General features: G+C 75.9%; 14 protein-coding genes and 1 rRNA gene (1 of these 15 running past the window's edge). 8 read left to right on the top strand and 7 right to left on the bottom strand.

Annotated features, from left to right (window positions below; translation table 11 throughout):
• The 7 genes from rrf to ACIOGZ_RS06800 all read left to right on the top strand — a co-directional run.
• Positions 1-92: ribosomal RNA gene (gene rrf, locus ACIOGZ_RS06830) — 5S ribosomal RNA — on the top strand; the annotation flags it as partial.
• A 388-nt stretch (positions 93-480) separates the two neighbouring features.
• Complete coding sequence (locus ACIOGZ_RS06825) at positions 481-1,074, top strand: hypothetical protein (RefSeq protein ID WP_363586616.1); 594 nt, start codon at positions 481-483, stop codon at positions 1,072-1,074.
• Between the two features lie 1,040 nt (positions 1,075-2,114).
• Complete coding sequence (locus ACIOGZ_RS06820) at positions 2,115-3,464, top strand: serine hydrolase domain-containing protein (protein ID WP_363630608.1); 1,350 nt, start codon at positions 2,115-2,117, stop codon at positions 3,462-3,464.
• Positions 3,465-3,654: 190 nt separating this feature from the next.
• Positions 3,655-22,647, top strand: a complete 18,993-nt coding sequence (locus ACIOGZ_RS06815; RefSeq protein ID WP_400985114.1) for a non-ribosomal peptide synthase/polyketide synthase — start codon at positions 3,655-3,657, stop codon at positions 22,645-22,647.
• Between the two features lie 23 nt (positions 22,648-22,670).
• Positions 22,671-42,812, top strand: a complete 20,142-nt coding sequence (locus ACIOGZ_RS06810) for a non-ribosomal peptide synthase/polyketide synthase (protein ID WP_400985113.1) — start codon at positions 22,671-22,673, stop codon at positions 42,810-42,812.
• 130 nt (positions 42,813-42,942) lie between these two features.
• The gene (locus tag ACIOGZ_RS06805; RefSeq protein WP_363586612.1) at positions 42,943-43,146 is read left to right on the top strand and encodes an MbtH family NRPS accessory protein; all 204 of its coding nucleotides are present in this window, start codon (positions 42,943-42,945) and stop codon (positions 43,144-43,146) included.
• Between the two features lie 45 nt (positions 43,147-43,191).
• Entirely contained in the window at positions 43,192-43,704 is a 513-nt protein-coding gene (locus ACIOGZ_RS06800) for a GNAT family N-acetyltransferase (RefSeq protein ID WP_363586611.1), read from the top strand.
• A 73-nt stretch (positions 43,705-43,777) separates the two neighbouring features.
• Here the strand turns inward: ACIOGZ_RS06800 and ACIOGZ_RS06795 are convergent, their stop codons facing one another.
• Entirely contained in the window at positions 43,778-45,256 is a 1,479-nt protein-coding gene (locus ACIOGZ_RS06795) for an FAD/NAD(P)-binding protein (RefSeq protein WP_400985112.1), read from the bottom strand.
• Positions 45,257-45,614: 358 nt separating this feature from the next.
• Here ACIOGZ_RS06795 and ACIOGZ_RS06790 point away from each other — a divergent pair, with 358 nt between their 5' ends.
• Positions 45,615-46,268, top strand: coding sequence for an SRPBCC family protein (locus ACIOGZ_RS06790; protein ID WP_400806129.1), 654 nt, complete (start codon positions 45,615-45,617; stop codon positions 46,266-46,268).
• A 28-nt stretch (positions 46,269-46,296) separates the two neighbouring features.
• Here the strand turns inward: ACIOGZ_RS06790 and ACIOGZ_RS06785 are convergent, their stop codons facing one another.
• The 6 genes from ACIOGZ_RS06785 to ACIOGZ_RS06760 form a co-directional block, all read right to left on the bottom strand.
• Positions 46,297-47,880: a phytoene desaturase family protein gene (locus ACIOGZ_RS06785; RefSeq protein ID WP_400806127.1), complete on the bottom strand. Its 1,584-nt coding sequence runs from the start codon at positions 47,878-47,880 to the stop codon at positions 46,297-46,299.
• 116 nt (positions 47,881-47,996) lie between these two features.
• Positions 47,997-50,657, bottom strand: a complete 2,661-nt coding sequence (locus ACIOGZ_RS06780) for a TIM-barrel domain-containing protein (protein ID WP_400985110.1) — start codon at positions 50,655-50,657, stop codon at positions 47,997-47,999.
• Between the two features lie 146 nt (positions 50,658-50,803).
• The gene (locus tag ACIOGZ_RS06775) at positions 50,804-51,664 is read right to left on the bottom strand and encodes a carbohydrate ABC transporter permease (RefSeq protein ID WP_400985108.1); all 861 of its coding nucleotides are present in this window, start codon (positions 51,662-51,664) and stop codon (positions 50,804-50,806) included.
• Positions 51,661-52,590, bottom strand: a complete 930-nt coding sequence (locus tag ACIOGZ_RS06770; protein WP_363586606.1) for a sugar ABC transporter permease — start codon at positions 52,588-52,590, stop codon at positions 51,661-51,663. Before ACIOGZ_RS06770 ends, ACIOGZ_RS06775 begins: the two co-directional genes overlap by 4 nt.
• Before the next feature lie 43 nt (positions 52,591-52,633).
• Entirely contained in the window at positions 52,634-53,905 is a 1,272-nt protein-coding gene (locus ACIOGZ_RS06765; RefSeq protein ID WP_363586605.1) for an extracellular solute-binding protein, read from the bottom strand.
• Between the two features lie 217 nt (positions 53,906-54,122).
• Positions 54,123-54,231, bottom strand: the end of a protein-coding gene (locus tag ACIOGZ_RS06760; RefSeq protein ID WP_363586604.1) for a DeoR/GlpR family DNA-binding transcription regulator. Its footprint extends 650 nt past the window's final position; 109 of the gene's 759 nt are visible here — the last part of the coding sequence; its start codon lies beyond the right edge, outside the window — the gene reads right to left on this strand; it ends in the stop codon at positions 54,123-54,125.

The following is a 54,231-nucleotide window of genomic DNA, read 5'->3' as shown; positions in this document are numbered from 1 at the left end:
CGCCCGGTTACATTCCGAACCCGGAAGCTAAGCCTTACAGCGCCGATGGTACTGCAGGGGGGACCCTGTGGGAGAGTAGGACGCCGCCGAACAATCATTCACAGAGAACCCCCATCCGGGAAACCGGATGGGGGTTCTCTGCATTTCTAGGGCTTAATGGCTGAAGGGCGTTACGGCCTCAGAGCTGGAGTTTGAATCCGAGGTGCGACGGGACGAAGCCGAGCCTCTCAGAGAGGCGGCGGTCGTCGGTCATGCCAGGTGTGCGCATGACTATGGACAAGGGGGGTGATCGAGCCATCGCCCTGACCTGAATCTGTCGACAGGACCGTTCGACGGTCGCGTCGCCCCCGGGCTCCCGCACCCCCTGACGTGCACCTCCGCAGCCGCCGTTCGAACCCGGGAGGGGGCGCCGGCCGTGATATCGGCCGAGGCCGGTCGGCGGACGGCGGACGGCGCGAGGACGGATGCGGGAGGACAGCGATGGCCTGGTACCAGGGGCAGAGCCGGATCACGGTGACGGCGGTGGAGGGGCAGTGGCCGCAGCGGGCGGTGGTGACGGTGCGCGGTGGCCGTCCGGTCGAGATTCCCGGGACGGTCGGTGCGAGCCACCTTGTGGACGCCGAGCGCTGGGAGCTCGACCTGGAGCACCGGCGGGAGGGCGAGTGGTGTCCCAACATCCGCGCGGTGCAGGGGCGCTGGCAGGAGGTCCGGGGTGTGCTGACGCAGGTGGTGCACAGTCGCAACCGGGACGGGGGCGGTGACCGCAGCGACCGGAACCTGGTGCTGCGGATCGAGCGGGTCGAATCGGGCGGCGGCGCGCCCGTGGACGTGGCCGCACAGGGCCGCGCGACCGCGCCGCGCACCTCGACGGACCGGCCGGTGGCGGCGTCCGGGGCGTCGGCCCCGCGGACTTCTGCCGCGCCGGTGCGCGGGACGTCGACCACCTCGTCGGCGCCGACCGTGCGGACCAGCGGTTCGGGGGCCGGGTCGGCCCCGTCCGCTCCGTCGCGCGCGGTGACGTCCACCGGTGGCACGGCGACCCGGCCCTCGACCGGCAGCTCCTGGCAGGGCTGACGGGTGTTCTGAGCCCCGAGCCCGCCCGCGTTCCGGCGCGCGGCGGATCCGCTCGGTCGCCCCGCGCCCCGGGGTGGCCGAGCGCGGCGGTCCTTCCGTGGCCCGGGGGCGGCAGACGCGAACCGGGCCACGCGCGCGACGGGGCGCGCGCGCACCACGGCACAAGCGCATCGGGGCACACGCGCATCAGAGCCCTCATTGATTCACTCGCGACGCACCTGATCTGTTCCGTCGCATTCCTGCACAACCGCCCCAGGCGTCAGGGGAATCACTCGGCTATTCCCCGCGGAAACCCGGCCGGGCGGCCGGGGGGATCCGGGTGCCACAGTTTCGGCCAAAGAATTCACACCCGTCATCAGGCGTTCCGGGCGTGGCCGGGAGTCACACCAGCGATTTTGCGGTTCCGATTCCGGGGAGAGTCGCTTTCCGTTCAATCGCCAGGGGTTGCGAGCGGGTGACCCGCCGTGAAGACTGTTCCGCGTTCGTCGTTCCGAGCGTTCGGGCCGTCAAGGTATTGCCCGGTCCTCGCGACGGTTGTGGCAGGTTCCGCACGGTGGTTGCGGGGAGGGATCGCAGGGGGGATAGGCATGCCGGGCGCAACGATCGCACAGGTCAGGGCCGTCGGAGCGGCCGACTGGAGCGTTCGGGATTCCTGTCCGGCCCCGCCTGCGGGGTGAGGTCATTCGGCGGTCGGCCGTTCGCCGCTCACTGTTCCCGCTCACCGTTCCCCCGTTCACTGTTCCTGGGCGGCGTGGAATTCGGGTCGCATTCGCACCGTCCGGTCGGGGAGCGCCGAAGCGGCCCGGAACGGCTCCCCTGGGGTGCGTGCGGCGCCCTGTCGGGAGCTGTCGGGGATTCCCGTTCGCACCCGTCGGCCGTCATCGGCAGGGCTTCCGTCGATTCCCGTTGTTCCCACGAGTCTTGAGTCGAGGAGCGCAGGTGGCAGGAAATTTCACGGCGTGCTCCACAGTAATCCGGAATTCATCCGCGGACGCTTGCCGCGCCCGCATCTGAGAACCAGTCAACGGGAGCGTCCGCCCATGCCGTACCCCAGTTCCGCGCCGGTCCGCGAGCGCGCGCCGTTCCTCTTACGCCGCGAACTGCAGCACCGGCTCGACACGCTCGCGCGCACCCACCGGGTGCCCGGCGCCCAGGTGGTGCTGGACACCGGCTCGGAGGTCGTGGCCCTGCACACCGGTGTGGCCGACGCCGCCACCGGTGCGCCCTTCACCGGGGACAGCGTCGTGCCGGTGGGGTCGCTCACCAAGCCCTACACGGCCGCTCTGGTGATGCTCCTCGCCGACGACGGCGACCTCGACCTCGACGACCGGGTCGCCGATCACCTGCCCGAGCTCCGCCGGATGCCCGCAGTAACGATTCGCCAACTCCTCAGCCACACCGGCGGACTGCCCACCGGGCCGGACTCCGACGCCGCCGCCCGGACCACCGCGGCGCACTACCTGTCGTCCGTGTGCACGGCCGGGGACGCGCTCTTCCCGCCCGGGACGGACTTCTCCTACTCCAACGCCGGCTACGTCGCCGCCGGGCGCCTGGTGGAGGCGGTGACCGGGATGCCCTGGCACGAGGCCGTGGCCGCCCTGCTGCTCGAACCGCTCGGCACCGTGCCCGTGTTCGTCGACGCGAGCGCACCCGCTCGCCCGGTCGCCGCCGGGCACGCGCTCAACGCCGCGACCGGCCGGGCCCGGCCGGTCCGGCAGAACCTGGCTCCGCTGGAGGCCCCGGCCGGTGCCCTGCTGGCGAGCGCCGCGGACCTCGCCGCGCTCGGCGGCGCCCTGGTCGGCCGGGCCAAGGCCCTGCCCCCCGCCGTCGCCGAGGAGATGCGCCGCCCGCAGCCCGGCGCCCGGCCGGGTGCGCTCGCGGACGGCTGGGGCCCGGGGCTCGCCCTCTACCAGCAGGACGGCCGGCTGTGGTGCGGCCACGACGGCAACGCCATGGGGACCTCCTGCCACCTGCGGGCCGACCCCGACAGCGGAGTGGTGGTCGCCTTCGCGGGCAACGCCGCCGCCGCCACCGCGCTCTGGCGCGAGCTCGCGGCCGACCTGGCCGAACTGGCGGGCGTCCGGGTGCCCGCCGCGATCGCGCCGGTGGGCGCGGGCGAGCCCGTCCCCCTGCCCGAGTGCGCGGGCACCTACCGCAACGGTTCGATCCGGTACCTCGTCGAGCCCGCGGGCGACGGATCGTCCACGCTCTCCGTGGACGGAGACCTGCCGATACCCCTGCGCTGTTTCGCCGACCTCTCCTACGATCTGCTCGCCCCCGACACCGGCCGCCCCGAGCCGGGCGGGCGCTTCCACCGCGATCCCGCCACCGGCGTGATCGACCGGGTGCAGGTGTCCGGGCGCACGGCGCGTCGCGCCGACCCCGCCTGAGGCGCCTTTCGCCCGCCGGCCGCCGCCGCTGCCCGTCGCCTGCGGCGTCCGCCGCCGCGCCGACGCCGCTCCACCGGGCTCACCCCCCGCTCGTTCCGTTCCCCCGGCCCCCGTTCCCGGGTCCGTGGGCCTGCCCCCGTCTGCCCCGGCGCCCGCATCGCCTCCTCCCCGTCCGGAAGGACCTTCCGCCATGACCGACCGGCCTGCCCAGCCCGTGCGTTCGTCCGCTCCGCCGCAGGCCGGCGACACCCCTGGCGCCCCGGGGACCGAGGCAGCCCCGCCGCCGGCGCACCGGACGCTCGACGCGCTGTTCGCCGCCCAGGTGGCCCGCGCGCCGCACGCGCCCGCGGTGACCGACGGCCGGCGCAGCTGGACGTACCGGGAACTGGCCGACCGGGTCGAGCACCTGGCCCGCGACCTCGCGCGGCGCGGCGCCGGGACGGACCGGACGGTGGCGCTCGTCCTGCCGCGCTCGATGGAACTGGTCGCGGCGGAGCTGGCCGTCGCCCGGACGGGCGCCGCCTTCCTGCCCGTGGATCCGGCCTACCCCGCCGGGAGACGGGCGCTGATGCTCGCCGACGCCGCCCCCGCCGTCGTCCTGGACGATCCGGCCCGGGTCCGCGCGCTGCTGGAGACGGACCGGGCCGGCGCCGCAGACACGCCCGACGCCGGCCTGGCGGGCCCGACCGGTACCGCGCTGCCGGGCCCGACCGGTACCGACCACGCGGCGTACGTGATCTACACCTCGGGCTCCACCGGGACGCCCAAGGGCGTGATCGTCACCCACCGGGGGATCGGCGGCTTCGCCGAGGCGGCCCGCGCGCACTACTCCGTGCGCCCCGGAGACCGGGTGCTGCAGTTCTCCTCGCCCAGCTTCGACGCCTCCGTCCTCGAACTGTTCATCTCCGTCCTGGCCGGGGCCACGCTGGTGATCCCCCCGCACGGCCCCTGGCTGGGCGAGGAACTCGCCGCCGTGCTCGACGAGCACCGCATCACCCACGCCCTCATCCCGCCGGCCGCCCTGGCCACCGTGCCCGGCGGCGCGGGCCGCCACCTGCGCACGCTGATCGTCGGAGCCGAGGCCTGCCCCGCCGAACTGGTCGACCGCTGGGCGCCCGGCCGGCGCATGATCAACTCCTACGGCCCGACCGAGGCGACCATCGTCGCCACCTGGACCGGCCCGCTGGCCGCCGGCAGCGGCGCACCCCCCATCGGCGGCGCGCTGCCGCACACCCGGGCGTACGTGCTCGACGCGGCCATGCGGCCCCAACCGTCGGGTTCCGACGGCGAGTTGTACGTCGGCGGGGAGGGCGTGGCCCGCGGCTACCTGGGCCGCCCCGGCCTGACCGCCGGGCGCTTCGTCGCCGACCCCTTCGGCCCGCCCGGCGCCCGGCTCTACCGCACCGGAGACCGCGCCCGGTGGACCGCCGACGGGGAGCTGGAGTTCCTCGGCCGGCTCGACCGGCAGGTGAAGATCCGCGGCTTCCGGATCGAGCCGGGGGAGATCGAGGCCGCCCTGCGGGCGCACCCCGCCGTCGACCAGGCCGTCGTCGTGGTCCGGGAGGACGAACCGGGCCGCGAACGCCTGGTCGGCTACGCCACGCCCGCCGACCCGGAGCACGCCCCGGACCCGGCGGAGCTGCGCGCGGCGCTGGCCGCCGCCCTGCCGGCCCACCTGGTGCCGTCCGCCGTGGTCGTCCTGGCCGCGTTGCCGCTCACCCCGCAGCACAAGATCGACCAGCAGGCGCTGCCCGCCCCCGCCCGCTCCGGCGCGGCCGGGCCCGTCGCCCCGCGCACCGAGCGCGAACGCGCCCTGGCCAGCATCTGGGCCGAGGTCCTCGGCGTCGACGCGGTGGGCGCGGCGGACGACTTCTTCGACCTGGGCGGCGACTCGATCCTCGCCGCCCGGACCCTGGCCCGGGTCGCCGAGCGGCTGGGCGTCCGGCTCACGCTCCGGGACGTCTTCACCGCGCGGACCGTCGCCGCCTTGGCCCCGCTGGTGGACGAGCGGCACACCGCCGCGCCGCCGGAGCCGATCCCGCCCGCCCCGCGCGAGGAGCCGTTGCCGCTGTCCAGCGCCCAGCGCCGCCTGTGGTTCCTCGACGACCTCACCGTCGGGGGGACGGAGTACAACACCGGCGTGGCCCTGCGGCTGCGCGGAACGACGGACCCGGCGGCCCTGCGCCGGGCCCTGGGCCGACTCGCCGCCCGGCACGACTCGCTGCGCACCACCTTCGCCACCGTCGACGGGCAGCTCGTGCAGCGCGTCGCGGCGGAGGGCACCCTGCCGCTGCGCACCGCGGACGTCGGCGACCGGCCGGCCGGGGAGCGCGCCGAGGCGGCCGAACGGCTGCTGACCGAGGAGCTGAACCGGCCCTACGACCTGACGGACGGCCCGCTCGCCCGGGCACTGCTGGTCCGCCTCGCCGCGGACGAGCACCTGCTGCTGCTGGCGCAGCACCACATCATCACCGACGGCTGGTCGGTGGGCGTCCTCACCCGCGAACTGGCCGCGCTCTACCGGGCGGAGGTCTCCGGCGAGCCGGACGCGCTCGCCGCCCCCGCCCTCCAGTACCCCGACTTCGCGCGCTGGGAGCAACGCCGCCGGACCCAAGCCGGGGCAGCGGACGCGCCGGACCTCGCCTACTGGAAGCGGAACCTGGCGGAGCTGCAACCCCTGCAACTGCCCACCGACCGGCCCCGGCCCGCCCAGCGCACGACGAACGGCGCGGCGCACCGCCACCGCCTCCCGGCCGAACTGGTGGCCCGGCTGCGGCACCTCGCCGCGGGCCGCGGTACGACGCTGTTCACCCTGTTCGCGGGGGCGTCCGCGCTGCTGTTCTCGCGCTACTCCGGCCAGCGGGACGTGGCGTTCGGCACCGTCACCACCGGGCGCGACCGGCGGGAGCTGGAGGAGGTGACCGGCTTCTTCGTCAACACCGTGGTGCTGCGCGGCGACGTGGACGAGCGGGCCACCGTCGACCGGTTCGTGGAGAGCGTGCGCACCACCCTGCTGGACGCCTTCGCCCACGCCGCGGTGCCCTTCGACCGGGTGGTCGAGGAACTGGCCCCGCCCCGGGACCCGAGCCGCACCCCGCTGGTCCAGGTCATGGTCGTCCAGCAGAGCCCCACCACCCCGCCGCCCGCCGGAGGCCTGCGCTTCGAGGACCACCCGCTGCCCCGCCCGGCCGCCCGGTTCGACCTGGTGCTGGAGTTCACCCCGGAGGACACCGACGGCTGCGCGCTGACGGTGGAGTACAACACGGACCTGTTCGACGCCCGGACGGTGGCCCGGATGGCGCGCCACCTGCACCGCCTGCTGGCGGGCATGGCGGACGGCCCGCAGCGCATCCTCGCCGAACTGCCCATGCTCTCCGAGGAGGAGCAGCGCACGCTGCTCGACTCCTGGAACCCGCCCGCGCACGCCGCCGGCGACCTCCCGGACACCGTGCCGCCCGTGCTGCCCGGGCTGTTCGAGGCGCAGGCGGCCCGTACGCCCGGGCGGACCGCCGTCGGCTGCGGCCCGGTGCGGCGGGACTACGCGGAGGTCAACCGGCGGGCCAACCGCCTCGCCCGGCTGCTGGTCGCCCGGGGCGCGGGCCCCGAGCGGCTGGTCGCGCTGTGCCTGCCGCGCTCCGCAGACCTGCCGTCGGTGCTGTGGGCGGTGCTCAAGTCGGGTGCGGCGTACCTGCCGGTGGACCCGGGCTACCCGGCCGAGCGGATCCGCTTCATGCTGGCGGACGCCGGGCCCGCGCTGGTCCTCGCCACCCGGGAGACGGCGGCCGCGCTGCCCGAGGGGTGGCCCGTCCTGCTGCTGGAGGACGGCACCGGCCTGGCCGCCGACGCCGGCGGCCCGGATGACACCGGCCTGGCCGCTGCCGGCCCGGCGGACACCGACGACACCGGGGACGCCGACCTCACGGACGCCGACCGCCTCCGGCCGCTGCTGCCGGAGCACCCCGCCTACGTCATCTACACCTCGGGGTCGACCGGCCGGCCCAAGGGCGTCGTGATCACCCACCGCAGCGTCGTCGCCCTCGCCCGCTGGGCGGCCGAGCGGTTCGGGCCCGGCGGGCTGGACCACGTGGTCGCCGCCACCTCGCTCAACTTCGACGTGTCGGTCTTCGAACTGCTCTGCCCGCTGCTGGCGGGCGGGAGCGTCGAGGTGGTCGCCGACCTCGCCGCCCTCGCCGAGGAGCCGGCCCCGCGCCGCGTCGGCCTGGTCAGCGGCGTGCCCTCGGTGATCTCCCGGCTGCTCGCCGGGGGCGCCGCCCCGGTCGACGCGGCCACCGTCGTGCTGGCCGGCGAGGCCCTCTCCGCCCAGGCGGTGGGCGACCTGCGGCGCGCCCTGCCCGGCAGCGCGATCGCCAACATCTACGGCCCCACCGAGGCCACCGTCTACGCCACCGCCTGGTTCGCCGGTGACCGGCTGCCGGAGCAGGCGCCGCCGATCGGCAGGCCGCTCGCACTGACCCGGACGTACGTCCTGGACGCCGGGCTTCGCCCGCAACCGCCGGGCGTGGTCGGCGAGTTGTACCTCGGGGGCGGCGGCCTGGCGCGCGGCTACCTGGGCCGCCCCGGGCTGACCGCCGCCCGGTTCGTCGCCGACCCGTACGGCGCGCCGGGGGAGCGGATGTACCGCACCGGAGACCGGGTGCGGTGGAACGCCGACGGCGACCTGGAGTACCTCGGCCGGATCGACCAGCAGGTCAAGGTGCGCGGCTTCCGGATCGAACTGGGCGAGGTGGAGGAGGCGCTGCGGCGCTGCGAGGGCGTGGCGGAGGCGGCTGCCACCGTCGCCGACGGCGGGGGCAACCGGCGCCTGGTCGGCTACGTGGTCCCCGTCCCGGGCGGGCGGGTGGAGCCCGAGGCCGTGCGCCGGGCGCTCGGCCTGGCCCTGCCCGACTACCTGGTGCCCTCGGTCGTCGTGCCGCTGCCCGCGCTGCCGCTCAACCCCAACGGCAAGCTCGACCGGAGCCGGCTGCCCGCCCCGGGGCCGGCCGTGCCCGCCGTACGCCACGTCGCCCCCCGAACCCCCGCCGAACAGGCGCTCGCCACCATCTGGGCGGAGGTGCTGCGGCTGGAACGGGTCGGCGCGGACGACAACTTCTTCGACCTCGGCGGCGACTCCATCCTCGGCATCCAGGTGGTAGCCCGCTCCCGGCAGGTGGGGCTGGCGGTGACCTCCGGGGACCTCTACCGGCACCAGACGGTCGCCGCGCTGGCCCGGTGCGCGGACGACGCCGAACGGCCGGCCGTGACCGCCCGGGTGGCCGCCACCGGGGTGGGCGTCCTGACCCCGATCCAGCGCTGGTGGCTCGACCGGGCCGCCGGGCGCGCCGGGCACTTCAACCAGGCGCTCTCCCTTCTGCTGGGCGCCGACGTGGACCGGGCGGCGTTGGAGGACGCCCTGAACGACGTGGTCGCCCACCACGACGCGCTGCGCTCCGCCTTCACGGCCGACGCCGGAGAGCCCGACCCCGCAGAGCCCGACCCCGCAGAGTCCGACGCCGGAGAGTCCGACGCCGGAGAGTCCGACGCCGGAGAGTCCGACCCCGCAGAGCCCCGCGACGGCGAGATCGGTACCGGCCCCGGCGTGCGCTGGCGGATCGACGACCGGGCGCCCCGGATCCGTCTGGGCCGGCACACCGGCCCGGACGGCGACACCCCGCACTTCGGCCCCTTCGACCTGGGCGGCGAAGGCCCGCTGCTGCGCGCCGTGCTGCACGAGCGCGGTGCGGGGCAGCCGCCGGTCCTGCACCTGGCCGTCCACCACCTGGTCGTCGACGGGGTCTCCTGGCGGGTGCTGGCGGAGGACCTCGACACGGCCTACCGCGCCCGCCGCGACGGCCGGGACGGGGCGGCGGCCCTGCCGGCGAAGTCCTCCCCGCTGCGGCAGTGGGGCCAGCGGCTCGGCGCCCACGCCGCGGCCGGCGGCTTCGAGGACGAGACGGAGTACTGGGCGCGGGCCGTCCCCGCGCAGGACGGTGACGCCCCGGCGGACCCGTTCCCGGCCGACCTCTCGGGGGCCGACACCCACGCCTCGGCCCGCTCCGTCACCGTGCGCCTCGACCCCGCCGACACCACCGCCCTCCTGCGCACCCTGCCCGACACCTATCGCACCCAGGCCAACGACGTGCTGCTGAGCGCCCTCGGCCGGGCCCTGTGCGGGGCGAGCGGGCTGGAGCGGGTCGTGGTGGACGTCGAGGGGCACGGGCGCGAGGAGCTGTTCGCCGATCTCGACCTGAGCCGCACGGTCGGCTGGTTCACCACCCGGCACCCCGTGGCGCTGGCCGTGCCCGCCGGGGCCGACTGGGACGGCGTCCTCAAGCGGGTCAAGGAGCAGCTGCGCGCCGTCCCCCGACGGGGCCTCGGATTCGACGCCCTGCGCCACCTGGGGCGCCCCGGCACGGCCCCCGACGCCCCGGCCGCACGGATCAGCTTCAACTACCTCGGCCGGATGTCCTTCCCGCAGGACGCGGCCGGGCTCTACCGCGGCACCTTCCGGCCCCTGGAACTGGACGCCGACCCGCGCGTCGAGCGCCCGCACGCCCTGGAGGTGGTCGGCCGGCTCGACGGCGACGCGCTGGAGTTCAGCTGGTTCTACTCCGGCGCCGTGCACCGGCGCGACACCGTCGAGGCCCTGGCCCGGCGCTTCGCCGCCGAGCTGGCCGACCTCGCGCGGTACGCGGCCCGCCCGGGCGCCGCCGGGCGCACCCCGTCCGACTTCCCGCTGGCCCGGCTCGACCAGGCGGCCGTGGACCTGATCACCGGCGACGACCCGGGCGCGGTGGAGGACGTCCTCCCGCTGACGCCGACCCAGTCCGGGATGCTCTTCCACGGCCTGGCCGAGGAGGACAGCGGCGCCTACTTCCAGCAGCTGGACTTCGTCCTGGACGGCGTGCCCGACCCGGGGCGGCTCGCCGCCGCCTGGCAGTGGGTCACCGACCGCACCCCGGTGCTGCGCGCCCACGTCCGCTGGCAGGAGGTGCCCGAGCCGCTGCTGGTGGTGCGGCGGCGGGCGGCCGTGCCGGTCACCCACCTGGACTGGCGCGAGCTGCCCGAGTCCGAGCGCCGGGGCCGGCTGGCCGAGCTCCTGGACCGCGACCGGGCCCGCGGCCTGGACCTGGCCCGGGCCCCGCTCCAGCGCCTGCTGCTCATCCGCCTCTCCGACACCCGGGTGCGCGTGCTGTGGTCCTTCCACCACCTCGTCCTGGACGGCTGGAGCCTCTTCCAGGTGCTGTCGGACGTGTTCGCCGTGCACGCCGCGCTGGCCCGCTCCGGGCCGGAGACGGGAGAAGTCCCGTCCGGCACCGTGCCGTCCGGCACCGACCCCTTCGGCACCGAGCCCTTCGGCACCGTCCCGTACGGCACGGTGCCGGAGCGCCGGCCCTACCGCGACTTCGTGGCCTGGCTGCGCGAGCGCGACCCGGCGGAGGCCGAGCGGCACTGGTGCGGGCGCCTGGCCGGGCTGGCCGAGCCGACGCCGCTGCCGTACGACCGCGAGCCGCGCCAGAGCCACCGCGCGGAATCCACCCGGGCCGTGCCGTTCACCCTCCCCGCCGCCGCGACCCGGGCGCTGGAAGGCCTCGCGCGCAGCTCCGGCCTGACCCTGAACACCCTGGTCCAGGGCGCCTGGGCGATCCTGCTGGGCCGTCAGGCGAACCGGGACGAGGTGGTGTTCGGCACCACCTCGTCCGGGCGGCCGCCCGAGCTGCCCGGCGTCGAGTCGATGACCGGCCTGTTCATCACCACCCTGCCCACCCGGACGGTCGTGCCCGCTGACGGCACCCTGCTCGACTGGCTCCGCACGCTGCAACGGGAGCAGGGCGAGGACCGGCGCCACGGCTTCGTCCCGCTCACCCGCCTGCGGGCCGCCACCGTCCTCCCCGAGCAGACCGCCCTGTTCGACAGCATCGTCGTCTTCGAGAACTACCCGGTCGAGGACGACGCGGCCGCCGCGCACGGCCTGCGCCTGCGCGACCTGGACGGGATCGAGACCACCAACTACCCGCTCGCCCTGCTGGCCTACCCGGGGCCGGAGCTGGCCCTGCGGCTGTGCTACGACCCTCGGCTGTTCGACGAGGCCACCGTCCGGCGGATGGCCGGGCAGCTCACGGCCGTCCTGACGGGACTGCCCCGGGGCGCCGGGAGCCCGCCCGCGCGCGTGCCGCTGCTGACCGCCGGGGAGCGCCGGCGGATCCTCGTGGACTGGAACGCCACCGCCGTCGAACGGACCGAGCGCGACATCGCCGACCTGTTCGCCGAGCAGGTGCGCCGCAACCCGGACGCCGTCGCCCTGGAGGCGGGCCACGAGCGCCTCAGCTACCGCGACCTCGACGCCCGCGCCGCCGCCCTGGCGGGCCGGCTGGCCGCGCTCGGCGTCGGCGTCGAACACCCGGTCGGCGTGCTCATGGACCGCTCCGTCGACCTGGTCGTCGCCCAGCTGGCGCTGGTCCGGACCGGCGGGGTCTACGTGCCGCTGGACGGCAGGGCGCCGCGCGAGCGGCTGCACCTGATGCTGGCCGAGGCCGGCGCGGACCTGCTGCTCACCGACGCGCACCGGGCGAGCGCCGCCGAGGAACTGCTCCCCGCCGAGCGGGTGCTGCGCGTCGACCGGCCGGACGGGCCGCACGCCGCCGACCGGCCGCACGCCGCCGACCGGCCGCACGTCGCCGACCGGCCGCACGTCGCCGACCGGCCGGGCCCGGCCGCCCCGGCCGCGGCCCCGGTGCCCCACCCCGACAACGTCCAGTACCTGATGTTCACCTCGGGTTCCACCGGCACCCCCAAGGGCGTCGCGGTGCGCCGGCGCGACGTCGCCGCGCTCGCCCTGGACCGCGCCTTCACCGGCCACGACCGGGTGCTCGTGCACTCCCCGCACGCCTTCGACGCCGCCACCTACGAGCTGTGGGTGCCGCTGCTGCGCGGTGGCACCGCCGTACTGGCCCCGCCGGAGGACCTGGACGCCGCCGCCGTCCGCCGCGCCGTCACCGAGCAGGGCGTGCAATGCCTGTGGCTGACCGCCGGCCTGTTCCGGCTCCTCGCCCAGGAGGACCCGGGCTGCCTGCGCGGCGCCCGGGAGGTGTGGACCGGCGGCGAGGCGGTGCCCGGCGCGGTCGTGCGCCGCGTCTTGGAGGCCTGCCCCGACCTCACCGTGGTCGACGGCTACGGCCCGACCGAGACCACCACCTTCGCCACCCGCCGGGCCTTCCGCCCCGGGGACCGGCTGCCCGCCGTGCTGCCGATCGGACGCCCGCTGGACGACACCCGGGTGTACGTGCTGGACGGCGCCCTCCAACCGCAACCGCCCGGCATCACCGGCGAGTTGTACATCGCCGGCGCCGGAGTCGCGCGCGGCTACGCGGGCCGGCCCGGCGAGACCGCCGCCCGCTACCTCGCCGACCCCTTCGGGCCGCCGGGCGGCCGGATGTACCGCACCGGCGACACCGCCCGGTGGAGCGAGGACGGCGAACTGCACTTCGTGGGCCGCGCGGACGACCAGATCAAGATCCGCGGCTTCCGCATCGAACCCGCCGAGATCGAGGCACGGCTCACCGCCCACCCGGCCGTCGCGGAGGCTGTCGTCTCGCTCCACGAGGACGCGGGGCGCAAGCGGCTGGCCGCCCACCTGGTGCCGACCGGCGGCGCCGAGCCGCCCTCCGCCACGGCGCTGCGCGCCCACCTGGCCGCCGACCTGCCCGACTACATGCTGCCCGCGGCCTTCGTCACGGTCTCCGAACTGCCGCTGACCGCCAACGGCAAGGTGGACCGCCGGCGGCTGCCCGCCCCCGACTGGTCGGCGACGGGCGACCGCGCCCACCGCGCCCCGACCACCGACACCGAACGCGTCCTCACCGCGATCTGGGCGGAACTGCTCGGCGTGGAGCGGGTCGGGGTCGACGACGACTTCTTCCTGCTCGGCGGCGACTCGATCCTGAGCATCCAGGTCGTCTCCCGCGCCCGCGCCGCCGGTCTCGCGCTGTCCCCCCGCGACCTGTTCCGGCACCCCACCGTCGCCGCGCTGGCCGCCGCCGCCGGTACCGCCGTCACCGTCGCCGGGACCGAACCGGTCAGCGGAGAGGTGGGCCTGACACCCATCCAGCACTGGTTCCTCGACCCGCACCCGCCGTACGCCGCGTCCTTCGACCAGTCCGTCGTGGTGGAGGCTCCCGGCGAGGTCGACCCGCAGGCCCTGCGCCGCGCCCTGACCGCCCTGTGGGCCCACCACGACGCCCTGCGTTCCCGCTTCACCACCGGGGAGGACGGCGCCTGGCAGCAGCACTGCGCCCCCGCGGACGCCGCCGCCCCCGAACTGCTGGAGGTCGTCGACCTCGGCGCCCTGGACCGGGCGGCGGCCGAGGCCGCCGAGGCCCGGGCCACCGAGGCCGCGCACGCCGCGTTCCGGCTGGACACCCTCCCGCTGCTCACCGCCCGCCTGTTCACCACCGACGGCACCCGGCCCGCCCGGCTGCTGCTGGCCGTCCACCACCTGGTCGTCGACGGGGTCTCCTGGCGGATCCTGCTGGAGGACCTGGAGACCGCCTACCGGCAGGCCGTGGAGGGCCGGCCGCTGCGCCTGCCCGCCCGCACCACCTCCGTCCGGGAGTGGACCCGCCGCCTGCGCGAGCACACCGCGGCCGGCGGCTTCGCGTCCCGGCGCGCCCACTGGGCGGCGGCTGCCCGGCACTGCGCGGCCGTGCTGCCGGTGGACGGCGACGGCGGCAACACCGCCGCCGACCTGCGCGCCGTCACCGTCCGGCTGGACCGCGAGCGCACCGGGGACCTGCTGCGCAAGGTCCCCGGGGTCTACCGCACCCGGATCGACGACGTCCTGCTCACCGCCCTGGGCCGGGTGCTCGCCGAGTGGACCGGACGGCGCACCGTCGCGATCGGCCTGGAGGGGCACGGCCGCGAGGACCAGCTGTTCGAGGACATCGACCTGTCCCGCACGGTCGGCTGGTTCACCTCGCTCTTCCCCGTCGCCCTCGACGTCCCGGACGGGGACTGGGGCACCGCGCTGAAGGCCGTCAAGGAGCAGCTGCGGGCGGTGCCGGAGCGCGGCCTCGGCTACGGCGCGCTGCGCCACCTCGCCCGGGACGAGCAGCTCGCCGACGCCCCGGCCCCCGGGATCAGCTTCAACTACCTGGGCCGCTTCGACTGGTCCGCCGACGGCGCCGCCCTGGTCCGCGCCGTCCCCGGCGGCCTCGGCGGCGCGGAGGCGCCCGGCACCGAGCGCCCGCACCTGCTGGACGTCGTCGCCCGGGTCGAGGACGACCGGCTGGAGATCGGCTGGTACTACAGCGCGGGCCGGCACCACGAACGGACCGTCACCGCGCTCGCGGACGCCATGCTGCGCGCCCTGGAGGACCTCGTCGCCCACTGCGCCGAGCCCGGCGCCGGCGGCCGCACCCCCGCCGACTTCCCGCTGGCCCGGCTGGACCAGGCGGCGGTGGACCGGATCGCCGGGGACGGCCGCCGCGTCGCGGACGTGTACCCGCTGACGGCGATGCAGGCGGGCATGCTCTTCCACAGCCTGCTGGACCCGGACGCCCACACCTACGTCAACCAGGTCCAGCTGGTCCTCTCCGGGGTCACCGACCCGCACGCCCTGGCCGCCGCCTGGCAGCAGACCGTGGACGCCAACGCGGTGCTGCGCACCCGGCTCGCCTGGCAGGACACCGCCGAACCGCTCCAGGTCGTCCAGCACCGGGCCGCCGTCCCGGTGACCCACCACGACTGGGCCGGCCGGCCGGCCGACCGGATCGAGCGGGACACCGCCCGGCTGCTCGCCGAGGACCGGGCGGCCGGCCTCGACCTGGCCGCCGCACCGCTGATGCGGCTGACCCTGGTCCGGCTGTCGCCGACCCGGGTGCGGGTGGTGTGGACCTTCCACCACGTCCTGCTCGACGGGTGGAGCGCGGCCCAGGTCTTCGACGAGGTGTGCGAGCGGTACGCCGCCCTGGCCGCCGGGCGCCGGCCGAACCCGGTCGCGCGCGCCCCCTTCGCCGACTACCTGCGCTGGCTGTCCGGGCAGGACCCGGCGCGGGTCGAGCGGTACTGGCGCGACACGCTGGCCGGGTTCCCCGCCCCCACCGAACTGCCCCGCGACCGGCGCCCGGCCGAGGCGCACCGCGCGTCGTCCTCGGCATCGGTGCGGGTGACCCTCGACAACGACCTGTCGGAGCGGCTGCGGACCACCGCCCGGCAGGCCGGGCTGACCGTCAACACCGTGCTCCAGGGCGCCTGGGCGCTGCTGCTCTCCCGCTACGGCGGTGGGGACGACGTGGTCTTCGGCACGATCGTCTCCGGCCGGCCCGCCGAACTCCCGGGCGTCACCTCGATGGTCGGGCTGTTCATCAACGCGCTGCCCACCCGGGTGCGGATCGACGCCGGCCGCTCGCTGCTGGAGTGGCTGCGGGAGCTCCAGGACGCCCAGTCGGAGGCCCGCCGCTACGACGCCGTCTCCCTGGCGCAGCTCCAGAACTGGAGCGAACTGCCGGGCGGCACGGCCCTGTTCGACAGCATCGTGGTCTTCGAGAACTACCCGTTCGACGCGCAGGCGCTGACCCGGCACGGCCTGGGCGTCGAGACCGAGCACGTCCTGGAGCCGACCAACTACCCGCTCGGCGTGGTGGTCGCCCCCGGCGACGCCATCGCGGTCAGCCTCGACCACGACCCGGCCGTCTTCGACACCGCCACCGTCGAGGCGCTCGGGGCGGGCCTGTGCACCCTGCTGACGGCGATGGCGGACGGCCTCGACCGGCCGGCGGCGCACCTGCCGCTGCTCGACCCGCCGCGGGGGCGCGAACTCGTCGACCGCTTCGGCGGGGCGGCGGTCGAGGCACCGCAGGACACCGTGCCCGAGGCCTTCGCCCGGCAGGCCGCCCGCACGCCCGAGGCCCCGGCCGTCCGCTGCGGCGACGTGCAGCTGACCTACCGGGAGCTCGACGAACGGGCCAACCGGCTGGCCCGGCTGCTGATCGCGGCCGGCGCCGGGCCCGAGCGGTTCGTCGCGCTCGCGCTGCCCCGCACCGCCGACCTGGCCGTGGCGCTGCTGGCGGTGCTCAAGAGCGGCGCCGCCTACCTGCCGGTCGACCCCGGGTACCCGGCCGAGCGGATCGCGTTCCTCTTCGCGGACGTCCGGCCCGACGCCGTGGTCACCGACGCGGAGACCGGAGGGCGGCTGCCGGCGGGCCCGTTCACCCGGATCGTGCTCGACGACCCGGGGTGCGCCGAACGGCTCGCCGCCGCCCGCCCCGACGCCGTGCGCGACGACGAACGGCTCGGCGCCCTGCTGCCGCAGCACCCCGCGTACGTCATCCACACCTCCGGCTCGACCGGCCGCCCCAAGGGCGTCGTGGTCGCCCACGCCTCGGTCCTGGCCCTGACCGACTGGGCCGCCGCCGAGTTCGCCGACCACGGCCTGGCCCACGTGGTGGCCGCCACCTCGCTCAACTTCGACGTGTCGGTGTTCGAGATCTTCTCGCCCCTGCTCGCCGGCGGCTGCGTGGAACTCGTCCGGGACCTGCTGGCCCTGGCCGAGCGCCCCGGGCCGTGGCGGGCCGGCCTGCTCAGCGCGGTGCCCTCCGCCCTGGGCGGCCTCCTCGCGGAGGACGCCGTGCACCTCGGCGCGGACACCGTCGTCCTGGCCGGCGAGGCCCTGCCCGCCCGCACCGTGCGCCGGCTGCGCGAGGCCGTCCCCGGCTGCCGGGTGCTGAACATCTACGGCCCCACCGAGGCCACCGTCTACGCCACCGCCTTCGCCTGCGACCCCGCCGACCCCGACCGCGACCCGCCGATCGGCCGCCCGGTCGGCGGCGCCCGGGCCTACGTCCTGGACGACCGGCTGCGCCCGGTGCCCGTCGGCGCGCCGGGGGAGCTGTACCTGGCCGGCACCGGCGTCGCCCGCGGCTACCTGCGCCGCCCGGGCCTGACCGCCGCCCGGTTCCTGCCCGACCCCTTCGGCCCGCCCGGGCGCCGGATGTACCGCACCGGGGACCTGGTGCGCTGGACGGCCGACGGCGACCTCCGCTACCTCGGCCGCGCGGACGACCAGGTCAAGGTGCGCGGCTTCCGGATCGAACTCGGCGAGGTCGAGGCCGCGATGGCCCGCCACCCGCAGGTGTCGGCCGCCGCCGCCCGGGTCGTCGACCACGACGGCCACCGGCGCCTGGTGGGCTACGCGGTGGCCCGTGACGGCGCACTGCCCGACCCCGTCGAGTGGCGTGCCTTCCTCGGGCGCACCCTCCCCGACCACCTGGTGCCCGCACTGGTGGTGCCGCTGGACCGGCTGCCGCTCGGCGCCACCGGCAAACTCGACCGCCGCGCGCTGCCCGCCCCGGTGTGGGCCGCCCCGGCCGCAATCGGCGCCCGGCCTCCGCGCACCGAGGCCGAACGCACCCTCGCCGCGATCTGGCGCGAGGTGCTCGGCGTACCCGACGTGGGCGCGGACGACAACTACTTCGCGCTCGGCGGCGACTCGATCCTGGGCATCCAGATCGTCTCGGCGGCCCGCCGGGCCGGCCTCGCACTCACCCCCCGGCACCTGTTCGCCCACCAGACCCTGGCCGAACTCGCCCTCGCCGCCGAGGAGTCGCCGAGCCCGGCGGTCGCCGCCGAACAGGGCGCCGTGGTCGGCGACGCCCCGCTCACCCCCGTCCAGCACTGGCTGCTGGACACCCTCGGCGGGGACACCGCCCAGTTCACCCAGTCGGTCTCCTTCACCCTCGCCCCCGGCACCGAGGAGCCCCTGCTGCGGGCCGCGCTCGCCGCCGTCCTGGACCACCACGACGCGCTGCGCCTGCGGTTCGAGCCGCTCGGCGACGGGCGGTGGCGCCAGCACGGCACCGCGCCCGGCGACCTGCCGGAGCTGCGCACGCACGAACGGCCCGCCGCCTCGGCGCAGGAGCGCGAGGCGACGCTGCGCGAACTGGCCGAGCGCCTGGCCGCGGGCTTCGACCTGGCCGAAGGGCCGCTGCTGCGGGCCGCGCTGTGCCGCTTCGACGGCGAACGGCACCCCGTCCTGCTGCTGGCCGCGCACCACCTGGTGGTCGACGCGGTGTCCTGGCGCGTGCTCCTGGAGGACCTGGACACCGCCCACCGTGCGCTGCGGGCGGGCGAACGCCCCGACCTCGGCCCCAAGAGCACCTCCTTCCGGGCCTGGGCCGAACGGCTCGCCGAGCACACCGCGGCCGGCGGCTTCGACGACGAGCACGCCCACTGGTACGGGCTGGAGCACGGCGCCGCGACCGCCCTGCCGACCGACCTGGACGGTGCCAACACGGCCGCCACCGAGGAGTCGCTGGACCTCGCCCTGGACGCCGAGGACACCCGCCGGCTGCTCCAGGACGTCCCGGAGGTCTACCGCACCCGGGTCAACGACGTCCTGCTCTGCGCCCTGGGCCGGGTGCTGGCCCGCTGGACCGGCCGGGACCGGGTGACGGTCGCCCTGGAGGGCCACGGCCGCGAGGAGCTGTTCGACGGAGTCGACCTCTCCCGGACCGTCGGCTGGTTCACCACGCTGTACCCCGTGGCCCTGGACATGCCCCGGGGCGCCGACACCGGCACCGCCCTGAAGACCGTCAAGGAGAACCTGCGCGCCGTACCGCGCGGCGGGCTCGGCTACGGCGCCCTGCGCCACCTGCGGCCCGCCGCCACTGTCGAGCCCCGGCTGCCCGACCTGCCGCAGATCGGCTTCAACTACCTGGGCCGGCAGGACTGGACCCCCGCCCCCGGCGGCCTGCTGCACGCCCCGTCCGGCCCGCTCACCGGCGGCATGGACCGGGCGGCGGACCGGCCGCACCTGCTGGACGTGCTCGGCCGGGTGAGCGACGGGAAGCTGGCGTTCACCTGGTCGTACTCCCGCGCGGTGCACCACCGCGCGACCGTCGCCCGGCTCGCCGCCGAACTGCTGGACGAGCTGCGGGAGATCGTCCGCCACTGCGCCGAACCCGGCGCGGGCGGCCGCACCCCCGCCGACTACCCGCTGGCCCCCCTGGACCAGGCCGCCGTCGACCGACTGGCCGGCACCGGACGGGACGTGACGGAGATCCAGCCGCTCACCCCCACCCAGACCGGCATGGTGCTGCACGGCCTGGACGAGGCCGAACACGGCCTGTACGTCGAGCAGATCACCTTCGTGCTGGACGGCGCCCGCGACCTGCGGCCGCTGGCCGCCGCCTGGCAGCACGTCGTCGACCGCACCCCCGTGCTGCGCACCGCCGTCGTCCTGCGCGACGTGCCCGTACCCCTCCAGGTGGTCCACCGGGACGTGACGCTGCCGGTCACCGAACACGACTGGAGCGCACTGCCGCAAGCCGAGCGCGAAGCCCGCCTGGAGCGGCTGCTCGCCGACCAGCGGGCCCGCCCGCTGGCCCTGGACCGGGCCCCGCTGCTGCGGCTCGACCTGATCCGGCTCGGGCCGGACGCGGCGCGCGTGGTGTGGACCTTCCACCACGTGCTGCTCGACGGGTGGAGCGTCTTCCACGTCCTGTCCGACGTCCTGGCCGCCCACGCCGCGCTCGCCCGCGGCGACCGGCCGGGCCTGCCCGAGCGCCGGCCCTTCGCGGACTACGTCGGCTGGCTCGCCGCCCGCGACACCGCCGCCGCCACGGAGCACTGGCGCGGCGTCCTGGCGGACCTCACCACCACGGCGCTGCCCTACGACCGCAAGCCCGCCCAGGGCGACACGGCCCGCTCCGGGGCCTGGCTCTCGCACCTCCTGGCCGAGGCCGAGACGGAGCGGCTCCAGGAGTTCGCCCGCCGGCACCGCCTCACCCTCAACACCCTGGTGCAGGGCGCCTGGGCGCTGCTGCTGTCGCGGTGGAGCGGGGAGCAGCGGGTGTGCTTCGGCACCACCGTCTCCGGGCGCCCGGCCGACCTGGCCGGCTCCGACGCCATCGTCGGCCTGTTCATCACCACCCTGCCCGCCCATGTCACCGTCGACGGCTCACAGCCCTGTGCCGCCTGGCTGCGCGCGCTCCAGGAGGAGCAGGCCGAGGACCGCCGCTTCGACCACCTGCCGCTGGCCGCGATGCACGGCCTGAGCGGGCTTGCGCCCGGGACGGCGCTGTTCGACAGCCTGGTGGTCTTCGAGAACTACCCGGTCGGCGACGCGACGGCCGGCGCCCACGGCCTGCTGATCCGCGAACTGGACGCGAGGGAGGCCACCAACTACCCGCTCACCGTGGTCGTCTCGCCCGGCGACCGGCTCGCCGTCGAACTCGGCCACGACCCCCGGTACATCGACCGGGCCACCGCCGAGAAACTGGCCGCCCAACTGCTGCACACCCTCGCCGCGCTGGCCGGTTCGGACGGCACCGCCCGCCTGGACGACCTCGACCTGCTGCCGCCCGGGGAACGCGAGCGGCTGCTGCGCGGCCCGGCCCGCCCGGCGGGCGGCCCGGTGCCCCCGGCGGCCCTGCCCGCCCTGGTCGAGGCCGCCGTGGACCGCCGGCCGCACGCCCCGGCGCTGAGCGCCCCCGGGCTGGAGCTGACCTTCGCCGAGGCCGAGGCGCACGCCAACCGCCTGGCGCACCGGCTCATCGCGCGCGGCGCCGGCCCCGGCGAGGTGGTCGCCCTCCTGCTGCCGCGCTCGGCGGACATGGTGCTCGCCCAGCTGGCGGTGGCGAAGACCGGCGCCGCGTTCCTGCCGGTCGACCCCCACTACCCCGACGAGCGCGTCGAGTTCATGCTGCGCGACGCGGCGCCCGCACTCACCCTGGACGCCAAGGAGGTCGCGGCGCTGCTGGCCGCCCCGCCGGACGGCGCCCCCGACCACCGCCCCGCCGACCCCGACCGGATCCGCCCGCTCGACCTGGACGACCCCGCCTACGTCATCTACACCTCCGGCTCCACCGGCACCCCGAAGGGCGTCGTCCTCACCCACCGCGGGCTGGCCGCCTTCGCCGCCGCCGAGGCCGAGCACTACCAAGTCGTGCCGGGTGACCGGGTGCTGGCCTTCGCCACCCCCAGCTTCGACGCCTCCGTGCTCGAACTGTGCATGTCCCTGCCGCACGGCGCCCGGCTGGTGGTGCCCGCGCCCGGACCGCTGCTCGGCGCCCAACTGGCCGAGGTGCTCCGGGCGGAGGCGATCACCCACACCCTGCTGCCGCCGGCCGCCCTCGCCACCCTGCCCGCCGACACCCCCGGCACGCTGCCCGCGCTCAGGACCCTGGTGGTCGGCGCCGAAGCGTGCGGCGCCGACCTGGTGGCCCGCTGGGCCCCGCACCACCGCATGGTCAACTCCTACGGTCCCACCGAGGCCACCGTGGTCGCCGCCTGGTCCGCGCCGCTGGCCCCGGACGGCGCCGCGCCGCCGATCGGCCGCCCGCTGCCCGGCACCGGCGCCTACGTCCTCGACGCCCGGCTCCGGCCGGTGCCCGACGGCGTCACCGGCGAACTGTGGCTGAGCGGACCGGCCCTGGCCCGCGGCTACCTCGGCCGGCCGGGCCTGACCGCCGCCCGCTTCACCGCCGACCCGTACGGGCCGCCCGGCACCCGGATGTACCGCACCGGGGACCTGGTGCGCCGCGACCACCGGGGCGAACTGCACTACTTGGGCCGCATCGACCACCAGCTCAAGCTGCGCGGCCACCGCATCGAGGCGGGCGAGGTCGAGGCCGTCCTGGCGCGCCACCCGGCCGTGCTGGACGCCGTGGTGACGGTGCGGGAGGACGAGCCCGGGCTGCCCCGCCTGGTCGCGCACCTGCTCGCGGCCCCCGGCGCCGAACCGCCGACCGGCGCCGAACTGCGCGCCCTGGCCGCCCGCTCCCTGCCCGGCCACCTCGTCCCCTCGGCCTTCGCGGTCCTCGACCGCTTCCCGCTCACCGCGAGCGGCAAGACCGACCGCGCCGCCCTGCCCGCCCCCGCACCGGAGGAGGAGCAGCGGCCCGGCCGGCTGGCGCCCCGCACGCCCACCGAGGAGGCCGTGGCCGAGATCTGGGCCGAGACCCTGCGGACGGCCGTGGGCGTGACGGACGACTTCTTCCAGCTGGGCGGCGACTCCATGCGGGCCCTGCTGATCGCCTCCCGCGCCAACGATGCCTTCGGCGTCACGCTCACCCCCCGCGACGTCCTGGTCTCCCGCACCGTGGCCGCCCTGGCGGAACTGGTGGAGGACCAGGTGCTGAGCGAACTCGAAGACGCCGCGTCCGGCGGCCCCGACGATGACGAACGATGACGAACGGTGAGGATCCGACGACCATGACGCCTTCGAAGCGAGACCGCGCCGAGGCCCTGCCCGCCGACCTGCGCGAAGCGCTGCGCCTGCGGCTGGCCGGGCGCTCCGGCGGCGCCCGGGCCGCCGCCGACCGGTCCATCCCGCAAGCCGACCGCAGCCGACCGCTGCCGCCCTCCTTCGTCCAGCAGCGCCTGTGGTTCCTGGACCGGCTGCGCCCCGGCGACCCCCGCTACAACAGCGCGGTCGCCGTACGGTTCACCGGCCCGCTGGACCGCGCGGCGCTCGCCGGGGCGCTGGCCGCCGTCGTGGCCCGCCACGAGGGGCTGCGGACCACCTTCGACGAGGCCGACGGCCGCCCGGTGCAGACCGTGCGGCCGGCCGGGCCGGTGCCGCTGCCCGTCCGGGAGCCGGCCGACGGGGAGACCCTCGACGCGATCCTGCTCCAGGAGTACTCCCGCCCCTTCGACCTCCGGCAGGGGCCGCTGCTGCGCGCCCTGCTGGTGCGCGAGTCGGACCGCTCGCACGTCCTGCAACTGACGGCGCACCACATCGTCACCGACGGCTGGTCGATGGGCGTCGTCCTGGACGAACTGTGCACCGGCTACGAGGCCCTGGCCCGCGGCGCCGCCCCGGACCTTCCCCCGGTGGCGGTCCAGTACCCGGACTTCGCGGTGTGGCAGCGCGAACAGCTCTCCGGCGCCCGGCTGGAGGGCCAACTGGCCCACTGGAAGGCGAAACTGGCCGGTGCGGTGCCGCCGGAACTGCCGCTGGACCACCCGCGGCGCGGCGAGGAGGCCGGCCCCGGCGCCGTCCACGCCTTCACCGTCCCCGCGCCGCTCACCGCCCGGCTGCGCGAGCTCGCGGCCGAACGGCACGGCACCCTGCACACCGCCCTGGTCGCCGCCACCCAGGCGCTGCTGGCCCGCTGGTCCGGCCAGCAGGACGTCACCGTCGGCTCCCTGACGCCCGGGCGCTCCCGCACCGAGCTGGAACGGGCCGTCGGCTGCTTCGTCAACACCGTCGTCCTGCGCACCCGGGTGGAGCCCGCCGGATCCTTCCGCGACCTGCTCGCGGCCGCCACCGAGACCGGCAACGACGCGCTCGCGCACGGCGACACGCCCTTCGAACGGCTCGTCGAGGCGGTCGGCGCACCCCGCCAGGCGGGCCGCAACCCGCTGTTCGACGTGCTGGTCCTGCTGCACCCCGCGCCGCCCGAGGCCACCACCCCGCTGGGGTCGGCGCTCACCCCGGTCGCCGTGCCCCGGCAGGCCGCCACCTTCGACCTCAGCGTCGAGTTCGTCCCGGACGGCGAGGCGCTCACCGGCCTGCTGGAGTACCGCGCCGACCTCTTCGACGCGCCCACCGCACGCCGGATGGCCGACCAGCTCCTGCTGCTGCTGGACGGCGCCGCCGCCGAGCCCGACCGCCCGCTCGGCACCCTGCCGCTGCTCTCGCCCCGGGAGACCCGGCAGGTCACCCGGGACTGGAACGCCACCGCGCTGCCCGTCGAGGACACCAGCTACCCCGAGCTGTTCCGGCGCAGGGCCGCCCTGACCCCGCACGCCCCGGCCCTGGTCGCCGGAGCCGAGCGGCTCGACTACGCGACGCTCGACACCCGCGCCAACCGGCTCGCCCACCAGCTCATCGCCCGCGGCGCCGGCCCCGAACGGCTGGTCGCGCTGCGGCTGCCGCGCACCGCCGACATGATCGTGGCGATCCTCGCCGTCTGGAAGGCCGGCGCCGGCTACCTGCCCCTGGACCCGGCCCTGCCGGCCGAGCGCCTGCGCTACCTGCTCGACGACGCCCGCCCCGCCCTGGTCCTGGACGAACAGGCGCTCCGGGCGCTGCCCGACACCGGCCCGGACACCGACCCCGGTGACGCCGACCGGACCGCCCCGCTGCACCCCTCCAACACCGCGTACGTGCTCTACACCTCCGGCTCCACCGGCCGCCCCAAGGGCGTCGCCGTCCCGCACCGCGCGGTGGTGAACCTGCTCGCCGCCCACCGGGCGGGCTTCGTCGCCGACGCGGGCGGCGGGCCGCTGCGCGTGGCGCTGACCGCCTCGTTCTCCTTCGACACCTCCCTGGAGGGCGTGCTGCTGATGGCCGACGGCCACCCGCTGCACCTGGTCGACGAGACGACCCGGATGGACCCGGCCGCCCTGGTCGAGTACGTCGTGCGCCACCGCGTCGACTTCCTCGACCTGACCCCCTCCTACCTGCGCCAGCTGCTGCCCGCCGGGCTGCTCGACGACCCGCGCCACCGCCCCCGGGTGCTGATGCTCGGCGGTGAGGCCGTCGGGCCCCGGCTCTGGCGCGAACTCGCCGGGCACCCGGACGTCGCCGCCTACAACTACTACGGCCCCACCGAGTGCACGGTCGACGCGCTCGCCTGCCGCATCGCGGGCGGTGACCGGCCGCTGGTGGGCCGCCCGCTGCCCAACCTGCGCGCCTACGTCCTCGACGACCGGCTCCAGCCGGTACCGCCCGGGGTGAGCGGCGAACTCCACCTCGCCGGCGAGCAGGTCGCCCGCGGCTACGCCGGCCGGCCGGGGCTGACCGCCGCCCGCTTCACCGCCGACCCGTACGGGCCGCCCGGCGCCCGGATGTACCGCACCGGCGACCTGGCCCGCTGGACGGCCGACGGGAGCCTGGAGTACCTCGGACGCGCCGACGACCAGGTCAAGGTGCGCGGCCACCGGATCGAACCCGGCGAGATCGAGGCGGCGCTGCTCGACCTGCCGCAGGTCGCCGCGGCCGCCGTCGCCGCCGTGCCCGACGCGCGCGGCCACACCCGGCTGGCGGCCTACCTGGTCTTCGCCGACGGCGCGGCCCGCCCGTCCGCCGACCTGCGCGCCGCCCTGCGGCGGGTGCTGCCCGACCACCTGGTGCCGTCCTCGTTCACCGCGCTCGACACCCTGCCGCTCACCACCAGCGGGAAGCTGGACCGCCGAGCGCTGCCCGCCCCCGACCTCGAAGGCGAAGGAAGGGAAGGGGAGTTCGTGGCCCCGCGCACCCCCGAGGAGGAGACCCTCGCCGGGATCTGGGCCGAGGTGCTGGGCGTGGCGCGGGTCGGCGTCACCGACAACTTCTTCGAGCTCGGCGGCGACTCGATCCTGAGCATCCAGGCCGTCTCCCGGGCCCGCGCCGCCGGCCTGCGGATCGGCTCCCAGGACGTCTTCCGCCACCAGACCGTCGCCGACCTGGTCGCCGCCGCCCGCCCGGCCGCCGCCCCGGCCCCCCGGCCGCGCCGCGCGGACGGACCGGCCCCGCTCACCCCCGTCCAGGAGTGGTTCTTCGCCGCCCACGGCCCGCTGCGCCACTTCACCATGTCGATGCTGCTCGACCTGCCGCGCGACCTCGACGAGCCGGCCCTGGACCAGGCGCTGCGGGCGGTCCTGGCGGCCCACCCGGCGCTGCGCACCCGCTTCACCCGCGCCGGGGGCACCTGGCGCCAGGAGCCGGTCGCGGACCCGGGCACCGGGCTGCTGACCAGACTCGACCCGCCCGCCCCCGGCGCCGGCCCCGGCCCTGAAGCCGCCCGGGTCGAGGCCGCCGAGGCCGCCCGCGCCGCCCTGGACCCGGCCACCGGCACCCTGCTGCGCGCCGTCCTGTTCCGGGCCCGCGGCGACGCCCGGCCCCAACTCGTCCTGACCGCCCACCACCTGGCCGTCGACGGCGTCTCCTGGCGGGTGCTGCTCGCCGACCTGGAACAGGCCTACCGGCAGGCGGCGGCCGGGGACGCCCCGCACCTGGAGCCCGAGCCCACCCCGTTCACCGACTGGGCCCACCACCTCGCCGAACGGGTCCGGGCCGGAGGCCTCGACGACGACCTGCCCTACTGGAGCGCCGAGACCAGGGCCCCGGCGGCCCCGCTGCCCGTCGACCACCCCGGCACGCCCACGGCCGCCTCCGTGCGCACCCTGCGCACCCGGCTCGACCGCGCCACCACCGAGGCCCTGCTGCGCAGAGTCCCCGAGGCCTACCGGACCCAGGTCAACGACGTGCTGCTCAGCGCGCTGGGCCGGGCCCTCGCCGACTGGACGGGCACCGAACGGGTGACCATCGCCCTGGAGGGCCACGGCCGCGAGGAACTCTTCGACGGCGTCGACCTCTCCCGGACGGTCGGCTGGTTCACCACCCGGTACCCCGTCACCCTCGCCCCGGCCGGCCCGGCCGGCGCCCCCGACTGGGCCGCCACCCTCAAGCAGGTCAAGGAGCGGCTGCGCGCCGTACCCCGCCGGGGCCTGAGCTACGAGGCCCTGGCCCGGCTCGGCCCGCCCGCCGCCGACGCCCTGAGGGACCGTCCGCTGCCGCAGGTCTGCTTCACCTACCACGGGCAGTGGACCGCCCCCGGGACCGGCGACTTCGCGCCCGCCGGCCAGGCGCCGGGCCGGGAGCTCGCCCCCGACGAACCCCTGGACCACCTGCTCGATGTCTCCGCGGTCGTCGCCGACGGCGAACTGGAACTCACCTGGCACTACAGCGACCAGGCGCACGAGGCGGCCACCGTCCGCGCGCTGGCGCAGGCCACGGCCGCGGCGCTGACCGGCATCGTCGAGCACTGCGCCCGCCCCGACGCCGGCGGCCGCACCCCCTCCGACTACCCGCTGGCCGGACTGGACCAGGCCGGGGTGGACCGGATCGCCGGCGACGGGCGGGACGTCGAGGACCTGCTGCCGCTCACCCCGCTCCAGGAGGGCATGCTCTTCCACCGCCTGGTCGGCGGCCCCGACGACGTCTACGTGGACCAGGCCGGCCTGCTGCTGGAGGGCGTGGGCGACCCGTACGCCTTCGCCCTGGCCTGGCAGCGGGTCGCCGACCGCACGCCCGCCCTGCGCACCTCGGTGGTGTGGGAGGGCGTCCCCGCCCCCCTCCAGGTCGTGCGCCGCGGCGTCCGGCTGCCGGTGACCCACCTGGACCTGCGGGCGGTCGACCCGGGCGAGCGCGCCGACCGGCTGGCCCGGCTGCGCGCGGACGACCTCGCCCACGGGCTGGACCTCGCCACGGCGCCGCTCACCCGGCTCACCCTGGTCCGGCTGCCCGAGGCCCGCCTGCACCTGCTGTGGACCTCCCACCACCTGATCCTGGACGGCTGGAGCCTGGCCCAGGTGCTCACCGACGTGTTCGAGGAGTACGCGGCCCTCACCACCGGGGGTGTGCCGACACCGGCGGTGCGCCGGCCCTTCGCCGACTACGTGCACTGGCTGGCCGGGCAGGACACCGCGGCCGCCCGCGCGCACTGGCGGGGCGTCCTGGACGGCTTCGCCACCGCCACCCCGCTGCCCGCCGACCGCGTCCGGCGCGAGGCCCACCGGGCCCGCTCGGCGCTCGCGCACACCGCCGGCCTGTCGCCGGAGGCCTCCGAGCGGCTGGCCCGCACCGCCCGGCAGGCCGGGCTCACCCTCGGCACCGTGGTGCAGGGCGCCTGGGCCCTGCTGCTCTCCCGGTACAGCGGCGAGCCGGACGTGCTGTTCGGGACGACCGTCTCCGGACGCCCCGACGAACTGCCCGGCGTCGAGTCGATGATCGGCATGTTCATCAACACCCTGCCCACCAGGGTCCTGGTCGACGGCGACCGCACCGCCGCCGACTGGCTGCGCGACCTCCAGGAGGCCCAGGCCGAGGCCCGGCGCCACGCCGCGGTGTCCCTCGCCGAACTCACCGCCTTCAGCGGCGTGCCGTCCGGCGGCACGCTGTTCGACAGCATCGTCGCCTTCGAGAACTACCCCTTCGACGACGCCCGCACGGCCGACAGCGGGGTGCGCCTGGTGGAGGTCACCTCCCGGGACGCCACCAACTACCCGCTCGTCCTGCGCGCCTACCAGGGCGGGCACTTCGGCTTCGACCTCGCCTACGACCCGGAGCTGTTCGACGCCGCGACGGTCCGCGCCCTCGCCGAGCGGCTCTGCCTGCTGCTCACCGGACTGGCCGCCGGACTGGACCGGCCGCTGCGCGCCCTGGAGTGGACGACCGCGCAGGAGCGGCGGCTGCTGACCGAGTGGGACGGCACCGTGCGGGGCCGCCCCGACCGGACCCTGGTCGACCTCTTCGAGGCGCAGGCCGCCCGCACCCCGCACGCCGAGGCCGTCACCTGCGGCGACGAGCACCTCGACTACGCCGCCCTGGACGCGCGGGCCGGCCGGCTCGCCCACCGGCTGGCCGGACTCGGCGCCGGGCCCGAGCGGTTCGTGGCCCTCGCGCTGCCCCGCACGGCCGACCTGGTCGTGGCCGTCCTCGCCGTCCTCAAGACGGGCGCGGCCTACCTGCCGCTCGACCCGGGCCTGCCGGCCGAACGCCGCGCCCAACTGCTGGGCGACGCCGCCCCGGTGGCCCTGGTGACCCACGCACCCGGCGCGCCGCCCGAGAGCTTCGAGCACGGGGTGCCCGTCCTCTCCCTGGCGGACCCGCAGCTGCGCGCCGACCTGGCCCGGGGCCCGGCCGCCCCGCTCGCCGCCGGGCACCGCCCGCTGCCCGACAGCCCCGCCTACGCCATCTTCACCTCCGGCTCCACCGGCCGCCCCAAGGGCGTCGTGGTGCCGCACGCCAACGTGGTGCGGCTGTTCGAGCAGACCGAGGACGTGTTCGGCTTCGGCGCCGAGGACGTCTGGACGCTGTTCCACTCCTACACCTTCGACTTCTCGGTCTGGGAGCTGTGGGGCCCGCTGCTGCACGGCGGCCGGCTCGTCGTCGTGCCCGAGGACACCGCCCGCTCCCCGGAGGACTTCCTGAGGCTGCTCGCCGACGAAGGCGTCACCGTCCTCAACCAGACCCCGTCCGCCTTCCACCCGCTGGCCCGCGCCGACGCCGAACACCCCGAGCTCTCCCGCCGGCTGGCGCTGCGCACGGTGGTCTTCGGCGGCGAGGCGCTGGACGCAGGCCGCCTCGCCGACTGGTACGACCGCCACCCGCAGGACGCGCCGCGCCTGGTGAACATGTACGGCATCACCGAGACGACCGTGCACGTCACCCAGGCCCCGCTGGACCGCACGACCGCGGCGGCCGGCGGCCCCGCACCGATCGGCACCGGCCTCCAGGACCTGCGGCTGTACGTCCTCGACACCGACCTGGCCCCGGTGCCCCCGGGCGCCGTGGGCGAGCTGTACGTGGCGGGGGAGGGGCTGGCCCGCGGCTACCTCAACCGGCCCGGCCTGACCGCCACCCGCTTCCTCGCCGACCCGTTCGGGGCCCCGGGCACCCGGATGTACCGCACCGGCGACCGGGCGCGCCGACAGGCCGACGGCACCCTTCGCTACCTGGGCCGCGCCGACCAGCAGGTCAAGATCCGCGGCTACCGGATCGAACCCGGCGAGATCGAGGCCGCCCTCCAGACCCACCCGGGTGTGGGCGCCGCCACCGTGGGCGTGTACCAGGACGCCTCCGGCACCCGCCGACTGGTCGCCCACGTCGTCGCCGGCCCCGGCGCGGCTCACCCCCCGGCCGCCGCCGACCTGCGCGCCCACCTCGAACGGCTGCTGCCCGCCTACCTGGTGCCCGCCGCGTACGTCCCCCTGGCGGTCCTGCCGCTCACCCCCAACGGCAAGCTCGACCGGCGCGCGCTGCCCGCGCCCGGCCCGGAGGGCTTCGCCGCCGGCCGGCAGCGCACCGCGCCCCGCACCCGCGCCGAGCGGCTGGTCGCCGCGGCCTGGACGGAGGTCCTGGACACCGGGGAGATCGGCGCCGAGGACGACTTCTTCGCCCTGGGCGGCGACTCCATCCTCGCCGTCCGGGTCACCGCCCGGCTGCGCGCGGCCTTCGGGGCGGCGGATCTCTCGCCCCGGCTGCTGTTCAGCCACCCGGTGCTGGCGGACCTGGCCGAGGCCCTCGGCTCGCTCGGCGAGCCGGGCGCGGCGGACGGCCCGTCGGCCCTGGTCATCCCGGCCGCGGACCCGGCGGCCGAGCCGCCGCTGTCGTACGCCCAGCAGCGGCTCTGGTTCCTCGACCGGTTCGAGCCGGGCAGCACCGAGTACACCTCGCTGTCCGTGCTGCGCCTGCGCGGAGCGCTCGACCCGGCCGCGCTGGGCACCGCCCTGGACGCCCTGGTCGCCCGGCACGAGGCGCTGCGGACCACCTTCGCCGAGCGGGACGGCCGCGCCCGGCAGGTGGTGCGCCCGCCGCAGCCGGTCGAGCTGCCGTGCGAGGACCTTGCCGGGGCGCCCCCGGCGGCCCTGGACGCGCTGCTGGAGCGGATCGCCGGCACCCCGTTCGACCTGGCCGCCGGGCCCCTTCTGCGGGCCCGGCTGGTCCGGACGGCCGCGGACGAGCACGTGCTCGCGCTGGCCGTGCACCACATCGCCACCGACGGCTGGTCGATGGGCGTCCTGGGCCGCGACCTGGGCGAGCTGTACGCGGCGGCCCGCGAGGGGCGCCCGCCACGGCTGCCCGCGCTGCCCGTGCGCTACACCGACTACGCGTCCTGGCAGCGCGCGCGCACCGACCTCGCCGAGGCGGACCTCGCCCACTGGCGCCGGGCCCTGGACGGCCTGACCCCGCTGGAGCTGCCCACCGACCGGCCGCGCCCGGCCGTACGCACCCGGGACGGCGCGCTGGTCGCCTTCACCCTGCCCGCCGGGCTGACCGCGCGGTTGCGCGAACGGGGCCGGGAGGTCGACGGCACCCTCTACACCACCCTCCTGGCGGCCTGCCAGGTCCTGCTCGCCCGCTGGTCCGGGCAGCAGGACATCGCGGTCGGCACCGTCACCTCGGGCCGCGAGCAGGGCGAACTCCACGACGTGGTCGGCATGTTCGTCAACACCCTGGTGCTGCGCGGCGCCGTCCGGCCGGAGCTGTCGTTCCGCGAACTGCTGGCCGCCGCCCACGGCACCGTCCTGGAAGCGCTCGCCCACCAGGAGGTGCCCTTCGAGCGGCTGGTGGACGCCCTCCAGCCGGAGCGCGACACCAGCCGCACGCCGCTCTTCCAGGTCATGGTGGCCCTGCACAACCTCGGCGCCGAGGTGCCGAACCTGCCGGGCCTGACGGTGGAGCCGGTCACCCCGCCCGTCCACGGCGCCACCTTCGACCTCTCCTTCGACTTCGTCGAGCGCGACGGAGGCCTGACCGGCTATCTGGAGTACAACACCGGGCTGTTCGACGCGCGGACCGCCGAGCACCTGGCCGGCTGGCTGGGCACCCTGCTGGAGGCCGTGGCCGAGGCGCCGGAGACGGCCGTCGGGGCGCTGCCGCTGATGACGGCCGACGAACGGCGCCGGGTGCTGCGGCAGGGGCGGGGCACGCCGCTGCCCGCGCCGGACACCACCTTCCCCGCCCTGTTCGAGGCGCAGGCCGCCCGCACCCCGGACGCCACCGCCCTGGTCGCCCGGGACGCCACCCTCGACTTCGCCGCCCTCAACGCGCGGGCCAACCGGCTCGCCCGCCACCTCGCCGCCCTCGGCGCCGGCCCGGAGCAGGTGGTCGCGGTCCGGCTGCCGCGCACCTCGGACCTGCTGGTGGCGCTGTTCGCGGTGCTCAAGGCGGGCGCCGCCCTGCTCTTCGTCGACCCGGACCTGCCCGAGGACCGGGCCGCCCTCCTCCTCGACGACACCCGGCCCCGGGTGGTGCTGACCGGGCAGGCCCTGCGCGAGGTGCCGTGGGACGCGCTGCCCGCCCACGACCTGACCGACGCCGAGCGGACCGCCCCCCTGCTGCCGCAGCACGCCGCCTACCTCGTCCACACCTCCGGCTCGACCGGCCGCCCCAAGGGCGTCGTCGTCGAACACCGCCAGCTGGTCAACCTCTGCCGGGACCACCAGGAGGGCCTGGTCGCGCCGCACACCGCCGACGGAGGGCGGCTGCGGGCCGCGCTCAGCGCCTCCTTCTCCTTCGACACCAGCTGGGAGGGCCCGCTGCTGCTCGCACTGGGCCAGGAGCTCCACCTGATCGACGAGGACGTCCGGCTGGACCCGCAGGCGTTCTGCGCCCAGGTCGTCGACCGCCGTCTGGACCTGGTCAACGTCACCCCCTCCTTCCTGCGCGAACTCACCGCCGCCGGACTGCTCGCCCCCGGCCCGCACCACCCGCGCCTGCTGCTGGTCGGCGGCGAGGCCGTCCCCGCCGCCGTCTGGCGGGAGCTGTGCGCGGCGCACGCGGACCTCGGCGTCACCGCCTACAACATGTACGGGCCCACCGAGTGCACCGTCGACGCCGCCTACGCCCGGTGCGCGGACCACCCCGAGCGCCCCGTCATCGGCCGCCCCGGCCGTAACCTGGGCGCCTACCTGCTCGACGGCGCCCTGCGGCCGGTGCCGCCCGGCATGCCGGGGGAGCTGTACCTGGCGGGGGAGCAGGTGGCCCGCGGCTACCTGAACCGGCCCGGGCTGACGGCCGCCCGCTTCCTCGCCGACCCCTACGGCCCGCCCGGGGCCCGGATGTACCGCACCGGCGACCTGGCCCGCTGGGACGCGAACGGGCAACTGGAGTTCCGGGGCCGGGCCGACGAACAGGTCAAGGTCCGCGGGTTCCGGATCGAGCCCGGGGAGGTGGAGGCCGCCCTGCTCGCCCACCCGGACGTCGCCGACTGCGCGGTCGCCGCGCGCGAGCACGCCGGCCGTACGGTGCTCGTCGGCTACCCGGTGCCCGCCGGCCGCCGCGTGCCGACCGCCGAGGAACTGCGGACCTGGCTGCGGCGGACGCTGCCCGACCACCTGGTGCCCGTCGCGTTCGTCCCGCTGGCCCGAATACCGCGGACCACCGGCGGCAAGACCGACCGGCGCGCGCTGCCCGCCCCGCCCGCCCAGCCCGACCGCACCACCCCGTACGTCGCACCGCGGCCCGGAGCCGAGGAACGGCTCGCCGCGATCTGGGCCGAGGTGCTGGGCGTGGAGCGCGTCGGCACCCGGGACAACTTCTTCGCGCTCGGCGGCGACTCCATCCTCAGCATCCAGATCGTCTCCCGCGCCCGCGCCGCCGGGCTCGCCCTCACCACCAAGGACGTCTTCCGGCACCAGAACATCGCCGAACTCTCCCTGTGTGCAGGAGATCTGACCAATCGCCAGGAAGGCGGCGAAGCCGAGCCCGGCGAGGCGCCGCTCACCCCGATCCAGCACTGGTACCTCGACGGCCGCCGCCCCGGCGACGCCCTGCGCTTCACCATGACCCAGCGCCTGGAACTGGCCCCCGGCACCGATCCGGCGGCCCTGCGCCGGGCGGTGCTGGCCCTGGTGGAGCACCACCCGGCCCTGCGCACCCGCTTCCACCGCACCGAGGCCGGCTGGCGCCAGGAGGTGCTTCCCCAGGGGGCGGACGGCATCTTCACCCGGCACGACGTCAGCCACCCGGACCTCGCCGGCCATGACGCGGAGGCGCAGGTCCAGCGCGCCACCGACGAGGCCCAGCGCTCGCTCGACCCCGTCGACGGCCGGTTGCTGCGGGCCCTGTTCTTCGACCCCGGCCCCCGGCAGCCGGGCCAACTCGTCCTCACCGTGCACCACTTGGCCGTGGACGGCGTCTCCTGGCGCATCCTGCTGGCCGACCTCGAAGCGGCGTACCGCACGGCCCGCGCCGGAGCCCCCGTCGCCCTGCCGCCGACCGGCACGTCCTACGGCCGCTGGGCCACCCGGCTGGAGCGGCACACCCGCGCCGGCGCCCTGGACGGCGACCTCGGCCACTGGACGCGCACCGGCGCGGCCCCGGCCGACCTGCCCGCCGGCCGCCCCGCCCCTGACACCGGCGCCTCCAACACCCACGCCACCGCCGCCACCGTCCAGGTGACGCTGGACGAGCGGACCACCGAGGCGCTGCTGCGCCGCGTCCCCGAGGTCTACCGCACCCAGGTCAACGACGTCCTGCTCAGCGCCCTGGGCCGCACCCTGGCCCGTTGGTGCGGCCGGGACACCGTGCTGGTCGGAGTGGAGGGGCACGGCCGCGAGGACCTGTTCGAGGACCTGGACCTCTCCCGGACGGTGGGCTGGTTCACCGCCGAGTTCCCGCTCGCCCTGCGCGTCGACCCCGACGCCGGATGGCACGACACCCTGCGCTCGGTCAAGGAGCAGCTGCGCGCCGTCCCGCTGCGCGGACTCAGCCACGGCGCGCTGCGCCACCTGCGGCCGGACGGCCCGCTGACCGGCTCGGCGGCGCCGCAGATCGGCTTCAACTACCACGGCCAGTGGGACACCCGCGGCGGCGCCGACGGCCTGGTCCGCGGCGCGCTGCCCCCGGCCGGTCGCGACACCGACCCCGACGAGCCCCGCCCCTACCTGCTGGACATCATCGGCGCGGTCCAGGACGGCCGCCTCGAACTGGCGTGGACCTACCCCGCCGCCGTCTACGACGAGGCCACCGTCCGCGGGCTCGCCGAGGAGATGGGCGCCGCGCTGCGCGAGCTGGCAGCGCACTGCGCCCGCCCGGACGCCGGCGGCCGCACCCCGTCGGACTTCCCGCTCGCCGGCCTCGACCAGGACCGGCTGGACCGGCTCGTCGGCGACGGGCGCGAGACCGACGACGTGCTCCCGCTGACGCCGCTGCAGTCCGGCATGCTCTTCCACGGGCTCGTCGACGCCGACGGCGCCTACGTGGACCGGATCGCGGTGCGCCTGGCCGGCGTGGCCGACCCGCGGGCCTTCGCCGAGGCCTGGCAGCAGGTCGCCGACCGCACCCCGGCACTGCGTTCCAGTGTTCACTGGCGGGGCCTGCCGCACCCCGTCCAGGTGGTCGCGCGGCATGCCGCACTGCCCGTCCGCCGGCTCGACTGGCGCGACCTGACGCCCGGGCAGCGCGCCGACCGGACGGAGCGGCTGCTCGCCGAGGAGCGCGCCGCCGGGATGGACCTCGCCACCGCGCCGCTCACCCGGCTGACCCTGGCCGCGCTGCCCGGCGACGAGGTCCTGCTGCTGTGGTCCACCCACCACCTGATCCTGGACGGCTGGAGCACCGGACAACTGCTCACCGAGGTGTGCGAGGAGTACGCCGCGCTGACCGGCGGCCCGCAGGCGCCCTGGCCGGTCCGACGGCCGTTCGCGGACTTCCTGGGCTGGCTGCACGAGCGGGACGAGGAGGCGGCCGAGGCCCACTGGCGCGGCCTGCTGGCCGGGTTCACCGGCCGGACCCCGCTGCCGTACGACCGCCCCCCGACGCGGGCCCACCGCGCCCGCTCCAGCGCCGCGGCCCGCCGCGAACTGGACGAGACGCTCTCCCGGCGGCTGCGCGAGAACGCCGCGGCCGCCGGTCTGACCGTCAACACCGTGGTGGAGGGCGCCTGGGCGCTGCTGCTGGCCCGCTACAGCGGCGGCGACGACGTGGTCTTCGGCACCACCGTGTCCGGGCGCCCGGCCGAACTGCCCGGCGTCGAGTCGATGATCGGCCTGTTCATCAACACCGTGCCGACCAGGGTCCCGATCCCCTCGGGCGGCGTGCTGCCCTGGCTGCGGGAGCTCCAGGAACGCCAGAGCGACGGCCGCCGCTTCGACCACCTGGCACTACCACGCGTCCAGGCCCTGAGCGACCTGCCCGCCGGGGAGCCGCTGTTCGACAGCATGGCGGTCTTCGAGAACTACCCCGTCGACGAGTCGGCCGCCGACCGGACCGGGGTGCGGGTGGTCGAGGTGCGCGCCGACGACGCCACCACCTTCCCCTGGTGCCTGCGCGCCCACCTGGCCGAGCGGCTCGGCTTCGACCTGGCCTACGACCCCGCGCTCTTCGACCACCGGACGGCCCACGGCGCGGCCGACCGCCTGGTCCTGCTGCTCACCGCCCTCGCCGACGGCCTCGACGGCGACCTTGCCGAGCTGGACCGGCTCACCCCCGCCGACCGGGAGCAGCTGGCCTCCTGGCACGGAACCGCCCGCCCGGTGGCGCCGCGCAGCCCGCTCCAGGTCTTCGCCGAGCAGGTCCGGCGCACCCCCGGCGCGCCCGCCGTGCGCGACGGCGACCGCGAGCTGACCTACCGCCAACTCGACGACTGGTCCGACCGCCTGGCGGCCCGGCTGCTGGCCGACGGCCTGGCCCCCGAAGACCGGGTGGCGCTGCTGATGGACCGCTCCGCCGAACTCGTCGCCGCCCAGCTGGCCGTCCTCAAGGCGGGCGGTGCCTACCTGCCCGTCGACCTCCGGGCCCCCGAGGAGCGCCGCCGCGCCCTGCTCGACCAGGTCGGCGCCGCCCTGCGGCTCACCGCCGAGCAGGTCACCGCCGCGCGCACCGGCGCGGCCGGGCCGGTGGCGGCGGCCCTGCCGCCCGCCGACCCCGACCGGCTGGCGTACGTGATGTTCACCTCGGGCTCCACCGGGGTGCCCAAGGCGGTGGCGGTACGGCACCGCGACGTGGCCTCGCTCGCCACCGACAGCCGCTTCGCCGACGGCCGCTGCGCACGGGTGCTGCTGCACTCGCCGGTCGCCTTCGACGCCGCCACCTTCGAGGTCTGGGCGCCGCTGCTGGGCGGCGGCTGCGTGCTCGTCGCCCCCGACGGGCCGGTGGACGCCGCCCTGCTGCGGCGGCTCGCCGGACCGGACGGGCCGACGGCGCTGTGGCTCACCGCCGGGCTCTTCCGGCTGCTCGCCCAGGACGCGCCGGACTGCTTCGCGGGCCTGCGCACGCTGTGGACCGGCGGGGACGTGGTGCCCGCCGCCGCGGTGCGCCGCGTCCTGGCGGCCTGCCCCGGGCTGACCGTGGTGGACGGCTACGGGCCCACCGAGACCACGACCTTCGCCACCGCCTTCGCCGTCGCGGAGGCGGCGGCGGTGCCCGACACCCTGCCGATCGGCCACCCCCTGGACGACCGCCGCGTCCACGTCCTCGACCGGCGCCTGCGGCCCGTCCCGCCGGGCTGCGCGGGCGAACTGTACGTCGCCGGCGAGGGCGTGGCCCGCGGCTACCTGGGCCGGCCCGGCGAGACCGCGGCCCGCTTCCTCGCCGACCCCTCCGGCCCGCCCGGCGCCCGGATGTACCGCACCGGCGACCTGGCGAGGCGGCGCCCGGACGGCACCGTCGAGTTCCTGGGCCGCGCGGACGACCAGGTGAAGATCCGCGGCTTCCGGGTCGAACCCGGCGAGGTGGAGGCCGCACTCGCCCGCCACCCCCAGGTCACCGACGTCGCCGTGGTCACCCGCGAGGACCGGCCCGGCGCCCGGCGCCTGGTGGCCTACGTGGTCGGCCCGGCGGGCGCCGAACCCGGGGAACTGCGGGCCTTCGCCGCCCGCGCGCTGCCCGACTACCTCGTCCCCGCCGCCTTCGTCCCGCTCGCCGCCCTCCCGCTGAGCCGCAACGGCAAGGTCGACCGGGCGGCCCTCCCGGCGCCGGACGAGGAGCACGGGAGCGGACGCCGCGCGCGGATCGAGCCGCGCACCGAGGCCGAACGCCGCACCGCCGAGGTCTTCGGGGACGTCCTGGGCATCCGGCCGCCCGGCGTGGAGGACGGCTTCTTCGAGCTGGGCGGCGACTCGATCCTCAGCATCCGGCTCGTCGCCCGCCTGGCCGAGGCCTTCGGCGCCGACCTCACCCCCCGCGCCGTCTTCGACCACCCCACACCGGCCGGCCTGGCCCGCCTGCTCACCGAGGAGCAGGGCCGCCCGGGAAGCCCGGGAAGCCCGGGGCGCCCGCCCGTCCTCCCGGTCGCCCGCGACGGCGCCGCGCCGATGTCCTACGCCCAGCAACGCCTGTGGTTCCTGGAGGAGTTCGCGCCCGGCGGCGCCGAGTACGTCACCGCGCTCGCGCTGCGCCTGCGCGGCGTCCTGGACACCGACGCCCTCGGCGCGGCACTGCGCGCCCTCGCGGCCCGGCACGAGTCGCTGCGCACCACCTTCGACAGCGTCGACGGCCACGGCGTCCAGCTCGTCCACCCGCCGCAGGACGTGCCGCTGCCGCTGCACGACCTGTCCGGCCGGCCGGCGCAGCCGCGGGCGGAGGCCCTGCGCGGCCTGCTCGCCGCCGAGCGGGCCCGCCCCTTCGACCTGCGCCGCGGACCGCTGCTGCGCACCGCCCTGGTGCGGCTGGCCGAGGGCGATCACGTGCTGGCCCTGACCCTGCACCACATCGTCACCGACGGCTGGTCGACCGCCGTCCTGCTCACCGATCTGGCCCACCTCTACCGCGCCGAACTCGGCTCCGGGGAGAGCCGGTTGGCGCCGCTGCCGGTGCAGTACGCCGACTACGCGCACTGGCAGCGCACGGTCGGAGCCGCCGGGGCCGACCAACTCGCCTACTGGAAGGAGCAGTTGGCCGACGTCTCGACGCTGCGCCTGCCCACCGACCGGCCTCGGCCCGCCGTGCGCACCACCAACGGGGCCACCGCCCGCCTGGAGCTGCCCGCCGACACGGCCCGCCGACTGGCCCGGGTCGGCCGGGAGCGCGGCGCCACCCTGTTCACCACCCTGGTCGCCGCCGCGCAGGCCTACCTCGCCCGGCTCGGCGGCGACCAGGACATCGCCGTCGGCACCGTCACCTCAGGCCGCGAGCAGGCGGAGACCCAGAGCCTCGTCGGCTTCTTCGTCAACACCCTGGTGCTGCGCTCGCGGGTGGAACCCGCGCAGCCCTTCGGCGACTTCCTCGGCGCGGTCCGGCAGACCGTCCGGGACGCCTTCGCCCACCAGGACGTGCCGTTCGAGCGCGTGGTCGACGAGGTGCAGCCGGTGCGCGACACCAGCCGCAGCCCGCTCTTCCAGGCCCTGGTCGTCCTCCAGAACACCCCGGCCGCCGACCTCGACCTCCCGGGCCTGCACGTGACCGACGTCGAGACCGACACCACGCAGGCGGCCTTCGACCTCGCGCTGGAGTTCGCGGAGGCCGACTCCGGCGCGCTGCACGGCCTGATCACCTACAACACCGACCTGTTCGACCCGGCCACGGCCGAGCGGATGGCCGGGCAGCTCGCCACCCTGCTCACCGCCGTCGCCGAGGACCCGGATCGCGCCATCGGCACGCTGCCGCTCGCCGGTGGCGACCAGCTGGCCGCCGAACTGGACCGGGCGCGCGGCACCTTCCGCCCCGTCCCCGAGGCGACCCTGGCCGAACTCTTCGAGCGCCGGGCCGCCCGCACCCCCGACGCGGTGGCGCTGCTCGACGGCGGCCGCGAGCTGAGCTATGCCGAGGTGGAGCGGGTGGCCAACCGGCTGGCCCACCGGCTCATCCGGCGCGGCGTGGGGCCGGAGCGGCTGGTCGCCCTCGCCCTGCCCCGCTCGGCGGCGGCGGTGGTGGCCCAGCTCGCCGTCGCCAAGGCCGGCGGCGCCTTCCTCCCGGTGGACCCGGACTACCCGGCGCCCAGGCGGGAGTTCATGGTGCGCGACGCGGGTGCCCACCTGGTGCTCGACGACCCGGCCGAGGTGTGGTCCGCCGACGGGCCGCGGACCCCGCCCACCGACGCCGACCGCGCCACCGACCGCGACACCGCGCCCACCGACGCCGACCGCGCCACCCCGCTCACCCCCGGACACCCGGCCTACGTCATCTACACCTCCGGATCGACCGGCACGCCCAAGGGCGTCCTGGTGACCCACGCCGGACTCGCCGCCTTCGCGGAGGCCGCCGCCGAGCAGTACGCCGCCGGCCCCGGGGCCAGGGTGCTCCAGTTCGCCTCGCCCAGCTTCGACGCCTCCGTCCTGGAACTGTGCGTCTCCCTGCTCAGCGGGGCCACCCTGGTCACGGGGGAGGAAGGGCCGCTCGTCGGCGAGCGGCTGGCCGAGGTCCTGGCCGAACGGCGCATCACCCACGCCCTGATCCCCCCGGCGGCCCTGGCCACCGTGGACCCGGCGACGGCCGCGACCCTGCCCGCCCTGCGCACCCTGGTCGTCGGGGCGGAGGCCTGCCCGGCCGATCTGGTCGACACCTGGGCCCCCGGCCGTCGGATGATCAACTCCTACGGCCCCACCGAGGCCACCGTGGTCGCCACCTGGACCGGCCCGCTGTCGCCGGGCACCGGCGCACCGGCGATCGGCCGCCCCGGCGGCGCCGCCCGCAGCTACGTCCTGGACGCCGCCCTGCGGCCGGTGCCGCCCGGCGTGACCGGAGAGCTCTGGCTGGCCGGCCCCGGCCTCGCCCGCGGCTACCTCGGCCGCCCGGGACTGACGGCCGGGCGGTTCCTCGCCGACCCCTTCGGCGCACCGGGCGAGCGGATGTACCGCACCGGCGACCTCGCCCACCGGGACGCCGACGGCGAACTGCGCTTCGCCGGCCGCGTCGACGACCAGATCAAGCTGCGCGGCTTCCGGATCGAACCGGGCGAGATCGAGAGCGCGCTGCGCCGCAGCCCCCTGGTGCGCGACGCCGTCGTCACCGTGCGCGCCGACGCCCCCGGGAGCGGTGCGGGCTCCGGGGCCGGCCGGCTGGTCGCCTACGTCGTCCCGGCGGTCGGGGCCGGAGCGGGCGGTGCCGCACCGGAGGGCGACGACGATGGGGCCACTGCGGGCCTGCCCGCCGCCGAACTGCGCGCCCACCTGGCCGGGTTGCTGCCGCCGCACCTCGTCCCGTCGGTGTTCGTCCCGCTGGAACGGCTGCCGCTCACCCCGAACGGCAAGCTCGACCGGCGGGCCCTGCCCGAACCCGGGCCCGCGCAGGCCGCGGCCGGTCCGCGCCGGGAGCCGGGCACCGACACCGAACGCCGGATCGCCCGGATCTGGGCCGACGTCCTGGGCATCGAGGAGGTCGGCGCCGACGACAACTTCTTCCTGCTCGGCGGCGACTCCATCCTCAGCATGCAGGTGGTGTCCAGGCTGCGCCGGGACGGCCTGTACCTCGCCACCCGGGAGCTCTTCACCCACCAGACGGTGGCCGAACTGGCCACCGTGGTGCGCACCGCACCCGACCGCGAGGACGACGGCCCGGTCACCGGGGACGTACCGCTCACCCCCATCCAGGAGTGGTTCCTGACCACCCCGCGCGCCGCCCACCACCACTTCAATCAGTCGACCCTGCTCGAACTCGGCGCCGACCCCGACCCGCGGGCACTGCGGTCCGCGCTGGACGCCCTGCTCGAACACCACGACGCCCTGCGGCTGCGTTTCACCCACGACGAGACGGGCTGGCACCAGTTCAACCCGCCGCCGGCCCCCGCCGAGGACGTCCTCGTCCGGTACGACCTGACCGGGCAGAGCGCCGAGGTCGCCGACGCGGCCATGGCCAAGGCGGCCGACGAACTGCACGCCGGCTTCGACCTGGCCCGGGGCCCGCTGCTGCGGGCGGCCCTGTTCACCGGCGCCCCGGACCGCCCGGCGCTCCTGCTGCTGGTCGCCCACCACCTGGTCGTCGACGCCGTCTCCTGGCGCCTGCTGCGCGACGACCTGGAGAGCGCCTACCGGCAGGCCGCCCTGGGCACGGCGATCACGCTGGGGGAGCGCGGCACCTCCTACCGGGACTGGGCGCTCCGGCTCGCGGCCCATGTCGCCGACGGCGGCCTGGACCACGAACTGCCCTACTGGGACGAGGCGGTGAGCGCCGCCGAGGCCCTGCCCGGCCGACCCGCCGTGCCCGGTCCCGCTGACCCCGGTGCCGCTGACCCGGGTGCCGCTGACCCCGGTGCGGCCGAGCCCGGGACCGTCGAACCCGGTGCCGCCGAGACCGCGACGGTCACCGTCGAACTGGACGAGGAGGACACCGAGGCACTGCTGCGCGCGGCCCCGGCGGCCTACCGCACCCGCGTCAACGACGTGCTGCTGACCGCCCTGGCCCTGGCACTGGCCCGCTGGACCGGCCACGAGCGGATCCGGCTGGACCTGGAGGGGCACGGCCGGGAGGACGTCGTGGAGGGCGTGGACCTGTCCCGCACGGTCGGCTGGTTCACCACCATGCACCCGGTCACCTTCCACGTCCCCGACCCCGATGACCTCGGCCCGGACCGCGACTGGCGCGCCCTGGTGAAGTCGGTCCGCCGCCAGCTGCGCGCCGTGCCGGGCAACGGGCTGGGCTTCGGCGCCCTGCGCACCTTCGGCCCGCCCGAGGTCCGCGAGCGCCTCGCCGCCGGCGCGCACGGCCAGGTGGTCTTCAACTACCTCGGCCAGTGGGACGCGCGGCCCGAGACCGCCGGCGACGGCCTGGTCCGCGCCGAGCACGGCTCCTTCGGGCAGGACCACGACCCCCGCGACGGCGGCTCGCATCCGGTGGAGGTGGTGGGCGCGGCGCAGCACGGGCGCCTCGCCTTCACCTGGCACCACCGCCCCGCCCTCCACGACACGGCGACCGTGCGCCGGGCGGCCGAGGAGTTCGCCGTGGCGCTGCGGCACATCGCCCGGCACGCCCGGGGAGGACGGTGACGGCCGCCCACCCACCGACGACCACCCGCCGCTGAACCCCCTGCTGTCAGACCACCGCGCAAGACCACTGCCGCAAGACCACCACCGCAAGACCACCGCTGGAAACCCGACAACGACGAAGGAGCACGACATGGACGAGAACACCCGCTACCAGGTGCTGCGCAACGACGAGGAGCAGTACTCCCTCTGGCCGGTCGACCTCGACGTGCCCGCCGGCTGGCAGCCCGTCGGCCAGGAGGGCACCGAGGCGGAGTGCACCGCCTACGTCGACGAGGTGTGGACCGACATGCGGCCGCGGAGCCTGCGCGAGCGCATGGAGAGCGCCGGATCCTGACCGGTCGCAGCACTTCCGTCCCACGACAACCCCGAGGAGCTGACCGTGACCCCTTCGCTGCGCACCGAACACCTGGAGTTCATCCCCTACCGGGCCGAGGACGAGGACGCCTTCGTCTCCCTCCTCCGCAACGCTGACGTGTGCAGCTGGATGGGCCAGGACCTGGTGCCCGAGCCGCAGATCCGCGCGCTGTTCCGCGCGATCCTGACCGACGTGTACCCGCAGCGGATCTTCGACGTGTGGGGCCTGTGGCTGGACGGGAGGTACGCGGGCCACGCCGAGGTGAAGAAGACCGGGAACGTCGACGGCCACGAGCTGGTCACCGCCCTCGCCCCGGAGTTCTGGGGCCGGGGCCTGGGCACCGAGGTGGTCCGCGGACTGATCCGTTACGCCGCCGACGAGTTGGGGCTCAAGGAGGTCTACGGCATGGTGGGTGCGGAGAACGCCCCGAGCCTGGCGATGTGTCGACGGCTGGGCTTCCGGCACCTGCGCGACGTCCTCGGGGACGACGGCTCGGTGACGAAGGTGGTGGCGCTCTCGACGACCGGCCAGGCCTGACCGGGCCCGGCCGGGTGCGGCCCGGCCCGCGGCGCGTCCGGTCGCGCCGCGGGCCGCTGACGTGCACGCCCGCTCAGCGGGCCGGTACCGCTCCGTTCGGCGCTCCCGGCCCGCTCGGCGTTCCCGCCGCGCTGCGGCCCAGCAGCAGGGCGAGGTCGTCGGCCTGGCAGCGGATCTCCGGGATGGCGGTCGTCTCCAGCAGGTTGCCGCGCCGCAGCGAGCCCAGCGTCCACAGCGGCGCCGGAGCCCGGCCGCCCGCGGGGAGGAGCCGGCCGTCGGCGGCGGTGTCGAAGCCGCCGCCGACGGGGGCGGGGGAGCCGAGGCCGGTGGTGAGCAGGTCGGTGATCAGCGGGTCGTCGACCCGGGTGAGTTCGGCCTCGGAGCCGGTGCAGTTCAGCACCGCCCCCACCCGCAGCGCGCGGCCGTCGTCCAGCCGGACGTCGATGACCTCGCCGACCTCGCCGGGGCCGTCCGCGGTGGTCTTGGCGTCGGCCACGGTGCCCCGGCCGATGCTGACCAGGCCCGCGTCGACGGCGGTGCGCAGGGCCCTGGCGCTGACCGGCGGGATCCGGTGGCGGTGGGTCTCCCAGAGCCGGAGGTCCCGGGCCAGCAGCCGGGCCTGGTCGGCGGGTGAGAGCTGCTGCCACAGGGCGCTGGTGAGGGGGCGGAGGCTGTCGACCCCGGCCCGCCAGTCGCCGTGGACGCGGCGGCAGCGGGCGATCTGGCACAGTACCGCCCGGCGCAGCGCGGGCAGCCCCGCACGGGCGTCGAGCTGCGGGACGGCCGGTGCGGCCGGGGTGGTGAGCGGGGTGGCGGCGTGCGGTCGGGGGACCAGGCCGTGCCGGGACAGGGCGTGGACGACGCGTCCGGGGCGTTGCAGGCTGAGCGCCATGTCGACCATGGTCAGGCCGGTGCCGACGAGCAGGACGTCGCGGTCCTCGGGGACGGCCGCGAGGGCGCCGGGTGCCCAGGGGTCGGCCAGGAACCGCCCGGAGTCGCGCAGCGCCGGCGGTGCCCAGGCTTGGCCGGGTGCGAAGTTGCCCAGGGCCAGCACCGCCGCGTCGACGTCGAGCGGTGGCCCGTCGTGCAGCCACAGGCGCAGCGGCGGGGTGGTCGCCCGGGGCCGGTGGGTGAGGGCGACGACGCGGTCGGGCACTCGGACCAGGTCGGGGGTGCCGGGGCCGGAGGCAGCCGCTGCCAGGCTCTCGGCGAGGTAGCGGCCGAAGAGGCGCCGGGGGACGAAGTCGTGCTCGCCGCCGCGGTCGCCGAGCCAGCGCACGAAGTGGCCGGGGTCGTCCCGGTGGGCGCTCATTCGGCCGGCCGGGACGTTCAGCAGGTGGTGCGGCGCGTCGGTACCGAACGCCAGCCCCGGGCCTGCGGGCCCGGGGTCGATGAGCCAGATCCGGGCCGGTGCGGGTCTCCCGGCGGCCGCGTGGTGGAGCAGGCGCAGCGCCGTGAGGGTGCCGGCGGCGCCTGCGCCCACCACGGCGATCTCGTGCGGGGTCCTGCTCTGGTTCACGGCGGCCGCGTCGGACGCAGCGGGAGACGTCATGCGGCCAACATCGAGCCGATCGCGCCGCCGCGTCCAACGACGGTTCATAGGCCCCTCGCCAAGCAGGACTTATGGCCCGGTGGCGCGGTGGTGCGTCGACCTGGGGCAGGGCGAAGGTCACGTAGGGTCCCGGGTTCGACACGTTCCGTCCCATAAGGAGAGTTTGGGGCGCTCGGCCGCCCGTCGCCCGGCCCCTGGTTAGAGGGTGTCACGAAAGCTGTTGACCTCTTACGGGGATTCGCGTTATAACTTCTAACGAACGCGCAAGCATCTATCGCGTGCGGGGCTGCCGCAGCCTCGCACGCAGCCCGACAGGCAACGCCCGCCCACCAACTGACACTCGATCAAGGGGAATCCCATGTCCGGCACCCGCAGCACCGGCGTCCGCGCCGCCCTGTTCGCCGTCCCGCTCGTCGTCAGCCTCCTCGGCACCGCGGCCGCGCCCGCCGGGGCCGCCACCTCGCACCCCGGCACCTCCCTGACCTGCCGCGGCCAGGGCGTCGATCCCCGGGCCCAGGTCCGCTACCGGACCGAGACGGTGGTCCACGCGCCGCTGCACACCATCTGGAAGCTCCAGACCGACGTGGAGCGCTGGCCGTCCTGGCAGGGCCCCGTCGCGAGCGCGGAGCGCCTCGACCACGGCCGCCTGCGCCCGGGTTCGGCGTTCCGGTGGACGACCCCCCTCCCGCCCAACCCCGCGACCACCGCCACCAGCCTGGACATCACCTCGACCGTCCAGCAGCTCAAGCGGGAGTCCTGCATCCGCTGGACGGGCCCCGCCGTCGCCGAAGGGCTGCACATCGACGGCGTCCACGTGTGGAACTTCACCAAGGTCGAGGGCGGCGTCCGGGTGAGCACCGAGGAGACCCACACCGGGCCCCAGGTCGACGCGGACGTTCCCACCGCGACCGCGATCCTGCGCCAGGGCCTCGACGGGTGGCTGCACGACCTGAAGACCACCGCCGAGGCCATCGCCGGGGCCATCGCCGGGGCCGACGCCGACCGGAGCTGACCGGCGCCGGGGCCGACGCCGACCGGGCCTAACCGGACAGGGCTTCGAGGGCGGCCCGGGCGGCGTTGTGGCCGGGGATGCCGCTGACTCCGCCGCCGCGGACGGCGCCCGCGCCGCACAGCAGGACGTTCGGGTGGGCCGTCGCCACGCCCCAGCGGGCGGCGGGGCCGTCCACGGGCCCGGTCGCGAACGGGAAGGAGAGGTCCCGGTGGAAGATGTGGCCGCCGGGCAGGCCGATCTCCCGTTCCAGGTCGAGCGGGGTCCTGGCCTCCACACAGGGCCGGCCGGTGGCGTCCGGCGCGAGGCAGTCGGCGATCGGTTCGGCCAGCACCTCGTCCAGTTGGGCCAGACTGGCCGCCAGGGCGCGCTCCTTGGCGGCCGGGTCGGTGAACAGCCGTGCGGGCATGTGCAGGCCGAACAGGGTCAGCGTCTGGAGGCCCTGGCGGACGGCTTCGGGGCCCAGGATGGTGGGGTCGGTGAGGGTGTGGCAGTAGATCTCCGACGGGGGCGCGGAGGGCATCCGGCCGGCCGCCGCCTCGGCGTAGGCGGTCTCCAACTGCCGGTAGCCCTCGGCGATGTGGAAGGTGCCCGCGAAGGCCTCCCGGGGGTCCGCGCCGGTGTCCCGGAGCCGCGGCAGCCGGCGCAGCACCAGGTTGACCTTCAGCTGGGCGCCCTCGGGCGCGGGCCCGGGCTCCTCGCCGAGGAGGCGGGCCAGGGTGGCCGGGGCGGCGTTGACCAGCACCCGGCGGCCCGCCGCCGTGGCCTCGCCGCCCCGGTGGCGGTACGTCACCTCGGCGTCGCCGTGGCCGTCGGTGGCGATGGCGGTGACCTCGCACCCGGTACGGATCTCCGCGCCGGCGGCCAGGGCCGCCTCGGCCAGCGCGTCCGTCACCGCGCCCATGCCGCCGACCGGGACGTCCCAGTCGCCCGTCCCGTTGCCGATCACGTGGTAGAGGAAGCAGCGGTTCTGCCGGAGCGAGGGGTCGTGGGCGTGGGTGAAGGTACCGATCAGTGCGTCCGTCAGGGCGATCCCGCGGACCAGGTCGTCGCTGAAGGTCCGTTCGATCGTCTCGCCCAGCGGCCGTTCGAACAGGGCGGTCCAGGCGGCGTCGTCGGCGATCCGCCGGCGCAGTTCGGCGCGTGCGGGCAGCGGCTCGGTGAGGGTCGGGAAGACCCGTCGGGCGACCTGTCCGGTCATGCCGTAGAAGCGCTGCCAGGCCTCCCACTCCCGGTCGGTTCCGGTGAGCGCCCGGAACGCCTCCCCGGTCCGGCCGGGGTCGGCGGCGTCCACCAGCAGGCCGGTGGGCTTCCCGTCCCGGACGGTGGGCGTGTACGAGGCGATCCGGCGGCGCCGCAGGTCGAGCCGCAGGCCCAGCTCCTGGACGATCTTCCGCGGCAGCAGGCTGACCAGGTAGGAGTAGCGCGACAGCCGGGCGTCCACGCCGGGGAACGCCCGGGTGGAGACGGCGGCCCCGCCGACCCGGGGCAGCCGTTCGAGCAGCAGGACCCGGCGTCCGGCCCGGGCGAGGTAGGCGGCGGCCACCAGCCCGTTGTGGCCGCCGCCGACGATCACGGCGTCGTACCGGGCGGGGGTGGACGGGTTCGCGTTCACCCCCGCCACGCTACGGGACGGGGGCGGGCCGGGGAATGCCCCGGACACAGCGGCTCCGGAACGCCGCAGCGCCCCCTCGCGGCGGTTCGCGAGGGGGCCCTGCGGCGTCCGGCCGGTCAGCGGCCGCCGTGGATCAGTTCGACGGAGAAGCCGTGGTCGGTGGCGACGGCGGGCGTCCTGACCTGGGTGACCCCGGTCGCGGCGTTGTAGTACCAGCCCGAGGCGGCCGAGTCGAGCGCCGCCGCGGAGTCCAGCCGGGGCAGCGGTCCGCCCTGCGTGACGACCAGGCGCGGGGCGGGCTTGCCGTGCACGGTGAAGCGGTACCCCCGCTCGGCCGGCTTGCCGGTGTAACTCCCCACGCTGGCACCGACCTTGACCACGGTGACCGGCCCGTGGGCGCGGACGTCCACCCGCTGGGTGGCCGAGGCGCCGGCGGCGAAGCCGCGGGTGACGCCGTCGTCCTCGTACAGGGTGTAGGAGGAGTCGCCCTGCGGGTAGAGGTCGTAGTCGAGCCGGGTGCGGTCCCGGTTCTCCCAGGACAGCGTGCCCTCGGGCCACATCGGCACGATCGAGCCGCCCTTGACGAACAGCGGCAGGGTGTCCAGCGGCGCGGAGTAGCCGTTGACCGTGGTGGGGCCCTGGTAGGTGCGCCCGGTCCAGTAGTCGGTCCAGGTGCCCTTGGGCAGGTAGATGCCGTCGCGCACCGAGGTGTCCGAGTAGACCGGTGCGACGAGGAAGTCCGGCCCGGCCAGGAACTCGTACCTGGCGTTCGGGCCGAGGGTCGCCGGGTCGTCCGGGTACTCCAGGGCGAGCGGACGCACCGCGCCGACGCCCGTCCTGGTGGCCTCCGCCGACAGCGTGTACATGTACGGCAGCAGCCGCTCCTTCAGCTGGAGGTACTTGCGGTTGATCGAGGTGTAGGGCTCGCCGTCCAGCCAGGGCTGCTGGTCGCGCTGCTCCTTGCCGGCCATGTCCCTGGCCCAGCCGTCCATGGTCATGATGGCCGGGAGGAAGGACTTCCACTGGAGGTCGCGGGTGTACATCTTCGGGTCGCGGCGGTAGATGGAGCCGACGTCGCCGGTGTTGTAGGCGATGCCGGACATGGTGGCGCCGGCGTAGGTGGGGATCTGCCAGCGGATGTAGTCCCAGGACAGGCTCTGGTCGCCGCTCCACAGGACGCCGCAGCGCTGGGCGCCGGCCCAGGAGACGGGCAGCCAGACGAAGCCGCGGGCGTCGCTGCCGTCCTCGATGCCGGCCTTGGCCTGGTCGCAGGCGTTCAGCGCGAAGTCGTAGCCGTTGCCGACCCAGGCGACGTCGAGCTTGCGCACCAGGGCGCCGGCCTTGACCTCGGCGGCCTGGTCGGGCAGGCCGTTCTGGGTCCAGAGCCCGAGCTGGGCGTGGTCCTTGCGCAGGCCCTCGCCGGTCTGGGCGAGGTTCTCGTAGCCGCAGCCGTAGCCGTCGTTGACGAGCATCCAGCCGAGCGGCATCTGGTTCCGCACGTAGCCGTCGGCGACCTTGAGCGCGTCGGTGGTGTGGCGTTCGCCGCGGTTGGCGTTGCGCAGGTAGCAGTCGGAGTCGCCGGGCTCCAGGCCGTAGACGGGCGGCATGAAGGGCTTGCCGACCAGGGTGGTGTACTTGCCGATCACCGACTTGACGTCACCGGTGAAGTAGTAGGCGTCCAGGCGCCGTTCCTGCTGTCCGGTGCGCACGGGCGAGCCGAAGTCGTAGCTGCCCGGGGCGAAGGTGTTGCGGAAGACGCCGTAGCCGGCGGTGGAGATGTAGAACGGCTGCGAGTTGTTGTAGCCGCCCTCGTTCCAGTTGGTGCTGTTGGCGACGTGGACGGTCTTGTCCCGGTGGGAGAAGGAGCCGTTCTGCTCGCCGCCGCCGAAGAACTGCTCGTCGGCGCCGCGGACCAGGCTCTGCCGCAGCCCGCTGGTGGACCAGCGTAGCGGGGCGTCCTCCTGCCAGACGGCGGTGCGGTTGTCGGCCTTGTACAGGCCGAACCTCAGGGGGTGCTTGTAGACCCGCAGCACCTGGTCCTTGGAGCGGATGCCGTAGTAGTCGCCGGCGTCGAACGACGAGGTGCCGCGCTGGAGTTCGGGCTGCTTGCGGATGATCGTGCTGCCGGCCGGGTCGGTGAGCACGCCGTCCGGGGCGGCGCGCAGCCGCAACTGGTCGTCGGCGAGGAAGTCGACCTTGGCCTTGAGGGTGCCGGCGGCGATGTCGTAGCTGCCCTGGCCGCCGGAGAAGGAGGTGAGGTCTCCCGCGTCGGCGGTCTGCGGCAGGTAGGCGCGGCCGGTGAAGGAGCCGCCGTGCACGTCGTAGGGGACGACCAGGACGTGGTACGTGCCCGAGGCCTTCGGGATGACGGTCGCCTCGGGGTTGGCGGTGCCCGCGCTCTCGGCGACCTCCTTGCCGTTGGCGTCGTAGACGTAGAGGTCGAAGTCGTCGGTGGGGTTCTGCCACTGGATCGAGAGCGGGACGCCGCCCTCGGGGTTGTCGTCCCAGTAGCCGGCGGGCGCGTCGACGGTCAGGTCGAAGCGGCCGCAGACCGTGCCGTCCGGGTCCTGGGCGGCGGACGGGCAGGAGGCGGCGCCGCCGAGGGTGCCCTTGGCGTACGTGGGGCTCTGCCAGGTGGTGCTCTGGTGGCCGCCGTCGAGGACGGCGGAGCCGGGGGTGGCGGCGCGGGCCGGCAGGGCGGGCCCGGCCACGGCGGCGATGCTGGTGAGGGCCACGGTGAGGGCGGCCCGGCGGAGGCGAGGTCGTACCAAGCGCACGGTGTGTTCTCCCGTCGGATGAGCAAGAGATGTTCACTTACTGCGCGAAGCTGCTTGAACATGGGGGAATACAAGCAACATTCACAGTTGTGGCCGGTCCATGTCAATGGCGGGGTCACCGTTCCCGACACCCCGGACGGCCGGGGCTACTTGACCGATCCGGCGGTCAGCCCGGAGACCACGTGGCGCTCGATGACGGCGAACAGCACCACGACCGGCACGATCGCGACCACCGATCCGGCGAACAGGTAGTTCCACTCCACGGTGTAGTTGCCGATGAACCCGTTGATGCCGACGGTCAGCGGCTGGCTCTCCGGGGCCGTCGACAGGGTCAGGCCCATCACGAACTCGTTCCAGGCGGAGATGAAGGTGAAGATCACCGCGGTGACCACGCCGGGCATGGCCAGCGGCAGCACCACCCGGCGCAGCGCCCCGAGCCGGCCGAGGCCGTCGAGCAGCGCGGCCTCCTCCAACTCGACCGGGATCGAGCCGATGTAGGCGGTGAGGATCCAGACGGCGAAGGCCAGGTTGAAGGCGGCGTTGCAGAGGATCAGCGTCCAGACCGAGTTGAGCATGTCCAGCTGGTAGAACTCGCGGTAGAGGCCCACCAGCAGCGAGGTCGGCTGGAACATCTGGGTGACCAGGACGAGCAGCAGGAAGAGCTTGCGGCCCCGGTACCTGAACCGCGCGGTGCAGTACGCGGCGGGCAGCGCGACCAGCAGCGCGAGCACGGTGGAGCCCCCGGCGACCAGCAGGGTGACCTTGAGATTGGCGCCGAGCGTCGACTCGCGCCAGACGTCGACGAAGTTGGACCAGGCGGGGTGGCGCGGCAGGTAGCCCGCGTCGCGCAGTTCGTCGGCGGGGCGCAGCGCGGTGACGGCCATCTCCAGGTACGGGAGCAGGAAGACCGCCGCCAGCAGCCAGGCCGCCGCCGCCATGACCAGGGCGCGCGGCCGGATCCGGTGCGCGGGCGGGCGTGGCCGGTGCGCGGGCGGGCGGGCCGTCAACGCTCCTCCCCGTTCCAGCGGCCGACCTTGAGGAAGACCAGCACCATCAGCACCACCAGGGCGAAGTTGACCACCGACATGGCCGCGGACTCGCCGATGTCGGTGTTCTTCAGCTGGTACATGAACACCGTGCTGGTGGCCGTGGCGCTGCCCGGGCCGCCCTGGGTCATGCCCCAGATGACGGGGAAGGAGTTGAAGACGTTGATCAGGTTGATCACGAGGCCGACCAGGAAGGCCGGGCGCAGCAGCGGCAGGGTGATCCTCCGGTAGGCCTGCCAGGGGGAGGCGCCGTCCACCCGGGCCGCCTCGTACAGCTCGCCGGGGACGGTCTGCAGGCCGGCGAGCAGGGTGTAGGTGGTGAACGGCAGCGAGACGAAGACGGCGACGAGGACCATCCAGGGCCAGGCGGTCGACGGGTCGCCGAGCCAGTCCCGGGGGCCGTCGACCAGGCCGAGGTCGGTCAGCGCGGTGTTGAGCACGCCGGCCGTCCGGTCGAGCATCCACCGGAAGCCGATGGCGGTCATCAGGACGGACGCCGCCCAGGGGGCGATCAGGGCCCAGCGGGCGAACCTGCGCCCGGGGAAGCGCTGGTTGAACAGCTGGGCCAGGCCGAGCGAGAGCGCCATCGTCAGGCCGACGACGGCCACCGTCCAGACCACCGTCGAGAGCAGCACCCGGCCGAGGTCGGCCTCGCCGAGGAGCTTGCGGTACTTGTCCAGCCCGGCGGAGCCGCGGACGAACCCGCTGGTGCTGATGCGCAGGAACGAGGTGCGGACCATCTCGTAGACGGGCCACAGGACGACGGCCAGGATCAGCAGGACGGCCGGGGCGATCCACGGCAGTGGTCCGAGCCGACCGGGGCCGGAGCCCGTCCGGGCGGGCCGGCCGGGCCCGGGGGCTCGGGGGGTGGGGGAGTCGAGGGACACGGCGGTGCCTTTCGGACGGGGCGCGGGCCGGGGCGGGCGTGTCCTACTTGTTAGCGACGGCGTCCCGGGCCTTCTTCTGCAGGTCGCCGAGCACCTTGGCCGGGTCCCCGGCGACGGCGGTGCCGATGCTCTTCTTGAGCTCGGCCGAGACCGCGTCCCAGGTGGTGTTGCCGAGCGGGTAGAAGACGGCGTTCGGCAGGAGGGCGAAGAACGGTTCGAGGTCCTTGTGCTTGCCGCTGGCGGTCATCTCGCGCAGGGTGCTCTGGGTGACCGGCATCAGGTTGTAGGTCTCGTCGAAGGCGAGCGTGTTGTCCTTGGAGTACGCGAAGTCGAGGAACTTCCTGATCTGGTCGCGGTGGCCGTTCTTCTTGAAGGCCATCGTCCAGTCCGCGACGCCGAGGGTGGAGGCGAGCGGGCCGGTCCTGCCGGGGATGGGCGCGACGCCGTAGTCGACCTTGCCGTCCTTGGCCATCTGGATCAGCGAGGGGTGGCCGTTGGCCATGGCGGCCTTGCCCGCGGCGAAGTCGGCGAAGGCGGTCTTGCGGTCGGTGGTGGCCGGGTTGGCGTAGGTCAGGCCGGGGTCGACGAGGTTGGCCTTGAGCCAGCGGAAGGTGTCGACGTCGGCCTGGCTGTCGATGGCGTACGTGCCGTCCTTGGCGGTGGGGCCGCCGCCGTTGCCGAGCTCCCAGATCATGCTCTCGCCCTGGGCCTCCTCCGGGCCGAGCGGCAGCGCGTACGGGGTGACCCCGGGCGCCTTGGCCTTGATCAGTTCGGCGTCCTTGCGCACCTCGTCCCAGGTGGCGGGCGGCTGGGTGATGCCGGCCTGCTGGAAGACGGCCTTGTTGTAGAAGAGGGCGCGGGCGGAGGAGACGAACGGGATGCCGTACTGCACGCCGTCGACCCGGCCGGCCTCGGCGAAGCTCGGGATCAGGTCGGCCCGGGTGTCGGCGGACAGGACGTCCTCGGCCTTGTAGAGGAGGTCGTCGGCGACCTTGTCGGCGTAGCCCCCGGTCTGCAGGACGTCGGGGACGTTGCCGCTCTGGATCATCGTCTTGACCTGCTTGTCGATGTCGTTCCAGTTCATCACCTGGACGTCGACCCTGATGCCGGGGTTGGCCGCGGTGAACGCGGTGGCGACGCCGTTCCAGTAGGCCTTGGAGCTGTTGGACTCCTTCTCGCCGTAGTCGGCGGCGACGAGTTTGAGCGTCACGGCGCCGTTCGGGGAGGACCCGCCGCCACTGCTGCCGCCGCACGCCGTGAGGGCGAGCGCGCCGACGGCACAGACCGCCCAGAGGGTACGTACACGTGTGTTCACCGCAGTTACCGCCTTCGTACGCCGCTTGATCCTAGTTGCTTGAAGAGCGCTGGTTCTGAGCAGATTCGAAAGAGCGTGGCGTCGGGCAGTATTCACGAGGCGGACCGGCGGGGTCGAGGTGTCGCCCGGATGTCGTTATCGGACCGTTGCATGACAACTGACGGTGCGACAGAGAGCCCGGCCGGTTCTCCCCGGCCGGGCACCCCGCGTGAACAGGTCAGACGCGCGCGACCCGCACCCCGCAGGCGGCGATCGCCTTCTCCTGCGCCGCGGTGGCCTCGTCGTCGGTGACGAGGTCGTGCACCTCGGCGAGCGGGCAGATCTTG

This window comes from Kitasatospora sp. NPDC088160 (assembly GCF_044741445.1).
Classification (GTDB): domain Bacteria; phylum Actinomycetota; class Actinomycetes; order Streptomycetales; family Streptomycetaceae; genus Kitasatospora.
The sequence above is the reverse complement of the archived record's forward strand: the minus strand, read 5'-3'. Positions and strand labels throughout refer to the sequence as shown.

What these genes read in the sequence shown, in the direction of transcription:
- ACIOGZ_RS06825 (WP_363586616.1), top strand. Translation starts at nt 481, where the DNA reads ATGGCCTGGTACCAGGGGCAGAGCCGGATCACGGTGACGGCGGTGGAG.
- ACIOGZ_RS06820 (WP_363630608.1), top strand. Translation starts at nt 2,115, where the DNA reads ATGCCGTACCCCAGTTCCGCGCCGGTCCGCGAGCGCGCGCCGTTCCTC.
- ACIOGZ_RS06815 (WP_400985114.1), top strand. Translation starts at nt 3,655, where the DNA reads ATGACCGACCGGCCTGCCCAGCCCGTGCGTTCGTCCGCTCCGCCGCAG.
- ACIOGZ_RS06810 (WP_400985113.1), top strand. Translation starts at nt 22,671, where the DNA reads ATGACGCCTTCGAAGCGAGACCGCGCCGAGGCCCTGCCCGCCGACCTG.
- ACIOGZ_RS06805 (WP_363586612.1), top strand. Translation starts at nt 42,943, where the DNA reads ATGGACGAGAACACCCGCTACCAGGTGCTGCGCAACGACGAGGAGCAG.
- ACIOGZ_RS06795 (WP_400985112.1), bottom strand. Translation starts at nt 45,256, where the DNA reads ATGACGTCTCCCGCTGCGTCCGACGCGGCCGCCGTGAACCAGAGCAGG.
- ACIOGZ_RS06790 (WP_400806129.1), top strand. Translation starts at nt 45,615, where the DNA reads ATGTCCGGCACCCGCAGCACCGGCGTCCGCGCCGCCCTGTTCGCCGTC.